At 71.4% G+C, this 53,242-nt stretch carries 66 protein-coding genes (2 of these 66 only partly in view); 13 read left to right on the forward strand and 53 right to left on the reverse strand.

Annotated elements, in window-relative coordinates; all coding sequences use genetic code 11:
- Window positions 1-676, reverse strand: the 5' portion of a protein-coding gene (locus ACH4B3_RS04875) for a TetR/AcrR family transcriptional regulator C-terminal domain-containing protein (protein ID WP_398461275.1). 320 nt of this gene lie to the left of the window's left edge; 676 of the gene's 996 nt are visible here — the first part of the coding sequence; it begins with the start codon at window positions 674-676; the stop codon falls past the left edge of the window.
- Window positions 677-921: 245 nt separating this feature from the next.
- Between ACH4B3_RS04875 and ACH4B3_RS04880 the strand changes: the two genes are divergently transcribed.
- Window positions 922-2,049: an FAD-dependent monooxygenase gene (locus ACH4B3_RS04880; RefSeq protein ID WP_398461276.1), complete on the forward strand. Its 1,128-nt coding sequence runs from the start codon at window positions 922-924 to the stop codon at window positions 2,047-2,049.
- Window positions 2,050-2,101: 52 nt separating this feature from the next.
- Here the strand turns inward: ACH4B3_RS04880 and ACH4B3_RS04885 are convergent, their stop codons facing one another.
- Entirely contained in the window at window positions 2,102-2,329 is a 228-nt protein-coding gene (locus ACH4B3_RS04885; protein WP_398461586.1) for a DUF397 domain-containing protein, read from the reverse strand.
- A 46-nt stretch (window positions 2,330-2,375) separates the two neighbouring features.
- Window positions 2,376-3,119, reverse strand: a complete 744-nt coding sequence (locus ACH4B3_RS04890) for an XRE family transcriptional regulator (RefSeq protein ID WP_398461277.1) — start codon at window positions 3,117-3,119, stop codon at window positions 2,376-2,378.
- 280 nt (window positions 3,120-3,399) lie between these two features.
- Here ACH4B3_RS04890 and ACH4B3_RS04895 point away from each other — a divergent pair, with 280 nt between their 5' ends.
- Together ACH4B3_RS04895 and ACH4B3_RS04900 are read left to right on the forward strand one after the other, a co-directional pair.
- The gene (locus ACH4B3_RS04895) at window positions 3,400-3,639 is read left to right on the forward strand and encodes a hypothetical protein (protein WP_398461278.1); all 240 of its coding nucleotides are present in this window, start codon (window positions 3,400-3,402) and stop codon (window positions 3,637-3,639) included.
- Complete coding sequence (locus ACH4B3_RS04900) at window positions 3,636-3,992, forward strand: hypothetical protein (protein ID WP_398461279.1); 357 nt, start codon at window positions 3,636-3,638, stop codon at window positions 3,990-3,992. The genes ACH4B3_RS04895 and ACH4B3_RS04900 overlap by 4 nt, the downstream gene beginning before the upstream one ends.
- Window positions 3,993-4,144: 152 nt before the next feature.
- Here ACH4B3_RS04900 and ACH4B3_RS04905 read toward each other — a convergent pair whose 3' ends face one another.
- On the reverse strand, window positions 4,145-4,513 hold the full coding sequence (locus tag ACH4B3_RS04905) for a holo-ACP synthase (RefSeq protein WP_398461280.1): 369 nt from the start codon (window positions 4,511-4,513) through the stop codon (window positions 4,145-4,147).
- A gap of 4 nt (window positions 4,514-4,517) precedes the next feature.
- Window positions 4,518-6,365 (reverse strand): glutamine--fructose-6-phosphate transaminase (isomerizing), encoded by a 1,848-nt coding sequence (gene glmS / locus ACH4B3_RS04910; RefSeq protein WP_398461281.1) that lies wholly within the window; start codon window positions 6,363-6,365, stop codon window positions 4,518-4,520.
- A 118-nt stretch (window positions 6,366-6,483) separates the two neighbouring features.
- On the opposite strand from glmS, the gene ACH4B3_RS04915 reads away from it, so the two are divergent.
- Window positions 6,484-7,314, forward strand: a complete 831-nt coding sequence (locus ACH4B3_RS04915) for a hypothetical protein (RefSeq protein ID WP_398461282.1) — start codon at window positions 6,484-6,486, stop codon at window positions 7,312-7,314.
- Between the two features lie 157 nt (window positions 7,315-7,471).
- Here ACH4B3_RS04915 and ACH4B3_RS04920 read toward each other — a convergent pair whose 3' ends face one another.
- On the reverse strand, window positions 7,472-8,305 hold the full coding sequence (locus ACH4B3_RS04920; RefSeq protein ID WP_398461283.1) for an ABC transporter permease: 834 nt from the start codon (window positions 8,303-8,305) through the stop codon (window positions 7,472-7,474).
- Window positions 8,302-9,315: an ATP-binding cassette domain-containing protein gene (locus ACH4B3_RS04925; RefSeq protein WP_398461284.1), complete on the reverse strand. Its 1,014-nt coding sequence runs from the start codon at window positions 9,313-9,315 to the stop codon at window positions 8,302-8,304. The genes ACH4B3_RS04920 and ACH4B3_RS04925 overlap by 4 nt, the downstream gene beginning before the upstream one ends.
- A 227-nt stretch (window positions 9,316-9,542) precedes the next feature.
- On the opposite strand from ACH4B3_RS04925, the gene coaA reads away from it, so the two are divergent.
- Window positions 9,543-10,532, forward strand: a complete 990-nt coding sequence (coaA, locus tag ACH4B3_RS04930) for a type I pantothenate kinase (RefSeq protein ID WP_398461285.1) — start codon at window positions 9,543-9,545, stop codon at window positions 10,530-10,532.
- 97 nt (window positions 10,533-10,629) lie between these two features.
- Window positions 10,630-11,586, forward strand: coding sequence for a DUF389 domain-containing protein (locus ACH4B3_RS04935; RefSeq protein WP_398461286.1), 957 nt, complete (start codon window positions 10,630-10,632; stop codon window positions 11,584-11,586).
- A gap of 148 nt (window positions 11,587-11,734) precedes the next feature.
- Here the strand turns inward: ACH4B3_RS04935 and glmM are convergent, their stop codons facing one another.
- The 4 genes from glmM to ACH4B3_RS04955 form a co-directional block, all read right to left on the reverse strand.
- Window positions 11,735-13,093 (reverse strand): phosphoglucosamine mutase, encoded by a 1,359-nt coding sequence (gene glmM / locus ACH4B3_RS04940; protein ID WP_398461287.1) that lies wholly within the window; start codon window positions 13,091-13,093, stop codon window positions 11,735-11,737.
- 199 nt (window positions 13,094-13,292) lie between these two features.
- Complete coding sequence (rpsI, locus tag ACH4B3_RS04945) at window positions 13,293-13,811, reverse strand: 30S ribosomal protein S9 (RefSeq protein ID WP_398461288.1); 519 nt, start codon at window positions 13,809-13,811, stop codon at window positions 13,293-13,295.
- A 40-nt stretch (window positions 13,812-13,851) separates the two neighbouring features.
- Window positions 13,852-14,295 (reverse strand): 50S ribosomal protein L13, encoded by a 444-nt coding sequence (gene rplM, locus ACH4B3_RS04950; protein ID WP_398461289.1) that lies wholly within the window; start codon window positions 14,293-14,295, stop codon window positions 13,852-13,854.
- A gap of 274 nt (window positions 14,296-14,569) precedes the next feature.
- Window positions 14,570-16,189 (reverse strand): ATP-binding cassette domain-containing protein, encoded by a 1,620-nt coding sequence (locus ACH4B3_RS04955; RefSeq protein ID WP_398461290.1) that lies wholly within the window; start codon window positions 16,187-16,189, stop codon window positions 14,570-14,572.
- A 55-nt stretch (window positions 16,190-16,244) separates the two neighbouring features.
- Between ACH4B3_RS04955 and ACH4B3_RS04960 the strand changes: the two genes are divergently transcribed.
- Complete coding sequence (locus ACH4B3_RS04960) at window positions 16,245-17,189, forward strand: hypothetical protein (protein WP_398461291.1); 945 nt, start codon at window positions 16,245-16,247, stop codon at window positions 17,187-17,189.
- A 210-nt stretch (window positions 17,190-17,399) separates the two neighbouring features.
- Here ACH4B3_RS04960 and ACH4B3_RS04965 read toward each other — a convergent pair whose 3' ends face one another.
- From ACH4B3_RS04965 to ACH4B3_RS04985, 5 genes are all read right to left on the reverse strand, one after another.
- The gene (locus ACH4B3_RS04965) at window positions 17,400-18,440 is read right to left on the reverse strand and encodes a serine hydrolase domain-containing protein (protein WP_398461587.1); all 1,041 of its coding nucleotides are present in this window, start codon (window positions 18,438-18,440) and stop codon (window positions 17,400-17,402) included.
- A 167-nt stretch (window positions 18,441-18,607) separates the two neighbouring features.
- Complete coding sequence (locus ACH4B3_RS04970) at window positions 18,608-19,558, reverse strand: DUF6895 family protein (protein WP_398461292.1); 951 nt, start codon at window positions 19,556-19,558, stop codon at window positions 18,608-18,610.
- Window positions 19,559-19,590: 32 nt separating this feature from the next.
- Window positions 19,591-20,301, reverse strand: a complete 711-nt coding sequence (locus ACH4B3_RS04975) for a hypothetical protein (protein WP_398461293.1) — start codon at window positions 20,299-20,301, stop codon at window positions 19,591-19,593.
- 98 nt (window positions 20,302-20,399) lie between these two features.
- A complete protein-coding gene (locus ACH4B3_RS04980) occupies window positions 20,400-20,585 on the reverse strand; it encodes a hypothetical protein (RefSeq protein WP_398461294.1) in 186 nt (61 codons plus the stop codon).
- Between the two features lie 384 nt (window positions 20,586-20,969).
- Complete coding sequence (locus ACH4B3_RS04985; RefSeq protein WP_398461295.1) at window positions 20,970-21,731, reverse strand: hypothetical protein; 762 nt, start codon at window positions 21,729-21,731, stop codon at window positions 20,970-20,972.
- Between the two features lie 480 nt (window positions 21,732-22,211).
- On the opposite strand from ACH4B3_RS04985, the gene ACH4B3_RS04990 reads away from it, so the two are divergent.
- Entirely contained in the window at window positions 22,212-24,347 is a 2,136-nt protein-coding gene (locus tag ACH4B3_RS04990) for a glycosyltransferase (RefSeq protein ID WP_398461296.1), read from the forward strand.
- 28 nt (window positions 24,348-24,375) lie between these two features.
- Here ACH4B3_RS04990 and truA read toward each other — a convergent pair whose 3' ends face one another.
- The 34 genes from truA to ACH4B3_RS05160 form a co-directional block, all read right to left on the reverse strand.
- On the reverse strand, window positions 24,376-25,230 hold the full coding sequence (gene truA, locus ACH4B3_RS04995; protein WP_398461297.1) for a tRNA pseudouridine(38-40) synthase TruA: 855 nt from the start codon (window positions 25,228-25,230) through the stop codon (window positions 24,376-24,378).
- Window positions 25,231-25,334: 104 nt separating this feature from the next.
- A complete protein-coding gene (rplQ, locus tag ACH4B3_RS05000) occupies window positions 25,335-25,835 on the reverse strand; it encodes a 50S ribosomal protein L17 (RefSeq protein ID WP_398461298.1) in 501 nt (166 codons plus the stop codon).
- Between the two features lie 180 nt (window positions 25,836-26,015).
- Window positions 26,016-27,038, reverse strand: coding sequence for a DNA-directed RNA polymerase subunit alpha (locus ACH4B3_RS05005; protein ID WP_144380962.1), 1,023 nt, complete (start codon window positions 27,036-27,038; stop codon window positions 26,016-26,018).
- Window positions 27,039-27,179: 141 nt separating this feature from the next.
- On the reverse strand, window positions 27,180-27,806 hold the full coding sequence (gene rpsD, locus ACH4B3_RS05010; protein ID WP_398461299.1) for a 30S ribosomal protein S4: 627 nt from the start codon (window positions 27,804-27,806) through the stop codon (window positions 27,180-27,182).
- Window positions 27,807-27,836: 30 nt separating this feature from the next.
- Window positions 27,837-28,241 (reverse strand): 30S ribosomal protein S11, encoded by a 405-nt coding sequence (gene rpsK / locus ACH4B3_RS05015; protein ID WP_014144338.1) that lies wholly within the window; start codon window positions 28,239-28,241, stop codon window positions 27,837-27,839.
- Window positions 28,242-28,348: 107 nt separating this feature from the next.
- Window positions 28,349-28,729, reverse strand: a complete 381-nt coding sequence (gene rpsM / locus ACH4B3_RS05020; protein WP_398461300.1) for a 30S ribosomal protein S13 — start codon at window positions 28,727-28,729, stop codon at window positions 28,349-28,351.
- 187 nt (window positions 28,730-28,916) lie between these two features.
- Window positions 28,917-29,030: a 50S ribosomal protein L36 gene (gene rpmJ, locus ACH4B3_RS05025; RefSeq protein WP_003956441.1), complete on the reverse strand. Its 114-nt coding sequence runs from the start codon at window positions 29,028-29,030 to the stop codon at window positions 28,917-28,919.
- 28 nt (window positions 29,031-29,058) lie between these two features.
- Window positions 29,059-29,280, reverse strand: a complete 222-nt coding sequence (gene infA, locus ACH4B3_RS05030; RefSeq protein WP_003956442.1) for a translation initiation factor IF-1 — start codon at window positions 29,278-29,280, stop codon at window positions 29,059-29,061.
- Between the two features lie 254 nt (window positions 29,281-29,534).
- On the reverse strand, window positions 29,535-30,377 hold the full coding sequence (gene map / locus ACH4B3_RS05035; RefSeq protein ID WP_398461301.1) for a type I methionyl aminopeptidase: 843 nt from the start codon (window positions 30,375-30,377) through the stop codon (window positions 29,535-29,537).
- Between the two features lie 124 nt (window positions 30,378-30,501).
- The gene (locus ACH4B3_RS05040) at window positions 30,502-31,164 is read right to left on the reverse strand and encodes an adenylate kinase (protein WP_398461302.1); all 663 of its coding nucleotides are present in this window, start codon (window positions 31,162-31,164) and stop codon (window positions 30,502-30,504) included.
- On the reverse strand, window positions 31,164-32,477 hold the full coding sequence (secY, locus tag ACH4B3_RS05045; RefSeq protein WP_398461303.1) for a preprotein translocase subunit SecY: 1,314 nt from the start codon (window positions 32,475-32,477) through the stop codon (window positions 31,164-31,166). The genes ACH4B3_RS05040 and secY overlap by 1 nt, the downstream gene beginning before the upstream one ends.
- 205 nt (window positions 32,478-32,682) lie before the next feature.
- On the reverse strand, window positions 32,683-33,138 hold the full coding sequence (gene rplO / locus ACH4B3_RS05050; protein ID WP_398461304.1) for a 50S ribosomal protein L15: 456 nt from the start codon (window positions 33,136-33,138) through the stop codon (window positions 32,683-32,685).
- A 1-nt stretch (window position 33,139) separates the two neighbouring features.
- On the reverse strand, window positions 33,140-33,322 hold the full coding sequence (gene rpmD, locus ACH4B3_RS05055; RefSeq protein ID WP_037912396.1) for a 50S ribosomal protein L30: 183 nt from the start codon (window positions 33,320-33,322) through the stop codon (window positions 33,140-33,142).
- Window positions 33,322-33,927, reverse strand: a complete 606-nt coding sequence (gene rpsE / locus ACH4B3_RS05060) for a 30S ribosomal protein S5 (RefSeq protein WP_144380951.1) — start codon at window positions 33,925-33,927, stop codon at window positions 33,322-33,324. Before rpsE ends, rpmD begins: the two co-directional genes overlap by 1 nt.
- 45 nt (window positions 33,928-33,972) lie before the next feature.
- Window positions 33,973-34,356 carry a 50S ribosomal protein L18 gene (rplR, locus tag ACH4B3_RS05065; RefSeq protein WP_398461305.1) on the reverse strand — a complete coding sequence of 128 codons (384 nt, stop codon included), beginning with the start codon at window positions 34,354-34,356 and terminating at the stop codon, window positions 33,973-33,975.
- 4 nt (window positions 34,357-34,360) lie between these two features.
- Window positions 34,361-34,900: a 50S ribosomal protein L6 gene (gene rplF, locus ACH4B3_RS05070; protein WP_398461306.1), complete on the reverse strand. Its 540-nt coding sequence runs from the start codon at window positions 34,898-34,900 to the stop codon at window positions 34,361-34,363.
- Between the two features lie 21 nt (window positions 34,901-34,921).
- Window positions 34,922-35,320 carry a 30S ribosomal protein S8 gene (gene rpsH, locus ACH4B3_RS05075; protein WP_065963010.1) on the reverse strand — a complete coding sequence of 133 codons (399 nt, stop codon included), beginning with the start codon at window positions 35,318-35,320 and terminating at the stop codon, window positions 34,922-34,924.
- Between the two features lie 216 nt (window positions 35,321-35,536).
- Window positions 35,537-35,722, reverse strand: a complete 186-nt coding sequence (locus ACH4B3_RS05080; RefSeq protein ID WP_059127180.1) for a type Z 30S ribosomal protein S14 — start codon at window positions 35,720-35,722, stop codon at window positions 35,537-35,539.
- Between the two features lie 5 nt (window positions 35,723-35,727).
- The gene (gene rplE / locus ACH4B3_RS05085; RefSeq protein ID WP_398461307.1) at window positions 35,728-36,288 is read right to left on the reverse strand and encodes a 50S ribosomal protein L5; all 561 of its coding nucleotides are present in this window, start codon (window positions 36,286-36,288) and stop codon (window positions 35,728-35,730) included.
- Complete coding sequence (gene rplX, locus ACH4B3_RS05090) at window positions 36,288-36,611, reverse strand: 50S ribosomal protein L24 (protein WP_398461308.1); 324 nt, start codon at window positions 36,609-36,611, stop codon at window positions 36,288-36,290. The genes rplE and rplX overlap by 1 nt, the downstream gene beginning before the upstream one ends.
- A 3-nt stretch (window positions 36,612-36,614) precedes the next feature.
- Window positions 36,615-36,983, reverse strand: coding sequence for a 50S ribosomal protein L14 (rplN, locus tag ACH4B3_RS05095; RefSeq protein WP_055718836.1), 369 nt, complete (start codon window positions 36,981-36,983; stop codon window positions 36,615-36,617).
- 98 nt (window positions 36,984-37,081) lie between these two features.
- Window positions 37,082-37,369, reverse strand: coding sequence for a 30S ribosomal protein S17 (rpsQ, locus tag ACH4B3_RS05100; RefSeq protein WP_398461309.1), 288 nt, complete (start codon window positions 37,367-37,369; stop codon window positions 37,082-37,084).
- The gene (rpmC, locus tag ACH4B3_RS05105) at window positions 37,369-37,596 is read right to left on the reverse strand and encodes a 50S ribosomal protein L29 (RefSeq protein WP_197988957.1); all 228 of its coding nucleotides are present in this window, start codon (window positions 37,594-37,596) and stop codon (window positions 37,369-37,371) included. The genes rpsQ and rpmC overlap by 1 nt, the downstream gene beginning before the upstream one ends.
- Window positions 37,596-38,015 carry a 50S ribosomal protein L16 gene (gene rplP, locus ACH4B3_RS05110; RefSeq protein WP_065963000.1) on the reverse strand — a complete coding sequence of 140 codons (420 nt, stop codon included), beginning with the start codon at window positions 38,013-38,015 and terminating at the stop codon, window positions 37,596-37,598. Before rplP ends, rpmC begins: the two co-directional genes overlap by 1 nt.
- Before the next feature lie 5 nt (window positions 38,016-38,020).
- Entirely contained in the window at window positions 38,021-38,854 is an 834-nt protein-coding gene (rpsC, locus tag ACH4B3_RS05115) for a 30S ribosomal protein S3 (protein WP_398461310.1), read from the reverse strand.
- A complete protein-coding gene (gene rplV / locus ACH4B3_RS05120; protein ID WP_009997296.1) occupies window positions 38,854-39,201 on the reverse strand; it encodes a 50S ribosomal protein L22 in 348 nt (115 codons plus the stop codon). The genes rpsC and rplV overlap by 1 nt, the downstream gene beginning before the upstream one ends.
- Before the next feature lie 46 nt (window positions 39,202-39,247).
- Window positions 39,248-39,529, reverse strand: coding sequence for a 30S ribosomal protein S19 (rpsS, locus tag ACH4B3_RS05125; protein WP_004571826.1), 282 nt, complete (start codon window positions 39,527-39,529; stop codon window positions 39,248-39,250).
- A 12-nt stretch (window positions 39,530-39,541) separates the two neighbouring features.
- Window positions 39,542-40,378 carry a 50S ribosomal protein L2 gene (gene rplB / locus ACH4B3_RS05130; protein WP_398461311.1) on the reverse strand — a complete coding sequence of 279 codons (837 nt, stop codon included), beginning with the start codon at window positions 40,376-40,378 and terminating at the stop codon, window positions 39,542-39,544.
- A gap of 47 nt (window positions 40,379-40,425) precedes the next feature.
- On the reverse strand, window positions 40,426-40,752 hold the full coding sequence (gene rplW, locus ACH4B3_RS05135; RefSeq protein ID WP_398461312.1) for a 50S ribosomal protein L23: 327 nt from the start codon (window positions 40,750-40,752) through the stop codon (window positions 40,426-40,428).
- Window positions 40,752-41,402 (reverse strand): 50S ribosomal protein L4, encoded by a 651-nt coding sequence (rplD, locus tag ACH4B3_RS05140; RefSeq protein WP_398461313.1) that lies wholly within the window; start codon window positions 41,400-41,402, stop codon window positions 40,752-40,754. The genes rplW and rplD overlap by 1 nt, the downstream gene beginning before the upstream one ends.
- 8 nt (window positions 41,403-41,410) lie before the next feature.
- On the reverse strand, window positions 41,411-42,055 hold the full coding sequence (rplC, locus tag ACH4B3_RS05145) for a 50S ribosomal protein L3 (RefSeq protein ID WP_398461314.1): 645 nt from the start codon (window positions 42,053-42,055) through the stop codon (window positions 41,411-41,413).
- Window positions 42,056-42,068: 13 nt separating this feature from the next.
- Window positions 42,069-42,377 carry a 30S ribosomal protein S10 gene (gene rpsJ, locus ACH4B3_RS05150; RefSeq protein WP_003948644.1) on the reverse strand — a complete coding sequence of 103 codons (309 nt, stop codon included), beginning with the start codon at window positions 42,375-42,377 and terminating at the stop codon, window positions 42,069-42,071.
- A 510-nt stretch (window positions 42,378-42,887) separates the two neighbouring features.
- Window positions 42,888-43,094, reverse strand: coding sequence for a DUF397 domain-containing protein (locus ACH4B3_RS05155; protein ID WP_398461315.1), 207 nt, complete (start codon window positions 43,092-43,094; stop codon window positions 42,888-42,890).
- Complete coding sequence (locus ACH4B3_RS05160; RefSeq protein WP_398461316.1) at window positions 43,091-43,987, reverse strand: helix-turn-helix transcriptional regulator; 897 nt, start codon at window positions 43,985-43,987, stop codon at window positions 43,091-43,093. The genes ACH4B3_RS05155 and ACH4B3_RS05160 overlap by 4 nt, the downstream gene beginning before the upstream one ends.
- Before the next feature lie 148 nt (window positions 43,988-44,135).
- On the opposite strand from ACH4B3_RS05160, the gene ACH4B3_RS05165 reads away from it, so the two are divergent.
- Both ACH4B3_RS05165 and ACH4B3_RS05170 read left to right on the forward strand, forming a co-directional pair.
- Entirely contained in the window at window positions 44,136-44,588 is a 453-nt protein-coding gene (locus ACH4B3_RS05165; protein ID WP_398461317.1) for an ATP-binding protein, read from the forward strand.
- 239 nt (window positions 44,589-44,827) lie between these two features.
- Window positions 44,828-45,385: a GNAT family N-acetyltransferase gene (locus ACH4B3_RS05170; RefSeq protein WP_398461318.1), complete on the forward strand. Its 558-nt coding sequence runs from the start codon at window positions 44,828-44,830 to the stop codon at window positions 45,383-45,385.
- Between the two features lie 18 nt (window positions 45,386-45,403).
- On the opposite strand, the gene ACH4B3_RS05175 is transcribed toward ACH4B3_RS05170, so the two are convergent.
- Window positions 45,404-46,006, reverse strand: a complete 603-nt coding sequence (locus ACH4B3_RS05175) for a TetR/AcrR family transcriptional regulator (RefSeq protein WP_398461319.1) — start codon at window positions 46,004-46,006, stop codon at window positions 45,404-45,406.
- An 82-nt stretch (window positions 46,007-46,088) separates the two neighbouring features.
- On the opposite strand from ACH4B3_RS05175, the gene ACH4B3_RS05180 reads away from it, so the two are divergent.
- Window positions 46,089-46,934, forward strand: coding sequence for an NAD(P)H-binding protein (locus ACH4B3_RS05180; RefSeq protein ID WP_398461320.1), 846 nt, complete (start codon window positions 46,089-46,091; stop codon window positions 46,932-46,934).
- A gap of 118 nt (window positions 46,935-47,052) precedes the next feature.
- Here ACH4B3_RS05180 and ACH4B3_RS05185 read toward each other — a convergent pair whose 3' ends face one another.
- Window positions 47,053-47,946, reverse strand: a complete 894-nt coding sequence (locus ACH4B3_RS05185; RefSeq protein ID WP_398461321.1) for a DUF5753 domain-containing protein — start codon at window positions 47,944-47,946, stop codon at window positions 47,053-47,055.
- A gap of 622 nt (window positions 47,947-48,568) precedes the next feature.
- On the opposite strand from ACH4B3_RS05185, the gene ACH4B3_RS05190 reads away from it, so the two are divergent.
- Window positions 48,569-49,732 carry a hypothetical protein gene (locus tag ACH4B3_RS05190; protein WP_398461322.1) on the forward strand — a complete coding sequence of 388 codons (1,164 nt, stop codon included), beginning with the start codon at window positions 48,569-48,571 and terminating at the stop codon, window positions 49,730-49,732.
- 206 nt (window positions 49,733-49,938) lie between these two features.
- A complete protein-coding gene (locus tag ACH4B3_RS05195; protein ID WP_398461323.1) occupies window positions 49,939-52,089 on the forward strand; it encodes a PIG-L family deacetylase in 2,151 nt (716 codons plus the stop codon).
- 323 nt (window positions 52,090-52,412) lie between these two features.
- On the opposite strand, the gene tuf is transcribed toward ACH4B3_RS05195, so the two are convergent.
- A protein-coding gene (tuf, locus tag ACH4B3_RS05200; RefSeq protein WP_398461324.1) for an elongation factor Tu crosses the window boundary here: on the reverse strand, window positions 52,413-53,242 show its 3' portion. It continues 364 nt past the right edge of the window; 830 of the gene's 1,194 nt are visible here — the last part of the coding sequence; its start codon lies off the right edge, out of view — the gene reads right to left on this strand; the stop codon is at window positions 52,413-52,415.

A 53,242-nucleotide genomic window follows, 5' to 3' on the forward strand; every position in this document is an offset into this window, starting at 1 on the left:
CGTCGAGGGCGCTCAGCATCCACTCCGAATAGGCCATCAGGTTGGGCAGCATCAGCGGGCGGGTGAGCGGCCCGATCTGCGCCAGCCAGGGGTGCGCGCGGTGCACCGCCCACAGGGCCCGGGCCCCGTACTCCAGCCGGGCGCGCCAGTGCGCCGGTGGCTCCTGGGGCCAGGACAGCTCGCCGAGCACGGCGTCGGCCATCAGCAGCACCAGGTCGTCCCTGCCGTTCACATGCCGGTAGGGCGACATGGCGGCGGCCCCCAGCCGCGCCGCGACGCCCCGCATGGACAGCGCGGGCAGCCCTTCGGTGTCGGCGATCTCGATGGCGGCGCGGACGATCCGCTCCCGGGTCAGCTCGCGGTGCGCCGCCGCGCCGCCCTCCGGCGCGGGGCCGGCCGGCTCGCGCCGGGGCGCGGCGGTGGCGCGGGTTCCCTGGGCCCGGGCGGGCCCGCGGCGGGGTGCCACCACCGTCCCCACCCGCGCCTGGGCCTGGATCAGGCCCTCCTGCCGGAGCGCGGTGAGCGCCTTGGTGGCGGTGGCCAGGGCGACGTTCCACTCGGTGGCGATCCGGCGGGTCGAGGGGAGCCGGTCACCGGGTGACAGCTCCCCGGCGAGGATGCGCCGCCGGAGGTCGGCGGCGATCCGCCGGTACGGCGGGACCTCTGGGGCGGACATGCGCGCACTCTCCTCGTCAGCTGACTGCTGTACTAGGACACAGGCTAGCAGCGAAGACACTCGACACACCCCTCCCTGTCCTAGTACAAGGCGGAAACTTCCCTGCTGAATACGGTGGCACAAGGCTGAGCGTACGGCGTACATTCAGAGCGCGTACCAAGCCGCGGGCCACTGCGGCGAGGACGCGTACACCGTAAGCACCAGCCGTGGGCACCACCCGGGCACCCGCACGAAGGGAACGCGACATGCAGCAGGCCGCCACGAACAGGACCGTGCTCATCTCCGGCGCGAGCGTCGCCGGGCTCGCCACCGCCTACTGGCTGCGGCAGCACGGCTGGGCGCCGACCGTGGTCGAGCGCGCCCCGGCGGTGCGTACCGGCGGCCACGCGATCGACGTCCGCGGCGTGGCGATCGAGGTCCTGGACCGGATGGGCGTGCTGCCGCAGGCCCGGCAGGCACGCACCCGGATGCGCGGGATGTCGATGCTCGACGGCAGCGGGGACGAGGTCTGGCGGTCCACCGAGATGACGCTGAGCAGCGGCCGGCTCGACAGCGACGACTTCGAACTGCTCCGCGAGGACCTGGCCGGGCTGCTGTACGAGCGGGCGCGCCCCGGTGCGGAGTTCCTCTTCGGTGACACGGTGACCGCGCTCGCCGAGGACGAGGACGGCGTCCACGTCAGCTTCGAACACGCCCCGAGCCGGACGTTCGACCTGGTGGTCGGCGCGGACGGGCTGCACTCGACGGTGCGCCGGCTCGCCTTCGGGGACGAGGCGCGCTTCCTGCACCACCTCGGCTCGTACCTCGGCGTCTTCAGCACCGGCAACTTCCCCGGCCTGGACGACTGGCAGGTGTGGCTACAGGACGGCACCGCCAGCTACTGCCTCTACCCGGTGCGCGGCAACACCGAGCTGCGGGCCACCCTCGGCTTCCGCTCCGACCCCCTCGGCCACGACCACCGCGACACGGCCGCGCAGAGGTCCCTGCTCGCCGACCGGATGTCCCACCTCGGCGGCGACACCCCCCGACTGCTGAAGGAGATGGAGACGGCGCCCGACTTCTACTTCGACGCGATGGCCCAGATCCGGATGGACCGGTGGTCGGCGGGGCGGGCGGTCCTGGTCGGGGACGCCGGCTACTGCCCCTCGCCCCTCTCCGGCCAGGGCACCAGCCTCGCCCTGGCGGGCGCCTACGTGCTCGCCGGTGAACTCGCGAAGGCGGGTGGCGACCACCGGGTCGCGCTCCCCCGCTACGAGGAGCGACTGCGGCCCTTCGTCGCCCTCAACCAGGCTCTGGCCACCGAGAACCCGGGCGGCCCGGCCGCCGAGGAGTCGGTGGACCGCGCCAAGAACGCGTTGTCGCTCGACGGCTGACCGGTGACGCCGGAGGCCGCTCACCATGGCCCCCGGCACGGCCCGCCCCAGCTCAGCCGGTGGGAAACTCGCCCCGCTTGACGGCGGAGACGAACGCCGACCAGCTCTCCGCCGGGAAGACCAGCTCGGGGCCGGTCGGGTTCTTGCTGTCCCGGACCGGAACGTCGGCATAGCCGCGCGCCACTTCCAGGCATTCGCCCTGATCACCGCCGCTGTAGCTGGACTTGTACCACCCGGTGCGGGTGGAGGCGTCGGAGACGGTGTGCTCACTGCTGACCATGCGCGTGCTCGCGGCCAGGCGCTCTGTGTCGTCCTCGCAGTCGTGCCTACCCACGGTCCGCCTCCCCCACCGGAATGCCCCGCTTCCAGAGTTCCTCGCAGTGCTCCGCGAAGCGGTGGAACATCCCGTGATCACCGTCGCACCGCAGATGCATGAGCGGTGAATCATGGCCGACGACCCGAGCGAGGTGCGGAGTGACAAGTGCTTCGTCGTCGAAACGGAAGACGGACAGGGAGACATGGTTCGTCGCGTCGGCCGGAGCGGAGAATCGTGCCTCTATCCCGTCCACGTCGCTGAGCTTGGCGAGTTCCTTCAAGGTCATCCTGATGCGAGCGGACACCGTCAACGCAACATCTTCGATCTCTTCGCGCTGGCGTGTCACCGCCCCCTCAGGGTCACCGAGCAGGAAACGGATGCGGCAGCCGCTCCGCGCCTTCCGGCGCAGGGTCTCCGGGAGGGCCGGAACCTGGGTCCACAGGAAGTAGGAGGTGTAGCCACCGAGGAACAGATCCTCAGTCGCGTCCGCGATGAGATCAGCCCAGACGGTAGACGGACACGCGGACCGGTAGGGGTAACTTTGCACGATCCCCCGGCCACCCCCGGTCTTCAGCCGGTCCTTGACAGCCTTGGGCCACAACATCTCTGCCTCAACTCCCAGCGCCTCGGAGGCGTCTTCCCGGTTTCTGGCGTGCGGAATCAGCTCTTCGTCCGCGATCCACCGCTCCACGGTCTTGCCGGAGACTCCAACCCGGAGAGCCAGCTTCCTCGGCGATAAGCCAGCAGACTCCATAGCTGAACGTAGGGCCGTATTCAAGGCTCCCCCTGGAGACGTTTGGGCGTTCTTCGACGGTAGCGCTCAGACGACCCAACTGCCCTTGAAGCGCGGAAGATACGTCCTCCGGGGCCCGTCAGCATCAGGCGTTAACAAGGACCCCCGCGACGTGGCTGCGTCCGGGGGGCGGTCAACGCTGGTCAGGAGCGTCAACATGGCGAACTCCATCGCCCGATGGATGGGACGTCTGCTACGGCTGTCAACGCCCGCGTCCGGTCGCCACCGTGCGGTCTGCCCGTTGCCTATCGGCAGAGAACAGGAGGAACCAACGGTCCGCCCGTCCCGCCCTGGCTGGGGAACTCAGCCTGCACTCGCCGAGGACGTCGCGCTGGTCCGCCCGTACCGCGCCGCCCATGAGGAACGCGAGGAACACGAGGAGGCGATGCGCCGGTGGCGGTGCCGGCGGACGCTGGTGCTGGCGGTGCACGGCGCCGGTGTCGACCTGGGCGCGTACCTGCTGGCGGAGGCGGGGCGGTGAGCGCGCGGCCCCGGCTGCTGCCCTGGTCCGGTTCCGGCGGGCAGCCCGCGTACCTGGTCACCGACGGTGGCGCGGACAGCCGTCTGTGGCGGCTGGCCGACGACATGGAGGCCGTCCAGCTCCGCATGGGCGCCGAGATGATCCAGCACGCGCGGGCCGTCGCCGGGGACGCCAAGGCCGACTCCCGCCAGTTGCGGTACGTCGTCCACCGGCTCGCCGAGGCCCTGGCCGACGCGCTGCGCGTCGCCGACAGCCGTGGCATGCGGCTGGCCGCGCCGGACGACGGTGCGGCGGCGGTGCCCGGTGACGCCGGCCCGGACGGGCATGGCGCGGAAGCGGCGCCCGGCGCATGAGCCGGGGCCGGGGCCGGGAACGGCGCGCCACAGCGTGGCCGTACCCGCCCGGGCCGGTGGCCGGGGCGGCGGGCCGGGGCCGGAACGGGATGGCCGGACAGGCCGGCGGCGGGGCCGGGCCCGAACGTCGGCCCGGCCCCGCCGCCACCGGCTCAGCCCTCCGCGATCACCACCGCCGAGGCGACCCCGGCGTCGTGGCTGAGCGACAGATGCCAGTGTTTGACGCCGAGTTCGGCGGCCCGGGCGGCCACCGTGCCGCGCACCGTCAGGCGCGGACGTCCGCTGTCCTCGGTGATGACCTCGGCGTCGGTCCAGTACATGCCGCCCGGCGCGCCGAGTGCCTTGGCCAGCGCTTCCTTCGCGGCGAACCGCGCCGCCAGGGAGGCGATGCCGCGCCGTTCGCCGCTGGGCAGCAGCAGCTCCCGTTCCACGAAGAGGCGCTGCGCCATCCCCGGCGTCCGCTCCATGGCGTCCGCGAACCGGTCGATCTCGGCGACGTCGATGCCGACTCCGATGATCACCGGGTCACTCCACCGTGACCGACTTGGCCAGGTTGCGCGGCTGGTCGACCTCGTTGCCCCGGGCGGTCGCCAGCTCGCAGGCGAACACCTGGAGCGGCACGGTGGCGACCAGCGGCTGCAGCAGGGTCGGGGTCGGCGGGATCTCGATGAGGTGGTCGGCGTACGGGGCGACCGTCTCGTCGCCGCGCTCGGCGATGACGATGGTCCGGGCGCCGCGGGCGCGGATCTCCTGGATGTTGGACACGATCTTGTCGTGCAGCACCGAGCGGCCGCGCGGCGACGGGACGACGACCACCACCGGCAGATCGTCCTCGATCAGCGCGATCGGACCGTGCTTGAGCTCGCCCGCCGCGAAGCCCTCGGCGTGCATGTAGGCCAGTTCCTTGAGCTTGAGCGCGCCTTCCAGCGCCACCGGGTAGCCCACGTGCCGGCCGAGGAAGAGCACGGTGTTCTTGGACGCCAGGGACCGGGCCAGTTCGCGCACCGGCTCCATGGTCTCCAGCACCTCGTCCACCTGGGTGCCGATCTCGGACAGTTCGCGGATCACCGCCTGGATCTCGTCGCCCCACTTGGTGCCCCGCACCTGGCCCAGGTAGAGGGCGACCAGGTAGCAGGCGACGAGCTGGGTGAGGAACGCCTTGGTGGAGGCGACGGCGACCTCCGGGCCGGCGTGCGTGTAGAGCACCGCGTCCGACTCGCGCGGGATCGTGGACCCGTTGGTGTTGCAGATGGCGAGCACCTTGGCGCCCTGCTCGCGGGCGTGCCGCAGCGCCATCAGGGTGTCCATCGTCTCCCCGGACTGGGAGATGGCGACGACCAGGGTGCGCGAGTCCAGGATCGGGTCCCGGTAGCGGAACTCGCTGGCCAGCTCGGTCTCGCAGGGGATGCGGGTCCAGTGCTCGATGGCGTACTTGGCGATCATGCCCGCGTGGTAGGCCGTACCGCAGGCCACGATGACGACCTTGTCGACCTCCCGGAGGACCGACACCGGGATCCGGATCTCGTCCAGCCGGAGCGAGCCGGCGGCGTCGATCCGGCCCAGCAGCGTGTCGGCCACGGCCTTCGGCTGCTCGGCGATCTCCTTGAGCATGAAGTAGTCGTAGCCGCCCTTCTCGGCGGCGGACGCGTCCCAGTCCACGTGGTACGCGCGGACCTGCGCGGGTGCGCCGTCGAAGTCGGTGACCGTCACCCCGTCCCGGCGCAGCTCGACCACCTGGTCCTGGCCCAGCTCGATCGCCTCGCGGGTGTGCGCGATGAACGCGGCGACGTCGGAGGCGAGGAACGCCTCCTCCTCGCCGACGCCGACCACCAGCGGCGAGTTGCGGCGGGCCCCGACGACCACGTCCGGCGCGTCGGCGTGCACCGCGACCAGGGTGAAGGCGCCCTCCAGCCGGCGGCAGACCTGCCGCATCGCCTCGGCCAGGTCGCCGCAGGAGGAGAAGGACTCGGCGAGCAGGTGCGCCACCACCTCGGTGTCCGTCTCCGAGGCCAGTTCGTGGCCGCGGTCGGCCAGTTCGGCGCGGAGCGCGGCGAAGTTCTCGATGATGCCGTTGTGGACGACGGCGACCCGGCCGGCGTTGTCCAGGTGCGGGTGGGCGTTGGCGTCCGTGGGGCCGCCGTGCGTGGCCCACCGGGTGTGCCCGATGCCGGTGCCGCCGCTGGGCAGCGGCCGGTCGGCCAGTTCCTTCTCCAGGTTGGCCAGCTTGCCCGCCTTCTTGGCGGCGGCGAGCCCGCCGTCCGCGAGCACGGCCACTCCGGCCGAGTCGTAACCTCGGTACTCCAGCCGCTTCAGTCCGGCGAGTACCACGTCGAGGGCGGACTGCCCTCCCACATAACCAACGATTCCGCACATGGCGGGAAGCCTACGGCCCGGGTGGTCGGGGGTCCGCCACCGGCCATGAGCCATCGGGGGGTGCATAATGCGCCGATGCGGCTCCGGCCGCGTCCGTCTCGTCCACCGTGGGGGAAATGTGCGCCGCTCCATCGTCACCGCAGCCACCGGCCCGCTCCTCGCCGCCGCCGTGTTCGTGTCGGCCACCGCCTGCGCCTCGGACTCCGGTGAGGACCAGAAGCCCGGGGCCGCGCCGACCGAGGCGTCGCGGCCGCTGGAGGTGCCGGACACCGTGGTGGCCCGGGCCGCGAAGAAGACCGGCGGGACCAGCGCCCGGATCACCGAACGGGTGGAGGTCACCAGCGACAAGGGCGGTTTCGAGCTCACCGCCACCGGGCCGTTCGACATGGCCCGGGACCGCGGGAAGCTGTCCGTCCGGCTGCCCGGCGGCGCCATCGACCACATGGACGAGGTCTTCGGCGGGGGCAAGATCTACCTGAAGCCGCTGGGCAACCTGAAGAAGGGCCAGTGGGCGGCCGTCGACCGGGACCGGGCGCAGGCCCACTACCTGCTGCGGTCACCGGCGAACGACCCCGAGCACGTGCTGTTGCAGGTCTCCACCATGCGCGACGTGAAGAAGCGCGGCACCGAGCGGGTCGGCGGGCGGAGCACCACCCACTACAGCGGCACCCTCGACCACGCCACGCTCTCCTCCCGGCTGGAGCCCACCACGCTCGCCAAGATCGACGCCCTGCGGGAGAAGGAGGGGAAGGACCTGCCGGTCCGCGCGGACGCCTGGGTGGACGGCGCCGGCCGGCTGGCCAAGGTCCGGCTCGGCTCCGCGATGGGCGGCACCGAGGTGACCATCACCATGGAGCTGGCGGACTTCGGTCTGCCGGTGCGCGTCCCGGTCCCGGCCAAGGGGTCCACCGTGCCGACCGAGACCACCCAGGGCCTGCTGCCGGGCTGACGGCCCGGCCCCCGAACGCGAGCCGGGCGACCGGGCCACCGAGCCGGGCCACCGGCCCGGGCGCGGGCCGATGGGCGCGGGCCGATGGGCGCGGGTAGCCAGGGCATGGGCCGGGCCGGGCAGTCAGGCGCTGGGCCAAGCCCGCCGGGGCGAGGGGCTACAGCCGGGCCCGGTACGCCCGCATCGCCAGCGGGCAGAAGACCGCGGCTATCCCGGCCGCCCACGCCAGCGACCAGAGCACCGGTCCGGCCACCTCGCCGCCGGTCAGCAGCGCCCGGAAGGCGTCCGACAGATGCGTCACCGGGTTGATCTCGACCCACGCCTGGAGCCAGCCGGGCATGGTCTCCACCCGGGCGAACGCGCTGCTGGTGAAGGTGATCGGGAAGATGATGGTGAACGCGAACACCTGCACCTTCTCCGCGTCACCGGCCAGCATGCCGATGAGCACCGCGGTCCAGGACATGGCCGCGGCGAAGGTGAGCAGCAGCAGGGCGCCCAGCAGCAGCCCGAGCACGCCCTGGTGGACGCGGAAGCCCAGCAGCATCCCGAGGCCGACCATGAGCAGCATCGCCCACAGCTGCTTGCACAGGTCCGCCGTGATCCGGCCGAGCAGCGGCGCGGAGCGGGCTATCGGCAGGCTGCGCAGCCGGTCGAAGACGCCCTTGGTCAGATCGGTGTTGAGCGACATGGCCGTGTACATGCTCATGAACAGGGTGTTCTGCACGATGATCCCGGCCAGCGCGTACTGGAGGTACTCCTTGGGCGAGCCGGCCATCTGACCGCCGAAGACGAAGGCGAACAGTCCCACGAACATGATCGGCGTGATGCTGTAGTCGACCAGTTCGAGCGGGTTGTGCTTCACCGAGACCAGACTGCGCCAGGCCATGGTGCCGGTCTGGCGGAGCGCCGCCAGCGGCCGCACCCGCCCCTGCGCCGCACCGCCGCCGCCACCGCCACCGCGGGCCGGGAGTGTCGCCGTCGCCGAGGTCATGACCTGCTCCCCACCGGCTCGTGGTCCTCCCGCGCCGGGGGTCCGCCGTCCTCCCCGGCCCGGGCCGGCCCGTCCTCGGCCTCGGTGCGGTGCCCGGTGAGCACCAGGAACACCTCGTCCAGGCTGGACCGGCGCAGCGCGAACTCCCCCACCGCGACCCCGGCCCGCTCCAGTCGCCGTACCGCGGCCGGCATCAGCGCCGGGTCGCGGACCGGAGCGGTGACCACCTCGCCCTCGATCCTGGCCTTCGGTCCGGCGACCTCGATCAGCGCGGCGTGTGCCGGGCCCAGCTGCGCCGGGTCCACCGGGCGCACCTCCAGCACCTGGCCGCCGACCCTGGCCTTCAGCTCGTCCGGGGTGCCCTCGGCGATCACCCGGCCCCGGTCGATGACCACGATGTCGTCGGCCATCCGGTCCGCCTCGTTCAGGTACTGGGTGGTGAGCAGGGCGGTCATGCCCTCGGCCACCAGCCCGCGCAGCATGTCCCACAGTTCGCCGCGGCTGTGCGGGTCCAGGCCGGTGGTGGGCTCGTCGAGGAAGAGGATCCGCGGCCTGCCGACCAGGCTCGCGGCCAGGTCCAGCCGCCGGCGCATGCCTCCCGAGTACGTCTTCGCCGCGCGGCCCGCCGCGTCGCCGAGCTGGAAGCGGTCCAGCAGCTCCGCGGCGCGCGCCCGGGCGTCGCGCCGGGACATGCCCAGCAGCCGGCCGATCATCAGCAGGTTCTCCGTGCCGGTGAGCATCTCGTCGACCGCCGCGTACTGCCCGGTGAGGCCGACCGCGGCGCGGACCAGACCGGCCTCCCGGACCACGTCGTGCCCGGCCACCAGGGCCCGGCCGCCGTCCGGCCGGAGCAGGGTGGCGAAGATCCGCACCGCCGTGGTCTTGCCCGCGCCGTTGGGCCCCAGCAGGCCCAGCACGGTGCCGGACCGGGCGGCGAGGTCCACCCCGGCCAGCGCCTCGGTCTCCTTGAACCGTTTGACCAGGCCCTCGGCCTGGATGGCGTACGTCATGGAAAACCCTCCGCATCACCGTCACCCATTCGCACCCCTCCACTGTGACCCACGCCACTGACATCGCGCGCGGCGATGGGCCCCTGGCCGGCCGGACCCGGACGGCCAGGTCCGGGGTGGTGCGCGGGGTGCGCCCGGCCGGCGCTCCGGTCCCCGCCCCGGCGGATCCGCCGGGGCGTGACCGAGCCCACGCCCCACCCGGGCCGCCGAGCCATGACAATGAAGTGGTGATCACGTCTCCAGCGCGTACCGCGTCGCGGCGCACCGAGTCGAGCCCGTACGTGGATCTCTCCCGCGCGGAGTGGAGCGCCCTGCGCGAGAAGACGCCGCTGCCGCTGACCGCGGAGGAGGTCGAGCGGCTCCGCGGGCTGGGCGACGTCATCGACCTCGACGAGGTACGGGACGTCTATCTGCCGCTGTCCCGGCTGCTCAACCTGTACGTGGCCGCGACCGGCAATCTGCGCGGAGCGCTCAACACCTTCCTGGGCGACACCAAGAAGGGCAACGGCGCCCAGCCGGGCACCCCGTTCGTGATAGGCGTGGCGGGCAGCGTCGCGGTCGGCAAGTCGACCACCGCCCGGCTGCTCCAGGCGCTGCTGGCCCGGTGGCCGGAGCACCCCCGGGTGGAGCTGATCACCACCGACGGCTTCCTCCACCCCAACGCGGAGCTGCACCGGCGCGGGCTGATGTCCCGCAAGGGCTTCCCCGAGTCGTACGACCGCCGGGCGCTGACCCGCTTCGTGGCCGATGTGAAGGCCGGGAAGGAGGAGGTGTCCGCCCCGGTCTACTCGCACCTGATCTACGACATCGTGCCCGGCGAGCGGAAGACCGTGCGCCGCCCCGACATCCTCATCGTCGAGGGCCTCAACGTGCTCCAGCCGGCGCTGCCCGGCACCGACGGGCGCACCCGGGTCGGCCTGGCCGACTTCTTCGACTTCAGCGTCTACGTGGACGCCCGCACCGAGGACATCGAGCGCTGGTACCTGGGCCGGTTCCGCGCCCTGCGGGAAACCGCGTTCCAGAACCCGTTCTCGTACTTCCGCCGGTACACCCAGGTCTCGGAGGACGAGGCGCTGGACTACGCGCGGATGATCTGGCGCACCGTCAACCGCCCGAACCTGGAGGAGAACGTGGCACCCACCCGGGGCCGGGCCACCCTGGTGCTGCGCAAGGGGCCGGACCACAAGGTCCAGCGGCTGTCGCTGCGCAAGCTCTGACCGGACCCGCGGGCCGCCCCGCCGGCACCGCGGCCGCCCGGCCCGCCGCGGCCGCCCGGCCCGCCGCGGCCGCCGGGGGCGGGGCTAGTCTGCGGCCATGCTGCATCTGCGGGTGATCTCCCCTCCGGACCGCACCGACGAGGTCGTGCGGCTGATGGAACAGACGGTCGGCACCACCCACCTGGCGGTGCTCACCGGCGCGGCGCGGAACCCGCGGGGCGACATCGTGATGTGCGACGTCGCGCGGGAGGCCGGCGACACGCTGCTGAGCAGGTTGCGGGAGGCGGGTCTGGACCGGGCGGGGTCGATCGCGGTCGAGAACATCGACCTGACCCTGTCGCTCCACGCCGACAAGGCGGAGCGGGAGGCTCCCGGGGAGGCCGCGGACGCGGTGCTGTGGGAGCACCTGGCCGACGCCACCCACGAGGAGTCCACGCTCACCGCCACCTATGTCGCCTTCCTGGCGGTGGCGACCATGCTGGCGGCCTGCGGGGTGATGCTGGACAACGCCATCCTGATCGTCGGCGCGATGGCGGTGGGCCCGGAGTTCGGCCCGCTGGCGGGCATCTCGACCGCCCTGGTCCAGCGCGCCCCGGCCCTGGTGTGGCGGTCGCTGACCGCCCTGGTGGTCGGGTTCGCGGCGGCGATGCTGCTCACCGCCGGGTTCGCCGCCCTGATGGAGCTGTGCGGGCTCTTCGAACGCTCGATGGTGGAAGCCGACCGCCCGAACACCGCGTTCATCTGGCAGCCGGACTGGATGTCCTTCGTCGTGGCGTTCCTCGCCGGGATCGCCGGGACGCTCTCGCTCACCTCGGCCCGGTCGGGGGCGCTGATCGGGGTGGCGATCTCGGTGACCACGGTGCCGGCGGCGGCCAACGCCGCGGTCGCGTTCAGCTACCGGGACTACGCCCAGACCGCGGGGTCCACCGGCCAGCTCTTCGCCAACCTGGGCGGCATCGTGCTGTCGGGGACGCTGACGCTGCTGGTCCAGAAGCTGTACTGGGCGAGGACGGCGGGCCGGGAGAGGCCGGTGCGGAAGCCGGGCCGCGGCTGAGCCGTACCGGCCGCCGCCGGCGCGGGGACCGCCGCCGCCGCGGGGGTCCGGGCCGCGGGCCGCACCGTCCGCGGACGCGGCCCGGTGCGGGCCGCCGCGGCGGGCGGGCCGGGCCCGCGGCGCCGCGGGCCCGGCCCGGCGGTTCCGGTCAGCCCAGCGCGGACTTCACCGCGTCCGCCAGCCGCCCGGCCACCGAGCGGGCCTGCTCGATGTCGGCGGCCTCCACCATGACGCGGACCAGCGGCTCGGTGCCGGACGGGCGGAGCAGCACCCGGCCGGTGGAGCCCAGCTCCCGCTCGGCGTCCAGCACGGCCGCGCCCAGCTCGGTGGAGGTGGCGACCCGGGACTTGTCCACGTCCGGCACGTTGATCAGCACCTGCGGCAGCCGCTCCATCACGGCGGCCAGTTCCGCCAGGCTGCGGCCGGTCGCGGCCACCCGGGCGGCCAGCAGCAGCCCGGTGAGGGTGCCGTCGCCGGTGGTGGCGTGGTCGAGCACGATCACGTGGCCGGACTGCTCACCGCCCAGCGCGTACCCGTGGCTCTTCATCTCCTCCAGCACATAGCGGTCGCCGACCGACGTCTGGACCAGCCGGACGCCCTCGCGCTCCATGGCCAGTTTGAAGCCGAGGTTGGACATCACGGTGCCCACCACGGTCTCGCCGCGCAGCCCGCCCGCCTCGCGCAGTGCCAGCGCCAGTACGGCGAGGATCTGGTCGCCGTCGATCTCCGCGCCGGCGGCGTCCACGGCCAGGCAGCGGTCGGCGTCCCCGTCGTGCGCGACGCCCAGGTCGGCGCCGTGCTCGACCACGGCGGCCCGCAACTTGTCCAGGTGGGTGGAGCCGCAGCCGTCGTTGATGTTGAGGCCGTCGGGGTCGGTGCCGATGGTGACGACCTCGGCGCCGGCCCGGGCGAACGCCTCCGGGGAGACGCGGGCGGCGGCGCCGTGCGCGCCGTCGATGACGACCTTGAGGCCGTCGAGGCGGTTCGGCAGCACCCCGATGAGGTGGGCGACGTAGTTGTCGAAGCCCTCGTCGTAGATCCGCACCCGGCCGACTCCGGCGCCGGTGGGCCGGTCCCAGGGCTCGCCGGAGGCGTGCGCCCGGTAGGTGTCCTCGATCCGGTCCTCCAGCTCGTCGGCGAGCTTGTGCCCGCCGCGGGCGAAGAACTTGATGCCGTTGTCCGGCATCGGGTTGTGGCTGGCGGACAGCATCACGCCGAGGTCGGCGCCGAGCGCGCCGGTCAGGTACGCCACGGCGGGGGTCGGCAGCACACCGACCCGCAGCACGTCCACCCCGGCGCTGGCGAGGCCCGCCACCACGGCGGCCTCCAGGAACTCCCCGGACGCGCGCGGATCGCGGCCGACCACCGCGACCGGCCGGTGGCCCTCGAACGTACCCGCCTCGGCGAGCACGTGTGCCGCCGCGACCGACAGGCCGAGTGCCAGCTCCGCTGTCAGGTCGGCGTTCGCGACACCGCGCACGCCGTCCGTACCGAAGAGTCGTCCCACTGCTGTCCTCCGAATTGCGCGGGGGTAACCGTCGTCCCCCGGAAGAAAGGTGTCATGCGAGGTGTCATGAAGGGAACCCGAGAGTTACGTACTGGTGTACTACACCGGGCCCCGATAGCCGAACGCCCCGGCAGCACGGATCGTGCCGCCGGGGCGTCGGCGTGGCGGGACCCCTCCGGTGAGGAGGGAGAGGCCGCGATTAGCGCTTGCTGTACTGCGGCGCCTTGCGGGCCTTCTTCAGACCGGCCTTCTTCCGCTCGACCGCGCGGTCGTCGCGGCTCAGGAAGCCGGCCTTCTTCAGCGGGCCGCGGTTGTTGTCCACGTCCGCCTCGTTCAGCGCACGGGCCACGCCCAGGCGCAGCGCACCGGCCTGGCCGGACACGCCGCCGCCGGAGATGCGGGCGATGACGTCGTAGCGGTCGTCGAGCTCGAGCACCTTGAAGGGCTCGTTGACTTCCTGCTGGTGCACCTTGTTGGGGAAGTAGTCCTCAAGGGTGCGACCGTTGATCTTCCACTGGCCCGTGCCCGGCACGATGCGCACGCGGGCGATCGCGTTCTTGCGACGGCCCAGGCCGGCGGCCGGCTGCGGCTCGCCGAAGCGCGAGGCCAGCGACTCGGAGGTGTACTCCGACTCGGTGGGCTCGGACTCGGTGGTGTACTCCTCGACGTTCTCGTTCTCGTCGTCGAGGACGGGGGTCTCGGCGGTGGTCTCGGCCACGGTTCTCCTCAGATTCTCTTCGTCTTAGGGGTGGCCGGGACTACTGCGCGACCTGGGTGATCTGGTACGGGGCCGGCTGCTGGGCAGCGTGCGGGTGCTCGGCTCCGGAGTAGACCTTCAGCTTCGAGAGCATCTGACGGCCCAGGGTGTTCTTCGGGAGCATGCCCTTGACGGCCTTCTCGACGGCCTTCTCGGGGTTCTTGTCGAGCAGCTCGTCGTAGCGGACGGAGCGCAGACCGCCCGGGAAACCCGAGTGGCGGTAGGCGAGCTTCTGGGTCCGCTTGTTGCCGGACAGGTGCACCTTGTCGGCGTTGATGATGATGACGAAGTCACCAGTGTCAACGTGAGGCGCGTACACCGGCTTGTGCTTGCCCCTCAGGAGGGACGCGGCCGTCGAGGCCAGACGGCCCAGGACGACGTCCTGCGCGTCAATGACGTGCCACTGGCGCTGGACATCGCCGGGCTTGGGGCTGTACGTACGCACGGTCGTAGCCTTCGCTTCGTGAGATGGGTCCTGACAAGGCCACCCGGACGATCACGACAGCCCTGGCCGCACTCGGTGACGCATACCGTGTGCCTGCCGCTGGTCATCGGCCCGGTGGACCGGCGTAACGGCCTCTCACGTGAGAACGAGCAAGCCAATACGCATAACGAACTGGCAGAATACCGGCCGCTGCCCGGACGGGTCAAAACGGGTCCCGAACGGGCGTGCCACCGGCGCCGGGGGGCGCACCCCCCGGCGTCCCGTCCCGCGGGGCTCAGCGGGCGCGGGCCACCCGGCCCTCGTCCCAGACCGGCTCCGCCGCCTCCCGGACCCGGCCGTCCGCGCCGAACACCAGGAAGCGGTCGAAGGAGCGCGCGAACCAGCGGTCGTGGGTGACCGCCAGTACCGTCCCCTCGTACGCCTCCAGCCCCTCCTGCAGCGCCTCGGCGCTCTCCAGGTCGAGGTTGTCGGTCGGCTCGTCCAGCAGCAGCGCGGTGGTCCCGGCCAGCTCCAGCAGCAGGATCTGGAAGCGGGCCTGCTGCCCGCCGGAGAGCTTCTCGAACCGCTGGTCGCCCTGTTTCTCCAGCTCGTAGCGGCGCAGCGCGCTCATCGCCCGCCCGCGGTCCCGGGCGTGCTCGGTCCACAGGATGTCGACGAGGGTGCGGCCCAGCAGCTCCGGGTGGGCATGGGTCTGGGCGAAGTGCCCGGGGACCACCCGGGCGCCCAGCTTCCACTGCCCGGTGTGCGCGATCCCCTCGCCGGCCAGCAGCCGCAGGAAGTGCGACTTGCCGGAGCCGTTGGATCCGAGCACCGCGACCCGCTCGCCGTAGAAGACCTCCAGGTCGAACGGCTTCATCAGGCCGGTCAGCTCCAGCTTCGCGCAGGTCAGGGCCCGGACGCCGGTACGGCCGCCGTGCAGCCGCATGGTGATCTCCTGCTTGCGCGGCGGCTCCGGCGGCGGGCCGATCTCCTCGAACTTCCGCAGCCGGGTCTTCGCCGCCTGGTAGCGGGAGGCCATCTCGTCGCTGCGCGCCGCGTACTGCTGCATGTCCAGCACCAGCCGCTTGAGCTGCGCGTGCTTCTCGTCCCAGCGGCGCCGCAGCTCCTCGAAGCGCTCGAACCGCTCCTCGCGTGCCTGGTGGTAGGTGCCGAAGCCGCCGCCGTGCACCCACACGTCCGACCCGGCGGGACTCGGCTCCACGCTCACGATCTTCTCCGCGGCCCGGTCCAGCAGCTCCCGGTCGTGGGAGACGAACAGGACGGTCTTGCGGGTCTCCTTCAGCCGCGCCTCCAGCCACCGCTTGCCGGGCACGTCGAGATAGTTGTCCGGCTCGTCCAGGAGGAGCACCTCGTCCGGGCCGCGCAGCAGCGCCTCCAGCACCAGCCGCTTCTGCTCGCCGCCGCTGAGCGTGCGGACCTGCCGCCACTGGGCCTTGTCGTAGGGCACCCCGAGCGCGGCCGTGGTGCACATGTCCCACAGGGTCTCGGCCTCGTAGCCGCGCGCCTCCGCCCAGTCGCTGAGGGCCTGCGCGTACGCCATCTGGGCGGCCTCGTCGTCCACCTCCATGATCGCCAGCTCGGCGGCGTCGACCGCGGCCGCGGCCTGCCGGATCCTCGGCTGCGCCACCGAGACCAGCAGGTCACGCACCGTGCGCTCGTCCCGTACCGAGCCGACGAACTGCGGCATCACGCCCAGCCCGCCACTGACCGTGACGGTTCCGCCGTGCGGTTGCAGCTCCCCGCCGATCAGTCGCAGCAGGGTCGTCTTGCCCGCGCCGTTCGGTCCGACGAGCGCGACCACGGCGCCCTCGCCGACCCGGAACGACACATCGCCGAGCAGTACCCGGCCGTCCGGCAGGAAGTACTCCAGATGCGCTGCTTCCACATGGCCCATCCCGGGATTGTGACGAAGCCGGTGGCCCTCCACCAACAGGTTTAAGATGCGCGCCATGAGCTTTGGGCATGGGGGGCCGGCCGGCCCCGGGGGGCAGTACGGGCCCGGAGGACAGCAGGGGCCGGGCGGCCGGCAGTACGGCCCGCAGGGGCCGCAGCAGGGGCCGGCCGGCGGCCCGCCGGGTTCGACACCGGACTGGGCGGCGCTCGCCGACGACACCGCCCGGCGCGGCCGCCGTCGCCGGTTGCTGCTGGTCGGCGGCGGGGTGCTGGCCACCGGCGCGGTCGCGGCGATCGTCGCCACCGCGGTGGTGAGCAGCGACGGCGGCGGCAGCGGCACCTCCGGCAGCGCCAGCGGGCTGCCCGCCCCGGAGAAGCTGCCGAGCGGCTCCCCCACCCCGGAGCCCACCTTCTCCGACGTCGCGCCCCCGCCCCCGCCCAACCCCACCGACATCCTGTCCGACAAGGCCAAGGACAAGGCGCCGCTCAGCGCCGGCACCCTCTTCACCGACGGGAAGGTGGTGTCGAACGGCCGGAGCTACACCAAGGGACCCACCGGCTCCACCGACAGCTGCGCGTCGGCCGCCCAGGGCCGGCTCGCCGGCGTCCTCCGGGAGAACGGCTGCCGACGGATGTTCCGCGCCACCTACACCCGGGACGGGATGGCGATCACCGTGGGCATCGCGGTGTTCGACACCAAGGCGGCGGCCGAGCAGGCCAAGCGGCAGGCCGGGCCGAACGTCGCCTCGCTCTCCGGCGGCAAGGTGCCCACCTTCTGCCGCCGCACCGGCTGCGCCTCCTCCTCGAACGCCTTCGGCCGCTACGCCTACTTCACGGTCTCCGGCTACACCTCCGGCAAGCGGGTGACGAAGGGCGACGACAAGGTGTGGCAGGCCGGCCGGGACGTCTCCGACTACGCCTTCGGCCGCATCCTGGCCCGGGGCAAGGCGCAGGCGGCGGCGATCGCCTCGGCGAACGCGAAGCTTCCCGAGAACGCCTGACCGCCCGGCCCGCGCCGCCGGGCTCCCGGAAGCCCGGCACCGGGTGGGCGGCGATCCGGAGTGGCCGGGCCACCGCCCGTGTCCGGCGATCCAATCCGGGGTGGCCGGGTCACCGTCCGTACGCGTCGGTGCGGGACGGCCGGGGCACCGCCCGTGCCCGGTCGTGCGCTGCCGGGTCACCGACCGCGTTCCGCGGTGCGGTGCCGACTTTTACTGCGGGTCCGGGTGCGGGCCGTCCGGGGCGCCGGCCAGCTCGCGAAAGGCCAGGTAGGACCGCTGGACGAAGCTGCCGCGCAGCGTCGGCGAGGTGTTGGCCAGGGCGGCGAAGGCCACCTCCCGTTGCGGGCTGAAGCCGACGAGCGAGACGAACCCGCGGGTGCCACCGGAGTGGAAGACCAGCTCGTGGCCGGGCCGTGACCGGGCGTTCCAGACCAGGCAGATCCGGTCGCCCCCGGCTCGTGGCACCGCGAGCCGGGGGCGGGCCACGTCGGCGAGCGCCGCGCGCAGCGGCGCGGGGGCACCTGCGGCGGCCGTCTGCGGAGCGAGCAGGGCCTCCAGGTAGCGCAGCAGGTCGTCGCCGGTCGACCGGATCGCCCCGGCGGCGGGCAGGCCGGGGATGCGCCAGCTCGGGCGGGGGCGGCCGTGCCAGTGGCCGGTGGCCTGTCCGGCGTCGTCGGCGCAGACGGTGCGGCGCAGATCCAGTGGGTCCAGGACCCGGGCACGCAGCACCTTCTCGAACTCCGCTCCGGCGGCGCGGGCGAGCAGCAGGCCCAGCAGCCCGACGCCGAAGTTGGAGTAGCACACCCGGGTGCCGGGGGCGGCGCACGGGCGGGTGCGTGGCAGCGCCGCCAGCACGTCGTCGGCGTCGAAGTGCTCGTAGGGGTTGCTGAACCAGCGCGGCACGGCCCGCCGCAGCAGGCCCGGGGGCAGCCTGGGCAGGCCGGAGGTGTGGGTGGCCAGGTGCAGCAGGGTGATGGAGCGGTCCGCTCCGTGCCGGAGCGTGCCGTCCGGCAGGAAGCGGCCGACGGGGTCGGTGAGCCGGACCTCGCCGCGGGCGACCATCTCGGCCAGCAGCAGCGCCGTGTAGGTCTTGGAGACCGAGCCCAGCTCGAAGCGGGTGTGCGCGTCGGAGACCGCGCCGCCGGTGTGGTCGGTGGTGCCGGCGGCGGCCACCGACCGCCGCCCGCCGTGCCGCACGGCCACCACGACCGTGCTGGCCCCGGGCGCGGCGTCCAGCAGCGGCCCGAGCAGGCGCTGGGCCGCCGCGGCAGGCTCCGGACCGGGGCCCGCGCCCGTTCCCGGTTCCGCGCCCGCGCCGGGGCCCGCGCCCGCTCCGGGGGCCGGGCTCGCACCGCGTGCCTGCGGCCGGTCCCGCTCCGTCGTCCGGCCCGCCCCGGAGTCGGGCCCCGGCCGGGGGTTCACGGGGCGCCGGAGGCGGGCTCGGGGGCCACCGCCCCGGGTGCTCCGCCGAGGGTGCGCGAGACGGCCAGGGTCCCGGCGACGGCGGCGACCACGGCGGTGTGCTGGTGGTCGTTGAACCGCTGCTCCGGGTCGTCCTCGACCGGCTCGGCGTTCTGCGGTACCAGTCCGTCCTCGTGCTGGACGCCGGCCAGCAGTTCCCAGTGCTCCGGATCGATCAACGGCTCCTCCAGGCAGGCGCCGACGATGAGCAGCTCGGCGATGAGGTCCCACTGGCTGACCTCGGCCCAGATGTCCACCCAGACGGGGAGCCACATGGCGAGGTAGTCGGACAGCTCGGGGGAGAGCCCGTCCGGGCGGGCGCCCCAGTCCGTGACGTGGAAGACGGTGTGCGTCAGGGAGTACGCGGTGAGCCAGTTGATGGCCCACGGTTCCGGGGTGGCGCCCAGCCAGGTGGCGCGGGTGAGGTCCGCCCAGTCGACGTGGTAGTCCAGTCCGGCGATCCGAGCCGCGTTGGCGACGGCGAGCCGCCGGTTGGGGAACATCTCCACGGCGCGCACCGAGCGCAGTGTGGTGGTGTGCCGCAGCAGGCGGTCCATCCCCTCGTGCCGGTAGCCCGCCCGCGCGAAGTGCGCGTAGACCTCCAGCGGGTCGGTCATCAGGGAATGCCGCAGCTGCCGTTCGTACAGCAGGTCGCCGGACCGGAACTGGGCCCATCCGTAGTCGAGCAGTCTGCGTGCGGACCGGACCTCCTTGCCGCCCGCGGCCGACTCCCGCAGGATCAGCGAGCCGGCGAGCGCGCTCTCCCCCAACGGTTTGTAGACGCTGTCCGGATCGGCCAGGTCGGCTGTGGTGTCCGGCGGCAGTGCGGTGAACTCGTGATGGGCGTCCAGCCAACCGACCGCGCCGGTGGCCACCTTCTGGGCGATCGCGGTCGCGGGCGCCGTCATGCGTGCTCCCTCATCCGGATGTCCTCTCTTGTTCAGTCGGCTCCCGCGCCCGCCACCAGCATCCGGCGCGCCACCGCGAGGTCGAGGGCGATCCGGGGGCCGCCCCCGGTGTGCAGCGCGATGTGATCGACGATCGGCAGGGGGTCCAGCGGGAGCGGCACCCGCTCCTGGACGAGCGCCGCGAGCCAGCGGACGAGCCGGGCGGCGGTGGGGTGGTCGCGGCGGAGCATGGCCCGGGTGGTGCCACGGGCCAGGGGGACGGGGTTGCGACGCGCCACGTCCCGCACCGGACCGTCCACGCCGGGCAGGCTGAGCGGGGCGAGCTGCGCCATCATGCCCGACCACCGCTGCCAGGACCGGGCGTCGGTGAGGGCGGGTCCAGCCTGCGGCTCGGCGGCTTCCGAGACGGCGCCGCCGTGGTGGGCGACCAGCCGGGTGGTGGCCCAGTCGCGCCAGGCGGCGGTCCAGTTCTCGATCAGCCCCGCGGGCGGCGGTTGCGTGAAGACCGGGGCCGGGAAGACGGCGGCGGCCTGGGCGATGGCGGCCACGTCCCGTGGGTGGGCCGCCGCGCCGGTCAGGGCCTGCGGGGCGAGCGTGTCCGCGCCGAGCACCCGTACGGCCGCGAGGGCGGCCTTGGGGTCGGCACAGCCGTCCACGAAGTCCGCGAGCGGAGCCGTGCCCCCGACCCCGTGGAGGGCGTCGAGGACACGGCGTGCCAAGTCGGCGGTCGCTTCGGCGTACACCGCTTGCGCGGTTCCGTCAGCGGGACACATCAGGGGCGCCCCGCCTCTCGGTCCGCGGGGTACGGATGCACGTCGGCTGTCACCGGCCCGCTCATGAATCACTTGCCCTTCGGCTCGGTCGGGACCTTCGGCGAGATGATGATGAGCGCGAGGACGAACCCCTTGCACTCCGGCGCAGGGAGCGGTGCGTCACTGAGCGGCGCTTCCTGCTCCACCATCAGCGCGCGGACCGCGGCTTCCTCGGTGGGGTCTGCGATGAGCGGGGTGGTCTTCTGAGCAAGCATCAATGCCTCCTCACATCGGCACATTCGCTCGTAGAGCGATGCTGACACACCCGAAGCTACGCCAAAGCACCATATGTCGCATTTCTTCGAGATGCGAAGAGACGCGGCCGACCCTTACCCCCCACGGGCACCCGGGCGACCGGGCAGGTCATGGGGGCGACCGCGCACGCCTCTCCGGCCTGCCGCCCGTACCCGGCACGCTCCCTCACCCGGTGTCACCGGGTCGCCGGACAGGACGTCACGGCCGCACGGCGGGCAGCCGAAAAAAGCCGCCGCCCTCACTCCGGGACCTCCCGGAACGAGGGCGGCGGCACGGTTCGCGCCGACGGAAGTTCTGCCGTCAACAACCGGTGGGCGCACGGCCCGCGGTCACACCGCGACCGCTCAGCCCTTCGCCTTGCCGGCCTTGGCCACCTTGTCGACCTGGGCGGACACCACCAGCTGCGGGATCTCCGGCTGGTCGGGCGCGGTCATGTTGAACCCGAAGAAGGAGGTCACCTGGGCGCCGGTGCGCACCACGATGAACTTCAGCTTGCCCCCCTCCTCCTTGTCCTTGGTGGCCAGGGTGAAGCCGACGCTCTCCTCGCCGACCTCCGGGATGAGCACCTCCTTGACCTCGGTGACCTGCTGCTTGTCACCGGAGCCGTCGGTGGCGGTGAAGCCGCCCGCGCAGTCCTTGACGGCGCTGCGCACGCCCTCCAGCACCTTCTCCGCATCGCCCGGCTTGTGGGCGGACAGCCGGATCATGCCGCCCAGGCCCGCCTCGGGGTTGTCGGCGTTCGCGCCGGGGCCGGTCACCGCGTAGGTCTGGAACACCGAAGCGGTCGGGGCCAGGGTGAACTCCGAGCCCAGCAGCTCGGCGACCGGCTGGCACTCGGCCTTGTCCGACTTGGCGTTGCCGCCCTCGGCGGCCTCCTTCTCGGACATCTTGGTGATCTCGAAGCCCTCGACGTCCTTGCTCACCAGCGCGGCCTGCTCCAGCTTGGCCTTGGTGAGCGGCGCGGCGGCCGGCGCCGTGGTGGCCTTGTCCGTCCCCTTGCCACCCTTGTCCTTGCCGGACGAGTCATCGTCGTTGCACGCCGTCGTCAGACCGAGCGCCGCCACGACAGCCGCCGCCGCTACGACCCGGGAAACAGACTTCTTCACTCTTGCCCACCTCGGACTGCTCTCGCACACATGTGCCGTACTCACTGGCCGGAGTCATACAACAGTCAAAAATCCGCCACGCCCAGCGATTTCCATGACGATCCGATATCGCCCGGATGGTTGTGCACGCCGAGATCACGACCTCACAACGGGGAGCCCTGCGCACGCTGCGCCTCCCGGCTCCGACCTGCGGGAACCGCACGCCGAGGGCGCTTGCCGGAATCTCACCTTCCGCACCCCCCGACACCCATCCGGCCCGGAAGGTTGCGTTTGCCCCGCCCGATGTGGGCCATCCCATATCACGACGCGCATAAGCAACCTTCCACGTGCCCACCTGTCTTACCGACCAAGCGGACACCTTCCGGCTACCGTCCGGACTCACCACGGACGCAACTGGGCAGCCGTACAGACACCTTGGGCCAGAGGCCGGAGAGGAGGACACGCCGCGGCGCGACCCAGCGGCGCCGCGCGTCACACGCCATGAGGATCTCTTTCCTGCTGCACAACGCCTACGGCATCGGCGGCACCATCCGCTCCACCTTCAATGTGGCAGGCGCGCTCGCCGCCCGCCACGACGTGGAGATCGTCACCATCGTGCGCACCCAGGACACCCCGAGCCTCCCGCTGCACGAGGACGTACGGATCGTCCCGCTCATCGACCTCCGCCGCGGCGTCCGCGGCAACGACGCCCGGAACCCGCTGCGGTCCCGCCCGTCCGCGCACGTCCCGGCCGCGGAGGCGGGCGGCACCAAGAACTTCAACGCGCTCACCGACGAGCGCATCGCCGAGTACCTGGCCGGCACCGACGCCGACGCGGTCGTCGCCACCCGGCCCGGACTCGTCATCATGCTCGCCCAGGCGGGCAGCGACCGCTACCTGCGGATCGGTCAGGAACACCGGCTGTACGGCACCCACAAGGCCGAGATCCGCACCGCCTGCGACGCCGCCATCGCCCGGCTGGACGCCTACACCTCGGTGTCCGAGGCCGACGCGGCCACCCACCGGGCCCAACTGCCCGACGTCGGCACCCTGCTGACCGCCATTCCGAACGGCGTTCCGCCCACCGCCGTCGAACCCTCCGACGGCCGCGCCAAACTCGTCGTCGCGGCCGGCCGGCTGATTCCGGTCAAGCGGTACGACCTGCTGGTCAGCGCCTGGGCGACGGTGACCGCCAAGCACCCCGACTGGCGCCTGCGGATCTACGGCCGGGGCCCCCAGCAGCCGGCCCTGCGCCGCCAGATCGACGAACTCCGGCTCGCCGACCGCATCACCATGATGGGGGCCCACTCCCCCATCGAGACCGAGTGGGCCAAGGGGTCCATCGCCGCCGTCACCTCCCGCGAGGAGTCGTTCGGCATGACCATCGTGGAGGCCATGCACTGCGGCGTCCCGGTGGTGGCCACCGACTGCCCGCACGGCCCCGGCGAGATCATCACCGACGGCAAGGACGGTCTGCTGGTCCCGGTCGGCGACGCGGCCGGCATCGCCGACGGACTCTGCCGCCTGATCGAGGACGACGAACTGCGCCGCGGCATGGGCGCGGCCGCCCGCGTCTCCGCCCAGCGGTACGGCCCCGAGCAGATCGCGGACCGCTACGAGGCGCTCTTCGCCCAGCTGCTCCAGCGGCGCACCACCGCCCCGGCCGGGCCCGCGGCCCGCGGCCGGACGGCCCCCCGCCGCACCCCGGCCGACGACGGGCGCACCGCGCGGAGCTCCCTCAAGGACCGGCTGCGCTCCAAGGTCGTCCGGCTGATCCGCAAACCGCTGCGCCCGGTCGCCTCCTGCCGGATCGACCCGGACGGCAACCTCCGGGTGCTGGTGGAGCCGGCCGAGGTGCAGGGCGGCGAACTCACCCTGACGGTCACCCGCCGCCGCCACGCCGAGGACCGGATCACGGTGCCGCTGCGGCCCCCGGCCGACGCCGCCGGACCCGGCGCGCCCTGGACGGCGGTGGTGGACCGGCGCGCCCACACCCTGGCCGAAGGCCGCTGGGACCTGCACGTCGTGCGGCCCTCCGACGGCGTCCGGCGGCGCGTCCACGCCCGCTACGCCGAGGGCCGCGGCCTGCTGGGCCTGGAACCGCTGCCCGGCTCCCCGGTCACCTGGTGGACGCCGTACCCGACCGTCGACGGCTTCCTGGCGCTGCGCACCTGGCACCGCACCGCGCACGCCGAGGCGCTCTCGCTCCGGGCCGACGAGACGGAACTGACGGTCGAGGGCACGCTGCACGGCTTCGACGAGGCGGCCGACGGCACCCCGGCCGGCCTGGCCGCGGGCACCCTCGGCGTGTTCGCCGTCCCGCGCCCGCAGCGCGGCCGGTCCGCCGGCGCACCGCCGGCACCGGTCCGCGTCCCGGTCACCCACCTGGGCGGGAACCGCTTCCGCTGCACCGTCCGGTACGAGCCGCTGCACCCGGCCGCGGTGTGGGACCTGACCATCGCCACCGATCCGCGCTCCACCGGGAACGAGGAGGACCCGATCCGGGTGGGCCGGCTGTTCGGGGACATCGTGGACCGCAACCAGACGGATCTGCTGCCCGCCCTCGGCGGGTTCCGCCCGTACTTCACCAAGGCGAGCAACCTGGCCGTCAGCAGCGACCGCGACGGCTCCTCCTGACGGCCCGGCCGCGACTCCCGCTCCCGGGTCAGCAGCAGCCCGCGGTGCCCGGCAGGCTCCGCTTGTTGCGCGCCTCCCGGTTGCGGGCGGCGAGCAGGTCGTCCGCCGGGTACCCGACCTCCTCCAGGGTCAGCCCGTGCGGGCGCACCACGTGGACCGCGGAGTCCCGCACCCCCGCGGCGAGCACCTTGCCGGGCCAGTCGACGGGCCGGTGGCCGTCGCCGACGAACAGCAGCGCCCCGACCAGCGAGCGCACCATGTTGTGGCAGAACGCGTCCGCCCGCACCGTGGCCGTGATCACTCCGTCCGCGTCCCGCTCCCAGCGGAGGGCCTGCAGGGTGCGGATGGTGGTCGCGCCCTCGCGCCGCCGGCAGTAGGCGGCGAAGTCGTGCTCGCCGAGCAGCGGCTGCGAGGCGGCGTTCATCGCGTCCACGTCCAACGGCCAGTCGTGCCACAGCACATGGCCGCGCAGCAGCGGGTCGACCCCCGCCGGGTGGTCGACCACCCGATAGGCGTACCGGCGCCAGATCGCCGAGAAGCGTGCGTTGAAGCCCGGCGGCGCGGCGGCCACCCGCCACACCCGGACGTCGTGCGGCAGCCGCCCGGCCAGCCGGCGCAGCAGCTTGTCCTGGTGTTCGGCCCACACCTCCTGCTCCAGGTCCACATGGGCGACCTGCCCGCGCGCGTGCACCCCGGCGTCGGTGCGGCCGGCCACGGTCAGCTCCGGCGTCCGGGACATCCGCGTCACGGTACGCAGCGCGTCCTCCAGCTCCCCCTGCACGGTGCGCCGGGCATGCTGCTTGGCCCAGCCGGAGAAGTCCTTGCCGTCGTAACTCAGGTCCAGCCGTACCCGTACGAAGCCGGGCTCCGCCTCATCGCTCACGCTTCGCTCCTCATCCAGCCGCGTTCCTCGGGCGCGTATGTCGCACACGCGGAACGGGCCCGCCCCCACCAGGGGAACGGGCCCGTCCGCGGAGCCGCAACGGCTCAGGCGTCCTTCGACTCCTCGGCCGGGGCCTCGGCGGCCTCGTCCTTGGTGTCCTCGACGGCCTCGTCCTTCTTGAGGGCGTCTTCCTTGACCGCGCGCTTGGCGGCGGCCTCGGCCTCGGCGACGGTCGCCTTCTTGGCGATCTCGCCCTCGACCAGCTCGATCACGGCCATCGGGGCGTTGTCGCCACGACGGTTGCCGATCTTGGTGATCCGGGTGTAGCCACCCGGACGCTCGGCGTAGCGCGGAGCGATCTCGGTGAACAGCGTGTGGACGATGCTCTTGTCCGTGATCGTCTGCAGCACCAGGCGACGGTTGTGGATGTCGCCCTTCTTCGCCTTGGTGATCAGGCGCTCGGCGACCGGACGCAGGCGGCGGGCCTTGGCCTCGGTCGTGGTGATGCGGCCGTGCTCGAACAGCGACTTCGCAAGGTTCGCGAGCAGCAGACGCTCGTGCGCGGCGCTGCCGCCCAGACGGGCACCCTTGGTGGGACGCGGCATGGTGTTTCTCCTATGTGATCTGCACCGGCCGTGTCAGGTACCGGTGTCAGCCTGTGCGGGAGGCGTCGCCCCCCGCGCACCCCCGGCGGTGCCGGGGAAGTCCGTGGGTCCCGCGGTACGGGGCGCCGCCTGGGCGCCCCGTACCGGCCGGGTCCGTCGGCCCCTTGCCGGGGCCGGCGATCAGTACTGCTCGGTCTCGACGAAACCGGCGTCCGCGTCGTCGTCGGCGCCGAAGGCGTCGGCGGCGGCGGTCGGGTCGAATCCGGGCGGGCTGTCCTTGAGCGCCAGGCCCATGCCGGCCAGCTTCGCCTTGACCTCGTCGATCGACTTCGCACCGAAGTTGCGGATGTCGAGCAGGTCCGCCTCGGAGCGCGCCACGAGCTCACCCACCGAGTGGATGCCCTCACGCTTGAGGCAGTTGTAGGAGCGGACGGTGAGCTCCAGCTCCTCGATCGGCAGCGCCAGGTCGGCGGCGAGCGCGGCGTCCGTCGGGGACGGACCCATGTCGATGCCCTCGGCGTCGACGTTCAGCTCACGGGCCAGACCGAACAGCTCGACCAGGGTCTTGCCGGCGGACGCCATGGCGTCCCGCGGGCGCATGGCCTGCTTGGTCTCGACGTCGACGATCAGCTTGTCGAAGTCGGTGCGCTGCTCGACTCGGGTCGCCTCGACCTTGTAGGTGACCTTGAGCACCGGCGAGTAGATGGAGTCGACCGGGATCCGGCCGATCTCCTGGCCCACCTGCTTGTTCTGCACGGCGGAGACGTAGCCGCGACCGCGCTCGACGGTCAGCTCCATCTCCAGCTTGCCCTTGCCGTTGAGCGTGGCCAGGACCAGGTCCGGGTTGTGCACCTCGACACCGGCCGGCGGGGCGATGTCCGCGGCGGTGACCAGGCCGGGGCCCTGCTTGCGCAGGTACATCACGACCGGCTCGTCGTGCTCCGAGGAGACGACCAGCTGCTTGATGTTGAGGATGAGGTCGGTCACGTCCTCCTTGACGCCCGGCACGGTGGTGAACTCGTGCAGGACCCCGTCGATCCGGATGCTGGTGACGGCGGCACCGGGGATCGAGGAGAGGAGCGTACGACGCAGGGAGTTGCCGAGGGTGTAGCCGAAGCCCGGCTCCAGCGGCTCGATCACGAACCGGGACCGGTACTCGTCCACGACCTCTTCGGTCAGAGAGGGACGCTGGGCGATCAGCATGATGTTTCCTTCAGTCTTCGGCGCCCGCTATTTGACGCCGTCGGCACTGACAAGGGTACGGGCGGTACCGACCGGACGGGTCCGTACCGCCCGTACCCGCGGGTTCCGCCGTACGGCGGTACCCGGCGATCAGGGCGAGCCCTACTTCGAGTAGAGCTCGACGATCAGCTGCTCCTGCACCTGGGTGTCGATCACCTGGCGCTCGGGCAGGTTGTGCACGAGGATGCGCAGCTGCGACGGAATGGCCTCCAGCCACGCCGGCACGGTCCGCTCGCCCGCCTCGGCCTGAGCCACCTGGAAGGGGGTCATGGTCCGGGACTTCCGGCGAACCTCGATGATGTCGTTCACGGCGACGCGGGCCGACGGGATGTCGGTCTTCACGCCGTTCACGACGAAGTGGCCGTGGCGGACCAGCTGACGGGCGTGGTCCCGGGACTTGGCGAAGCCCGCCCGGTAGACCACGTTGTCCAGCCGGCTCTCGAGGATGCGCAGCAGGTTCTCACCGGTCTTGCCGGTCTTCCTGTTGGCCTCCGCGTAGTAGCCACGGAACTGCTTCTCCAGGACACCGTAGATACGCGCCGCCTTCTGCTTCTCACGCATCTGCAGCAGGTACTCGCTGTCCTTGGTGCGCCCGCGTCCGTGCTCACCCGGGGGGTAAGGACGGATCTCGATCGGGCACTTCGCGCTCTCGCACTTGCTCCCCTTGAGGAAGAGCTTCTGCTTCTCCCGACGGCAACGCTTGCAGTCGGCCCCGGTGTAACGCGCCATTGTTTACTTGTCTCCTAGATCAGCCGGTGATCAGACCCGGCGCCGCTTCGGGGGGCGGCACCCGTTGTGCGGGGTCGGCGTCACGTCCTGGATCGAGCCCACCTCCAGGCCGGTGGCCTGGAGCGAGCGGATCGCGGTCTCACGGCCGGAGCCCGGACCCTTGACGAACACGTCGACCTTGCGCATGCCGTGCTCCTGGGCGCGGCGGGCGGCCGACTCGGCGGCCATCTGCGCGGCGAACGGAGTGGACTTGCGCGAGCCCTTGAAGCCGACGTGGCCGGCCGAGGCCCAGGAGATCACGTTCCCGGTGGGGTCGGTGATCGAGACGATGGTGTTGTTGAACGTGCTCTTGATGTGAGCGTGCCCGTGGGCGACGTTCTTCTTCTCCTTGCGGCGCACCTTCTTGGCGCCGGCCTGACGGCCCTTCGGAGGCATAAGTCTGCTATCTCCCGTGGAGGTGGTCGGTCCTACTGCCGGACCGCGATGACTTGCGGGGTGTCCGGGGTGATCCCCGGAGATCCGCAGCTAGCGTCCGGTGTGGACTACTTCTTGCCCGGCTTCTTCTTACCGGCGATCGCGCGACGCGGGCCCTTGCGGGTACGCGCGTTGGTGCTGGTGCGCTGACCGTGGACGGGCAGGCCACGGCGGTGGCGCAGACCCTGGTAGCAGCCGATCTCGACCTTGCGGCGGATGTCGGCCTGGATCTCACGACGGAGGTCACCCTCGGTCTTGAGGTTGGCGTCCACGTACTCGCGGATCTTGACCAGGTCCTCCTCGGCCAGGTCGCGGACCCGGGTGTCCGGGTTCACGCCGGTGGCGGCGAGGGTCTCCTGGGACCGGGTACGGCCGATACCGAAGACGTAGGTGAGGGCGACCTCGACGCGCTTGTCGCGCGGAAGGTCAACGCCTGCGAGGCGTGCCATGCATGGCTCCTTGTTATTCGGAGGTCTTCCGCAGCACCACTCCCGGCGCGGCCCTGGGCCGCGGGTCCGGGTCCCCGGCCTCCGACCGGGGGTGTCGCTCCCCGCACAGGCGGGGCGGGTGACTGCGTATGTACGTGTTGCTGTGCGTCGTCGCGCGAAGAAACTGCGAGGTGCAGAAGTGGTCGCGTCAGCCCTGGCGCTGCTTGTGGCGCAGGTTGTCGCAGATGACCATGACCCGGCCGTGGCGGCGGATCACCTTGCACTTGTCGCAGATCTTCTTGACGCTCGGCTTGACCTTCATGGGTGTGAGGTTCTCCGGGTCGTGAGATCTACTTGTAGCGGTAGACGATCCGTCCGCGCGTGAGGTCGTACGGAGACAGCTCCACGACAACCCGGTCATCGGGCAGGATGCGGATGTAGTGCATACGCATCTTGCCGCTGATGTGCGCGAGGACCTTGTGACCGTTCTGCAGCTCCACCTTGAACATAGCGTTCGGCAGAGACTCGATCACGGTGCCCTCGATTTCGATGGCGCCTTGCTTCTTGGCCATGTCCTGCTTTCGGGATCGGCTACCTTGATCGGCCCGTGGCATGATCGTTCAGGTCATATCGAGCGACATGACATGAGGGCATGCGTGAGCCGACGTGTCAGTCTACGTCAGCACGTCCCGAAACACGAAACCGGGGGCAGTCTGCCCAGGTGAATTGATCGTTACGCCCGCCACCGGGTGACCCGGTGCCCGCCGGACGGCGGACACCGGCGGTGCCTCGAACAGGTTCCCGGGGCGTGCGGGGGGCCGGTACCTCAGGCCCCGGCGAGCGGGTCCGGGGCGGCCTCGATGCCGTACTCGGCCAGCTTCGCCCGGCCGCCGTCCACGGCGGTGAGCACCAGCGGGCCCTCCTCGGTCAGCGCGACCGAGTGCTCCCAGTGGCTCGACCAGGAGCCGTCGTCCGTCTTGACCGTCCAGTCGTCGGCGAGCACGTGCGTGCGGGCCGTGCCCAGGCTCACCATCGGCTCGATCGCGATGCAGAAGCCGGGGACCAGCTTGGGGCCCTTGCCGCGCTTGCGGGAGACGTAGTTCAGCAGGTGCGGGTCCATGTGCATCTCGCTGCCGATGCCGTGGCCGCCGTAGTCCTCGATGATCCCGTACTTGCCGGTGGCCGGCAGCGGCTGGCGCCGGATGTAGCCCTCGATGGCCCGGGAGATGTCGACCAGGCGGTTGCCCTTGCGGACCGCCGCGATCCCGGCCCACATCGACTCCTCGGTGACCCGGCTCAGCTCGACCAGCTCCGGAGCGTGACCGGTGCCCACGAAGGCCGTGAAGGCGGCGTCGCCGTGCCAGCCGTCGACGATCGCGCCGGCGTCGATGGAGATGACGTCGCCGTCCTTGAGCACCGTCTCGGTGTCCGGGATGCCGTGCACCACGACCTCGTTCACCGAGGTGCAGATCGTCGCGGGGAAGCCGCCGTACCCGAGGAAGTTCGACTTGGCGCCGTGCTCGGCGATCACCTTGCGGGCGACGTCGTCCAGGTCCTTGGTGGTGGCGCCCGGCACGGCGGCGGCCCGGCACGCCTGGTGGATGGCCGCGACGACCAGCCCGGCCTCTCGCATCTTCGCGATCTGCTCAGGAGTCTTGATCTCCACCATGGGGGTGCCTTCCACGCTCAGTGTCGGTTCCGCTGTCCTGGCGCCGCGGCGGCGGCGCCGTCTGCTCAACAGTACGGCCGCGACGCCCCGGGAGGGGCACCGCGGCCGTAGGAGGCTGCTGGGATCAGGCCGCCTTGCCCTTGTGCGACAAGGCCGCCATGGCCCGCTCGGTCACCTCGTTCACCTGGCCGAGCGCCGGGATCGTGGCCACCAGGCCCTGCGCCCGGTAGTAGTCGATGATCGGCTCGGTCTGGGTGTGGTAGACGTCCAGCCGGGTCCGGACGGTCTCCTCGGAGTCGTCCGGACGCTGGTACAGCTCCCCGCCGCAGGCGTCGCAGACGCCCTCGGCCTTCGGCGCGGAGTAGTCCACGTGGAAGACGTGGCTGGAGTCGTTCCGGCAGATACGGCGGCCCGCGATGCGCTTGACCACCTCGTCCTCGGGGACCTCGAGGTCCAGCACCGCGTCCAGCTGCATGCCCTCGGACTTCAGCATCCCGTCGAGCGCCTCGGCCTGCGAGACGTTCCGCGGGAAACCGTCGAGGAGGAAGCCGTTCGCGGCGTCCGGCTGGGACATCCGCTCCTTGGCCATTCCGATGGTCACCTCGTCGGGGACCAGGTCTCCCGCGTCCATGTAGGACTTCGCCTTCTTGCCGAGCTCGGTGCCCTGGCTGATGTTGGCGCGGAAGAGGTCTCCGGTGGAGATGTGCGGGATGGAGAGGTTCTTGGCCAGGTACGCGGCCTGCGTACCCTTGCCAGCCCCGGGAGGCCCGACGAGGACGATTCGCATCAGCGGAGGAACCCTTCGTAGTGTCGCTGCTGGAGCTGGCTCTCGATCTGCTTCACGGTCTCCAGGCCGACACCCACGATGATGAGGATGCTCGTGCCGCCGAACGGGAAGTTCTGATTGGCCTTGAGCGTCACCAGTGCCACCGTGGGCACCAGGGCGATCAGGCCCAGATAGAGAGAGCCGGGCCACGTGATGCGGTTCAGCACGTAGCTCAGATACTCCGCAGTGGGACGACCAGCCCGGATGCCCGGGATGAAGCCACCATACTTCTTCATGTTGTCGGCAACTTCTTCGGGGTTGAAGGAGATGGCCACGTAGAAGAAGGCGAAGAAGACGATCAGCAGGAAGTAGCTGACCATGTAAACCGGGTGGTCACCCTGCACGAAGTTGTCCTTGACCCACACCGCCCAGTCCGCGTTGGAATTGCTGAACTGGACGATCAGGGCCGGGATGTAGAGCAGCGACGAGGCGAAGATGACAGGAATCACACCCGCCTGGTTCACCTTCAGCGGGATGTAGGTCGAGGTTCCGCCGTACGAACGGCGGCCGATCATGCGCTTCGCGTACTGCACCGGGATGCGCCGCTGGGCCTGCTCGACGAAGACCACCAGGCCGACCATGGCCAGACCGCAGACGATCACCAGGGCGAACTCCAGCCAGCCGCCCATGATGTCGCCGGACTGCTTGATGGCCCACAGACCGCTCGGGAAGCCGGCCGCGATCGAGACGAACATCAGGATCGACATGCCGTTGCCGATGCCGCGGTCGGTGACCAGCTCACCCATCCACATGATGAGGGCGGTACCGGCGGTCATCGTGACGACCATGACGACGGTCACGAAGATGGAGCGGTCCGGGACGATGTCGTTGCCGACGGAGCAGTTGCTGAAGAGGGAGCCGCTGCGGGCCGTGGCCACCAGGCCGGTGCTCTGCAGGACCGCCAGTCCGATGGTCAGATAACGGGTGTACTGCGTGATCTTCGCCTGGCCGGCCTGTCCCTCTTTCTTGAGGGCTTCCAGGCGCGGGATCACCACGGTCAGCAGCTGCAGGATGATGCTCGCCGTGATGTACGGCATGATCGTCAGCGCGAAGATGGTGATCTGTGACAGTGCGCCACCGCTGAACATGTTCACCAGGCCGAACAGGCCCTGATTGGCCTCGGCCTCGTCCACGCACGTCTGGACGTTCTTGTAGTCGACGCCCGGCACCGGGATATGCGCCCCGAGCCGGAACAACACAATGATGCCCAACGTGAACAGCAGCTTCTTGCGCAGGTCGGGCGTCTTGAACGCCCGGGCGAACGCGGTGAGCACGGTGCCTCCTGCGCCCCCCGCGTGCGTGCGCGAGAGGTGACGGTCTTGAGGGATCGACGAATACGAAAACAGCCAACGCCCGCACGGACGCACGCCGCGCGGAAGGTAACAGCGCTCGCCACCTTACCGGCGAGCATGCCCCCCTTGGAACGACCAACCGGGGATGCCCCTTATCAGGGACATCCCCGGCCGATGTGCATCGGGCTCAGACGAGCTCGGTGACGCTACCGCCGGCGGCGGTGATCTTCTCCTTGGCGGAGCCGGAGACGGCGTCGACCGTCACCTGCAGCGCCACGGTGATCTCGCCGGTGCCGAGCACCTTGACGAGCTCGTTCTTGCGCACCGCACCCTTGGCGACCAGGTCGGCCACCGTGACCTCGCCACCCTGCGGGTAGAGCGCGGCCAGCCGGTCCAGGTTCACGACCTGGTACTCGGTGCGGAAGGGGTTCTTGAAGCCCTTCAGCTTCGGGAGACGCATGTGGAGGGGCATCTGCCCACCCTCGAAGCGCTCCGGAACCTGGTAACGGGCCTTCGTGCCCTTGGTACCACGACCAGCGGTCTTACCCTTGGACGCCTCACCACGACCGACACGGGTCTTGGCGGTCTTGGCGCCCGGGGCGGGCCGGAGGTTGTGGACCTTCAGCGGCTTGCTCTCCGCCATGTCAGTCGACCTCCTCGACCGTCACGAGGTGGCGGACGGTGTGCACCATGCCGCGGATCTCGGGACGGTCCTCCTTGACAACCACGTCGTTCAGGCGCTTGAGCCCGAGCGAACGCAGGGTGTCGCGGTGGTTCTGCTTGCTGCCGATGTACGACTTCGTCTGCGTGACCTTGAGGCGAGCCATTACGCACCCACCCCGGCACGCGCCCGCAGCAGAGCGGCGGGAGCGACGTCCTCGAGCGGCAGGCCACGACGGGCGGCGATCTCCTCCGGGCGCTGCAGGCCCTGGAGAGCGGCCACCGTGGCGTGCACGATGTTGATCGGGTTCGACGAACCGAGCGACTTGCTCAGCACGTCGTGGATGCCCGCGCACTCCAGCACGGCACGCACCGGACCACCGGCGATGACACCGGTACCCGGGGAAGCCGGCTTGAGCAGCACCACACCCGCGGCCTCCTCACCCTGGATCGGGTGGGGGATGGTGCCGGCGATCCGGGGGACCTTGAAGAAGTGCTTCTTGGCCTCCTCAACGCCCTTGGCGATGGCGGCCGGCACCTCCTTGGCCTTGCCGTAACCGACACCCACGGTGCCGTCACCGTCGCCCACCACGACCAGCGCGGTGAAGCTGAAGCGACGACCACCCTTCACAACCTTGGCGACGCGGTTGATCGCGACAACACGCTCGACGTAAGCGGTCTTCTCGGCGGCAGCGCCACCGTCCCGCCGGTCCTTACGGTCCCGCCGCTCGCCGCCACCGGCGCCGCCACCGCGGCGCTGGGGTCCAGCCATTGGAATTACCTCTCTCGTTAACGTCCGCTAGCTACGGAACCGTGCTCAGAACTTGAGCCCGGCCTCGCGGGCGGCGTCCGCAAGGGCGGCGATGCGCCCGGCGTACTGGTTGCCACCACGGTCGAACACGACGGCGTCGACACCGGCGGCCTTGGCGCGCTCGGCGACGAGCGAGCCGACCTGCTTGGCCTGCGCGGTCTTGTCGCCCTCTCCGCCGCGGATCGAAGCGTCCAGGTGCGACGCGGAGGCCAGCGTGTGGCCCGCGATGTCGTCGATGACCTGAGCGGTGATCCCGCGGTTCGAACGCGTCACGACCAGGCGGGGACGCTCCGGCGTACCGGAGACCCGCTTGCGGACGCGGATGTGGCGACGCTTCGCGGCGGCGCGCTTGTAGGCGTCGCCCTTGGCGATCTTCACACCGAATGCCATGGCTTTACTTACCAGCCTTTCCGACCTTGCGGCGGATGACCTCGCCCGCGTACTTCACGCCCTTGGCCTTGTAGGGGTCGGGCTTGCGCAGCTTGCGGATGTTCGCGGCGACCTCGCCGACCTTCTGCTTGTCGATGCCCTCGACGCTCAGCTTCGTGGGGGACTCCACCTTGAAGGTGATGCCCTCCGGGGCCTCGACCAGGATCGGGTGGCTGTAGCCCAGGGAGAACTCCAGGTTGGAGCCCTTCGCCTGGACGCGGTAACCGACACCGCTGATCTCGAGCGCCTTGCTGTAGCCCTGGGTCACGCCGGTGATCATGTTCGCCACCAGCGTGCGGGACAGGCCGTGCAGGGCCTTGTTCTGACGCTCATCGTTCGGGCGCGAGACAACGAGGGTGTTGTCCTCGCCCTTGGCGATCTCGATGGGCGCGGCAACGGTGTGCGAGAGAGAACCCTTGGGGCCCTTCACAGCGACCGTACGGCCATCGATGGTGACGTCCACACCAGCGGGAACCTGGATGGGCAGCCGTCCAATACGCGACATGGCTATTCCTCCGTTCCCGGGTTACCAGACGTAGGCGAGGACTTCCCCACCCACGCCCTTCTTGCTCGCCTGCTTGTCGGTGAGGAGCCCGTGCGACGTGGAGATGATCGCCACGCCCAGGCCGCCGAGCACCTTCGGCAGGTTGGTGGACTTTGCGTAGACCCGCAGGCCCGGCTTCGAAATCCGCTTGATGCCGGCGATCGAGCGCTCGCGGTTCGGGCCGAACTTCAGCTCCAGGACGAGGTTCTTGCCGACCTCGGCGTCCTCGACCTTCCAGCCGGTGATGTAACCCTCCTGCTGGAGGATCTCCGCGATGTGCGACTTGATCTTGCTGTGCGGCATCACGACGGAGTCGTGGTAAGCCGAGTTCGCGTTTCGCAGACGCGTGAGCATGTCTGCGATCGGATCGGTCATGGTCATGATGGCCTTCGGCCTCTCTCGCCGGGGTTTCCTATCTGCGCCATCCCTCTCCCCGATCACGTGACGTGTCGGAGCGGGTGCGGCGCGGGGACCTACGGCGTAGTAAGACGGTCTCGGGCGGCAGGCGCCCAACCCCACAAGCCTAAGGGATGCGGGAGAGGGTGCCTGCCGTCCAGATGCTTACCGAGAGTCCTGGTTCATCCCCTATTAGGGGAATTACCAGGAGCTCTTGGTCACGCCCGGCAGCTCGCCACGGTGAGCCATCTCACGAAGGCACACGCGGCAGAGGCCGAACTTGCGGTACACGGAGTGCGGACGGCCACAACGCTGGCAGCGGGTGTACGAGCGCACACCGAACTTGGGCTTGCGGGCGGCCTTGGCAATCAGAGCCTTCTTCGCCATCTCGCTCACGCCTCCTTGAAGGGGAAGCCGAGGTGACGAAGGAGGGCCCGGCCCTCGTCGTCGTTGGTCGCCGTGGTGACCACGGTGATGTCCATACCCCGGACGCGGTCGATCTTGTCCTGGTCGATCTCGTGGAACATGACCTGCTCCGTGAGACCGAAGGTGTAGTTGCCCCGGCCGTCGAACTGCTTCGGCGAGAGACCGCGGAAGTCGCGGATACGCGGCAGCGCGAGCGACAGGAGGCGGTCCAGGAACTCCCACATGCGGTCACCGCGGAGGGTGACGTGGGCACCGATCGGCTGGCCCTCGCGCAGCTTGAACTGCGCGATGGACTTGCGGGCCTTGGTCACGGCGGGCTTCTGGCCGGTGATCGTGGTGAGGTCGCGGATGGCGCCCTCGATCAGCTTGGAGTCGCGGGCGGCGTCGCCCACACCCATGTTGACCACGATCTTGGTCAGGCCGGGGGTCTGCATGACGTTCTCGTACTTGAACTCGTCACGCAGCTTGCCGGCGATCTCTTCGCGGTAGCGCGTCTTGAGACGCGGCGCGTTGGTGGTGGCAGTCATCAGATGTCCTCACCGGTCCGCTTGGCAACGCGGATCTTGTTGCCCTCGTCGTCGAAGCGGTACCCGACGCGGGTGACGACCTTCTGGCCGTCCTTCTCCACGACGAGCTGCACGTTGCTCACGTGCACCGGGGCCTCGACCGTGATGATGCCGCCGGTCTTGGAGCCACGGGCGGTCTGACCGGCCTTGGTGTGCTTCTTGACCCGGTTGACACCCTCGACCAGGACGCGGTCCTCGCGGGGGTAGGCCTCGATGACCTTGCCCTGCTTGCCCTTGTCCTTACCGGTGATGACCTGGACCAGGTCGCCCTTCTTGATCTTCATCGGTTACAGCACCTCCGGCGCGAGCGAGATGATCTTCATGAACTTCTTCTCGCGCAGCTCCCGGCCCACCGGGCCGAAGATGCGGGTGCCACGGGGGTCACCGTCGTTCTTGAGGATGACCGCCGCGTTCTCGTCGAAGCGGATGTACGAGCCGTCGGGGCGGCGGCGCTCCTTGACGGTGCGCACGACGACAGCCTTGACGACGTCGCCCTTCTTCACGTTGCCACCGGGGATCGCGTCCTTGACGGTGGCGACGATGACGTCACCGATGCCCGCGTAGCGGCGACCGGAACCACCGAGAACACGGATGCAAAGGATTTCCTTCGCACCAGTGTTGTCGGCGACGCGCAGTCGCGACTCCTGCTGGATCACGTCTATCTCCTGATCGTCTGCCGGTTCCCCGCGGGGGCTGCGTCAGCAGCCCCCGCGGAGCCTGGCGGAACTGTCCAGAAGGCGAATGCCTTCAGGAATTACTTGGCCTTCTCGAGGATCTCGACGACGCGCCAGCGCTTGGTGGCGGACAGCGGCCGGGTCTCCATGAGGAGGACGCGGTCGCCGACACCCGCGGCGTTCTGCTCGTCGTGCGCCTTGAGCTTGTTGGTACGGCGGATGACCTTGCCGTACAGCGCGTGCTTGACGCGGTCCTCGACAGCGACGACGACGGTCTTGTCCATCTTGTCGCTGACGACCAGACCCTCACGGGTCTTGCGGAAGCCGCGCTGCTCGGGGGCGTTCTCAGTCACATTCTTCTCGCTCATCAGGCGCTCTCCACCGTCTCGATGCCGAGCTCGCGCTCCCGCATCAGGGTGTAGATCCGGGCGATGTCCTTGCGGACGGCCTTCAGCCGGCCGTGGTTCTCAAGCTGTCCGGTCGCCGCCTGGAAGCGGAGGTTGAACAGCTCCTCCTTGGCCTCACGCAGCTTCGCAACGAGGTCCTCGTTGTTCAGCTCACGCAGCTCGGACGCCTTGGTCGTCCCCGCCGCCATCACGACTCACCTGCCTCGCGCCGCACGATCCGGCACTTCATCGGAAGCTTGTGAGCAGCGCGGGTGAGCGCCTCACGAGCAATCTTCTCGTTCGGGTAGGACAGCTCGAACATCACCCGACCGGGCTTGACGTTCGCGATCCACCACTCCGGCGAACCCTTACCGGAACCCATGCGGGTCTCGGCGGGCTTCTTGGTGAGCGGCCGGTCCGGGTAGATGTTGATCCAGACCTTGCCGCCACGCTTGATGTGGCGGGTCATGGCGATACGAGCGGCCTCGATCTGCCGGTTGGTGACGTACGCCGGGGTGACGGCCTGGATGCCGTACTCGCCGAACGCCAGCTCCGTGCCGCCCTTGGCCATACCCGACCGCTTCGGGTGGTGCTGCTTGCGGTGCTTGACCCTGCGAGGGATCAGCATGTCGGTCAGGCCTCCGTTCCGGTGCTCTCAGCGGCCGGAGCAGCGGCAGCGGCCTCGGCCTTGGGGGCCTCGGCAGCGGCGCTCTGCTGCTGCGGCTTGCGGCCGCGGCCGCCACGCTCGCCACCACGGCCACCACGGGCCGGGCGGTCGCTGCCACCACGCGACGGGCGGTTGCCGGCGCGGGCGGCGGCGTTCTCGGCGCGGACCTCGGCGATGTTCTTGACGTCGCCCTTGTAGATCCAGACCTTCACGCCGATGCGGCCGAAGGTGGTCTTGGCCTCGAAGAAGCCGTAGTCGACGTTCGCGCGGAGCGTGTGCAGGGGCACGCGGCCCTCGCGGTAGAACTCCGAGCGGGACATCTCGGCGCCGCCGAGACGGCCACCACACTGGATCTTGATGCCCTTGGCGCCGGCCTTCATCGTCGACTGCATGCTCTTGCGCATGGCGCGACGGAAGGAGACGCGGGAGGACAGCTGCTCGGCGACGGCCTGCGCGACCAGCTGGGCATCGGTCTCGGGGTTCTTGACCTCGAGGATGTTCAGCTGGACCTGCTTGCCGGTGAGCTTCTCCAGCTCGCCGCGGATACGGTCGGCCTCCGCGCCGCGACGGCCGATGACGATGCCCGGCCGGGCGGTGTGGATGTCGACGCGGACGCGGTCACGGGTGCGCTCGATCTCCACCTTGGAGATACCGGCGCGCTCCATGCCCTTCGTCATCATCCGGCGGATGGCGACGTCTTCCTTGACGTAGTCCTTGTACAGCTTGTCGGCGTACCAGCGGGACTTGAAGTCCGTGGTGATGCCGAGCCGGAACCCGTGCGGGTTAACCTTCTGGCCCATTACCGGGTTCCTTCCTTGCTGCTGACGACCACGGTGATGTGGCTGGTCCGCTTGCGGATCCGGTAGGCGCGGCCCTGGGCGCGCGGCCGGAACCGCTTCAGGGTCGGACCCTCGTCGACGTACGCCTCGCTGATGACCAGCGTGGAGGCGTCGGTGTGGTCGTAGTTGTGCGCGGCGTTGGCAATGGCGCTGTCCAGCACCTTGCCCACCGGCACGCTCGCGGCCTGCGGGGCGAAACGCAGGACCGCCTGAGCCTCCGTGGCATCCATGCCACGGATGAGGTCCACCACGCGGCGGGCCTTCATGGGCGTGACGCGGATGTACCGCGCCTGGGCCCTGGCTTCCATGGTTGTCCCTTCGGTGTCAGTCATTGGTCTTCGCTATTTCCGCAGATCAGCGACGACGCGACTTGCGGTCGTCCTTCTCATGGCCGCGGAAGGTGCGGGTCGGCGCGAACTCGCCGAGCTTGTGGCCGACCATCGACTCGGTGACGAACACCGGGACGTGCTTGCGGCCGTCGTGCACCGCGATCGTGTGGCCGAGCATGGCCGGGACGATCATCGAGCGGCGGGACCAGGTCTTGATGACGTTCTTGGTGCCGGCTTCGTTCTGGACATCCACCTTCTTGGCGAGGTGGTCGTCGACGAAGGGCCCCTTCTTGAGACTGCGCGGCATCTAAACCCGCTCCTAGCGCTTCTTGTTCGTCTTGCGGCGGCGGACGATGTACTTGTTGCTGGCCTTCTTCGGCGAGCGAGTACGTCCTTCCTTCTGACCCCACGGCGAGACCGGGTGGCGACCACCGGAGGTCTTGCCCTCACCACCACCGTGCGGGTGGTCGACGGGGTTCATGACCACACCGCGGACGGTCGGGCGAACGCCCTTCCAGCGCATACGGCCGGCCTTGCCCCAGTTGATGTTCGACTGCTCGGCGTTGCCGACCTCGCCGACAGTGGCGCGGCAGCGGACGTCGACCAGGCGGATCTCACCGGACGGCATACGAAGGTGGGCCATGGTGCCCTCCTTCGCCAGCAGCTGCACGGAGGCACCGGCGGAGCGGGCGAACTTCGCACCGCCACCGGGCCGCAGCTCGATGGCGTGGATGATCGTACCGACCGGGATGTTGCGCAGCGCCAGGTTGTTGCCGGGCTTGATGTCGGCACCGGGGCCGTTCTCGATCCGGTCACCCTGCGACAGGCCACGCGGAGCGATGATGTAGCGCTTCTCACCGTCCGCGTAGTGCAGCAGTGCGATGCGCGCGGTGCGGTTGGGGTCGTACTCGATGTGAGCGACCTTCGCCGGCACGCCGTCCTTGTCGTGACGACGGAAGTCGATCACGCGGTACGCGCGCTTGTGACCGCCACCCTGGTGGCGGACGGTGACGCGGCCCGAGTTGTTACGACCACCCTTGCTGTGCAGCGGGCGGACCAGCGACTTCTCCGGCGTGGACCGCGTGATCTCGACGAAGTCGGCGACGCTGGAGCCACGACGGCCCGGGGTCGTCGGCTTGTACTTGCGGATACCCATTTCTCAGTCCTCGGAAGATTCCGGACTTCTGGACGTTCCGGCCTCCGTTAGGAGACCGGGCCGCCGAAGATGTCGATGCGGCTGCCCTCGGCGAGGGTCACGATGGCGCGCTTGGTGTTGGCGCGCTTCCCGAAACCGGTGCGGGTGCGCTTGCGCTTGCCCTGCCGGTTGATCGTGTTGACCCCGGTGACCTTGACCGAGAAGACCGCCTCGACGGCCTGCTTGATCTGGGTCTTGTTCGCGCGCGGGTCGACGATGAACGTGTACTTGTTCTCGTCCAGCAGCGCGTAGCTCTTCTCGGAGACGACCGGCTTGACGAGGATGTCGCGCGGGTCGGAGAAGGTCTTGCTGGTGACAGCGGTCGCCTCAGTCATCAGGCGTCGCTCCCTTCGAGCTCAGCGGCCTTGGGACCAGCCACGAAGGACTCGAAGGCGGCCTTGGTGAAGACCACGTCGTCGGAGACGAGCACGTCGTACGTGTTCAGCTGGCCCGGCTCCAGGATGTGCACCTGGGGCAGGTTGCGGGCGGACAGCCACGCGGCCTCGTCCGAGCGCTCGGCGACCAGGAGCAGGTTCTTGCGCTCGCTGATCTTGCCCAGCAGGGACTTGGCGGCCTTGGTGGAGATGTCGCCGTCCACCACGCCGGTCACCACGTGGATACGGGAGTGGCGCGCCCGGTCGGAGAGGGCACCACGCAGGGCGGCGACCTTCATCTTCTTCGGGGTGCGCTGCGAGTAGTCGCGCGGCACGGGACCGTGCACGACGCCACCACCGGCGAACTGCGGCGCGCGGGTCGAACCCTGGCGGGCGCGACCGGTGCCCTTCTGGCGGTAGGGCTTCTTGCCACCGCCGCGGACCTCGCCGCGAGTCTTCGTCTTGTGCGTGCCCTGTCGGGCAGCGGCCAGCTGTGCGACGACGACCTGGTGGATCAGCGGAACGCTGACCTGAGCGTCGAAGATCTCCGCGGGGAGCTCGACGGTCCCGGCCTTGTCGCCTGCCGGCGAAAGGATGTCAATGGTGCTCATCGGTTACCTCAGGCCCCCTTGGCCGCGGTACGGACCAGGACGAGGCCGCCGTTCGGACCAGGAACCGCGCCCTTGATGAGCAGCAGGCCCTTCTCCGCGTCAACGGCGTGGACGGTCAGGTTCTGGGTGGTGACCCGCTCGTTGCCCATGCGGCCGGCCATGCGCAGGCCCTTGAACACGCGGCCCGGGGTGGCGCAGCCACCGATCGAGCCCGGCGAGCGGTGCTTGCGCTGGGTGCCGTGACCGGCGCCCAGGCCCTTGAAGCCGTGGCGCTTCATGACACCGGCGGTGCCCTTGCCCTTGCTGGTGCCGGTCACGTCGACCTTGACACCGGACTCGAACACCTCGGCGGTGACCTCCTGGCCGAGCGTGTACTCGCTGGCGTCAGCGGTACGCAGCTCCACCAGGTGGCGGCGCGGGGTGACGTCGGCCTTCGCGAAGTGGCCCTTGAGGGGCTTGTTCACCTTGCGCGGGTCGATCTCGCCGAAGGCGATCTGGACGGCGCTGTAGCCGTCCGTGTCAGCGGTACGGACCTGGGTCACGACGCAGGGACCGGCCTTGACGACGGTGACCGGGACGACACGGTTGTTCTCGTCCCACACCTGCGTCATACCGAGCTTCTCGCCCAGGACGCCCTTGATCTGCTTAGCCATCTCGCGCGTCACCTCAGAGCTTGATCTCGATGTCGACGCCGGCCGGCAGGTCGAGACGCATCAGCGAGTCGACGGTCTTCGGCGTGGGGTCGAGGATGTCGATGAGGCGCTTGTGCGTGCGCATCTCGAAGTGCTCGCGCGAGTCCTTGTACTTGTGCGGCGACTTGATGACGCAGTACACGTTCTTCTCAGTGGGCAGCGGCACCGGGCCCGCGACCGACGCACCAGTGCGGGTCACCGTCTCGACGATCTTCTTCGCCGAGGAGTCGATGACCTCGTGGTCGTAGGCCTTGAGCCGGATGCGGATCTTCTGTCCCGCCATGGCTACTTCGTAGTCCTGTCTCTCGTAACGCTCTGGGACCCGGTGCGTTCCCGTCTTTCCTCCGACCCCCGCGGTCGGGCGTGTCGCGCCCCTTCTTGTAAATCTCCCTGGAGAGATTCCCTGGTGAAAGGGGTACGTGGGGGAAAGACACCCACCGGGCGCCTGGCTGGGGCCCCGCTGACGCTTCCCGGAAGATTCCCGTACTTCCACCCCTGAGAAGGGGTGACGAGTACCGTGGGACTCGCTTCCGGTCCTCCCGGCGGGAGGCGCGCAGCATCGGCACTCAACCGAGCAACCTGAACAGTGTGCCATACGGGCTGTCGCCATCGCGAATCGGGCGTGGGAGCTTACCCCACGCGAGTAGCGACGAACCCCCGAGGTGCGCGGGCCCGGCCGCCCCGGCGGGCGGCACGGCCGGTGGCGACCGCCGCCCCGGGACCCGGCCGCCGCGCGCACGGGGCGCGCTCGGCGGTCACCGCCGGGCGGGTCGGAGGACGGGGCCGGCCCCGCTCAGCCCGCTGCCGCGAACCTCACGAACGCGCTCCACTCTTCCGGAGCAAAGGCGAGCCACGGCCCCTGGGGGTCCGTGGAGTCCCGGACGCGCACCACGCCGGGGGCGGCCGCCACCTCGACGCACGCTGGGCCGTCATCCGTACTGTGGCTGCTCTTGCGCCATTCCAGCACGGAGCCATCTTGAGTAGTGGGCCTGAGGGTCATGTCTCTCCCAGCACTTTCTCGATGAAGGCGAGCGAATCCCGTGGCGTGAGAGCCTGCGCTCGGATAATCCCATAGCGGATGTCGAGGATCTGGGACTCTCTGGGATCGGCGATGACCCGGCTGACCAGCTGGACCTCGTTGTGCCCCACGGTGCTGCCGTCCCGGAGCCGGAGCAGCCGGAACGAACCGCCCAGCCCGGAGTTCTCCTCCCGGCCCAGCGGGAGCACCTGGAGGTCCACGTTCCGCAGTCGGGCCATCGCCAGCAGATGCCGAAGCTGCTCCCGCATGACCGTCCTGCCGCCGATGGCTCGCCGCAGCGTGGCCTCGCACTGCACGAAGTTGAACACCGTCATCACCCCGGGACGACTCAAGATCTCCTGCCTGGCCATCCGGGCTGCCAGCCGCCTTTCGAGTTCCTCATCAGGGAAGACCGGACGACGGCTGCCGAGGACGGCACGTGCGTACTCCTCGGTCTGCAGCAGTCCGTCCACGACTGAGTTGTTGTACGCCCCCAGCTCGACCGCCTCGGCCTCCAGACGTGCCAGGTCCCGCACCTTCTTCGGGTACCGCGCCTCCGCGACGTCCTTCTTCATCGCGGCGATCTTCCCGCCCGCGCCCAGGGCGTCGTCCGCCTTGTCCAGGAACTCCGGCCGGGGAATGCGCCGCCCCCGCTCCACGGCGGACACCAGTTCCTCTCCGTATCCGATGGCCGCGCCCAGCTCGGCCTGCCGGAGCCCGGCCGCCTCCCGCCACAGCTTGATCTGGCGGGCGACCGCCTTGACCACCGCTCCGCTGTCGTCCGCCAGGCCGGGTTCCCAGTCCGCGCCGTCCGCACCGTCCGTGAAGAGTTCCGCGGGCCTCCCGCGCTCCTCCGCACCGCTGCCCACCGTCATGGCCCCCACCTCCCGTATACGCGTCCGTGTGCGACGCCTGCCGCCTCCGGCGGACGGGCCGGACAGGGCCGGACCGGAGCCGGACGACCACCGTCCGTACAGGCATCGGTACTTTTCAGCCTAGTCACGCTTGGCCACGCTGAGTGATGTGAGCCACAACATCACTCGAACCGACACGTCCGCTCAAGCCGATCTCCAGTTCACCGTGCTGCTCTCGGCCACCCGCAAGGCGGCCCGGCTGGCCCGGCTGCTCTCGGTCGAGCAACTCCGCTCCTGGGGGCTGCCGTTCGAGCCGGCGGCCCTGGTGATCGCCGAACTCGCGTCGAACGCGGCCCGGCACGGCCGGATGCCCGGTCGCAGCTTCCGGCTGAGCTTGGGCGCCACCGCGCACGGCCCGGTGACCACGGTGCGCATCGAGGTGGCGGACACCCGCACCGAACAGGTCCCGGTGATCCGCCGCCACACGGACGGCAGCGGGCAGGGGCACCGCGAGTCGGGCTACGGCCTGCTGCTCGTCGAGGAACTGGCCGACCGCTGGGGCACCTTCCTCGGGCCGCTCCCCCGCAAGACGGTGTGGGCGGAGCTGGACCTGCGGAGCTGAGCCGCCACGCCGCCGGTGCCCGTGCCGGCGGCCCGGGTACCGGCCCCAACCCGCCTGGCGAGACGACGCGTTGGCGTCGGCGCGGCGTGCGAGGGAGCGCGCGGGCCGGGCCGCGTCCGGGGCGGGGGCGCGGGGCGCGTCCGGGCGCGGCGCGGACGCCCGACCCGGCGTCCCCGGGCGGGGGCTCCTCCCGAACCGGTTCACCCGCCCGGCGGCTCCGGCCACCTATCCTGACCGCCATGGACGTTCCCGCCGTGACCGTGGCCGACGGGGTGCGGCTGCGCCTCCTCGCGCCGGAGGACGCCGACGCCCTCTGCCGCGCCTATCTGCGCAACCGGGAACACCTGCGGCCGTGGGAACCGGACCGCGACGCCCGCTTCCACACCCCCGAGGGCCAGGCCGAGCGGCTGCACGACCAGCTCGCGCAGCGGGACGCCGGCCGACTGCTGCCCTGGGTCCTGGACGACGGCGAGCGGATCATCGGCACCATCACCCTGTCGAACATCGTGCTGGGGCCGTTCCGCAACGCCTATCTCGGCTACTGGATCGACGCCGGCCTCACCGGCCGGGGGCTGGCCACCGCCGCCACCCGAGCGGTCCTGGGCATCGCCGACGAGCGGCTGGCCCTGCACCGGGTCGAGGCGAGCACCCGCGTCGACAACATCGGCTCGCAGCGCGTCCTGATCAGGTGCGGCTTCGAGCTGATCGGCACCGCCCCCCGGTACCTGCACATCGCCGGGGCGTGGCGCGATCACCTGATCTTCCAGCGGATCCTGAACGACCGCCGGCCGGCGTAGCGCCCGCCGCCGGCCTGTTCAGCTCTGCGGGTCGGCGCTCTCCAGCGAGTCGAGCCAGCGCAGCAGGCGGGTTCCCTCCCGGGTCATGACGTCGGGGTCGCGCAGGGCGTTGGCCAGGAGCGACATGCCCTGATAGCCGGAGACCAGGGTGAGGGCCAGATCGTCCGGGTGGGCCAGGCCCAGTGCGCGGAACTGCTGCCCGGCCCAGTCCAGCAGTCGCCGGATCACCGCGCCGGCCTCCGCGTCGAGGGTCCCGTCCGCCCGCTTGTCGAGTTCCACCGCCAGCGTGCCGGTGGGACAGCCGTAGCGGGCGGCGACGTCCCGCGCGCCGATCCAGCCCTCGACCAGCGCCTTGAGGCGGTCGCGCGGGTCGTCCGACTGCTCCAGCCGGGCGGTGATCTCGTCCAGGTGCGCGCTGTGCTCGGCCAGGGCGGCGCTGACCAGCTCGTCCTTGGTCTTGAAGTAGTAGTAGACGTTCCCGACGGGGACTTCGGCCTCCCGCGCGATGTCGGCGAGGGTGGTGCGCTCGACGCCCTGCTCGTGCAGCACCCGTGCCGCGGCCCGGGTGAGTCGGCGGCGCTTCTCGGACGCCCGCGCCCGCGGATTCACTGAGTTGGTCACCCGACTGACTATAGACAGCCTCCCGTGGGACCGTGCTACGGTCGTTCTCAGTTAGCCAACTAACTCACCGAGGAGAGCCATCGTGATCACTGTGACGGGTGCGACCGGGAACGTCGGGCGGACGCTGGTACGACTGCTGGCCGAGGCGGGCGAGGAGGTCGTCGCCGTGTCCCGGCAGCCACGGCCCGCGGGGCTGCCGACCGGCGTCCGGAGCGGCCGGGCCGACCTCGGCGACGCGAAGAGCATGCGGCCCGTCATCGAAGGCAGCCGTGCCCTGTTCGTCCTGCTGGGCGGCGAGCTGAACAGCCGGGGCGAACGCCCGGGCGCCCTGCTGGAGGCGGCCGCCGATGCCGGGATCAAGCGGGTCGTCCTGCTCTCCTCGCAGGTCAGTGCCACCCGCCCGGACGCGGGCTCACACGCCCGGCTGCGGGAGTACGAGGCCGCCGTACGCGCGTCCGGGCTGGAGTTCACGATCCTGCGCCCCGGCGGTTTCGCGTCCAACGCCTTCGCCTGGGCCGAGCCGGTCCGCGCCCGGCGCACGGTCTTCGCTCCGTTCGGTGACGTGGCGCTGCCGGTCGTCGACCCGGACGACATCGCCGCGGTCGCCGCCGCCGCGCTGCGCGAGGACGGTCACGCCGGCCGGGCGTACGAGCTGACCGGCCCCGAGCCGATCAGCCCGCGCCGGCAGGCCGCGGTGATCTCCGAGGCGCTGGGCGAGGACGTCGCGTTCGTGGAGCTGTCGCGTGCGGAGGCGCACGCCCGGATGGCGCGGTTCATGCCGGAGGAGGCGGTCAGCGGCACATTGGACATCCTCGGCGCGCCGCTCCCGGCCGAGCAGACGGCCGGCCCTGACGTGGCGGAGGTGCTGCGCCGCCCGGCCCGCCCGTTCGGCGACTGGGTCGCCCGGAACCTGGCCGCGTTCCGGTAGGAAGCCTCCCGGGCGCGACGCGTCCGGAAGGCGCTGTCCGGCGGCGGCACCGTTCACCGGGGTCCGGCGGCAGGGCGGGCCGGGGCCCGGCGCTCCGCCCGCCGGGCCCCGGCCCGCCTCACAGCTCTCCCAGCACCTTCTCGATGAAGGCCAGCGACTCCCACCGCAGGAGCGCCTGCCCCCGGATGGCCTCGAAGCGGATGTCGAGGACCCGGACCTCCTTGGGGTCGGTGAACAACGGGCTGCCCATCTGCACCTCGTTGTGTCCCACGGTGCTGCCGTCCCGGAGCCGCAGCACGCGCAGCGAGCCTCCGAGTCCGGCGTTCTCCGCGCAGCTCAGCGGCAGCACCCGCAGGTCCACGTTCCGCCACTGCCCGACCTCCAGGAGGTGTTCGAGCTGGCGGCGCATCACGGCCCGGCCGCCGACCGTGCGGCGCAGCGTGGCCTCGCACTGCACGAAGGTGAACCCGGTCCGCGTCTCCGAGCGCAGCAGGATGTCCTGCCGGGCCATCCGGGCCGCCACCCGCCGCTCCAGCTCCGCCTCGGTGAACGCCGGACGGCGGCCGCCGAGGACGGCGCGGGCGTACTCCTCGGTCTGGAGCAGTGCGTCGACGACGGAGTTGTTGTAGGCGCCCAGCTCGACGGCGTCGTCCTCCAGCCGGCCCGGGCGCCGCGTCCGCCCGGGCTGCCCGGCCGCCATGACGTCCTTCTCCAGGACCGCGAGCTGCCCGCCGGACACCGGCGGCTCGTCCGTCAGCGTCAGGAAGCTCGGCGCGGACTTCCGCCGCCCCCGCTCGGCGGCCGGGGCCGCCTCCCGGTAGCCGATGGCCGGGCCCCGTTCCGGCTGCCGGGACCGCGTCTCCTCCAGGCGGACCGCGAGGCTGCCGACCGTTCTCACCGCGGTGCCGCTGCGGCCCTCCTCCACCCCGGTGTCCCACCCGGGACCGTTCGCGCCGTCCGTCGCGAGGCCCCTGTGCCTCGGGCCTTCCGCAACGCCGTTGTCGCCGGTCATGAGCCCACCTCCGAGTGCCCGTCGGTCTGCGTCACCGCCCGCCCGGACACGTCACGGCGTGTGGTCCGGACAGCACCGGGCCCCGCACCGGACAGCCACGGTCCGTACAGGCGTCGATACTGTTATCACCCTAGACACACGCCGTCACACGGAGTGCGGCACGCGGAAACATCACCCGAACCGGATCTTCCGCTCAAGTCGCACTCAAGTCGGCCGTGGAGCCGCCGCCCAACTCCGCACCGGAGCCCGGAATCCCGGCCTCCGGCGGACCGGGCGCCCATCGGCCGGGTCCCGGCGCGGCGGGCGATCCCAAGAGCACCGACCACCGGATATCCGGGAACCCCAGGAACCGGGAGAAAGACCTCACCCACCCAGCCAAACCACCAACCCCGTCACCCGCTCGGGTGATTGCGCCCGGCTGGAGTGGCGCACCGGCGGGCGAGCGCGGCAGGCTCGGCCCCGACCACCGCAGAAAATGCGACGGCCCCCGGCCGGGACGGGCATCCCGGGTCGAGGGCCTGACCACCCAGGAAGTAGGCGCTTCCCGATGGCTGGAGAGCAGCGTAGCGCGCCCGCGCGCACCCATTCCCGGCTTCGCCGAACTGTCGGCGGAGTCACCCAGGTGAGTGAACGCCACCCCCGCCGGTACTCGATCATCGGCAACCACCTCACCCAGCACCGCGAACTGTCGCTGACCGCGATCGGGCTCGGCGCGCACATCCAGTCGCTGCCGGACGGCGCACCGGTCGACATCCGGACCCTGGCCGGGCGGTTCCCGGAGGGGCGGGGCCGGATCGCCGGGGCGCTGCGGGAGCTGGAGGCCCACGGCTACCTGGAGCGGACCCGGGTGCGGACCCCCGACGGGCGGATCGTCACCCGCACCGTCGCGTACCACGCCCCGGCAGCCCGCGGCGGCCCCGGCGATGCCGCCCGCCCCGCGGTGCGTGCGACCCGCCCCGCGGTGGGTGCGGCCCGCCCCGCCGTGGGCGATGCCCGCCCCGGTCCGGGCGGCCGTACGGTGGGCGCGGCCGCCCCGCCCCGTCCGCCGTGCCCGCCCGCCGAGCCGCCCCCGACCGCCCGCCCGGCGGCGCCCCGGTACGCCACACCGGCCCCGGCCCCCGGCCCGCCGCCGGCCGCCGCCTCCGCACCGCCCGCATCGTCCGCACCGGCGCCCGGCGGTCCCGTACCGCCCGCGTCCGCGCCCGGCGCGCACCCACCGCCCGCGTCCCCGCCCGCCGCGCTGCCGCCACCCGCCCCCGCCACGCTGCCGTCGCCCCCACCCGCCGCCGTGAGGTCACCCGCCCCCGCCGACCCCGGGCCCCCGGCCGCGACGCGCACCCTGCCGGCGCCCGGCCCGATCCCCGCGCCCCGCCCGGCACCGCCACCGCTCCCGGGGCCCGCCGCACCGGCGCCGGACGGCCATCGGGCCGCCGAGGCGCTCCTCGCCGGCCTGCACCGACACGAGCCCCGGCTCCTCCTCTCCGAGCGGGACGTGCGCCACCTCGCCCCGGCCGTGGCCGCCTGGCTGGAGCGTGGCGCCGGTCACGACGCGGTACGCCACGCGCTCACCGCCAACCTGCCGGCGGACCTGCGCCACCCGGCGGCCCTGCTGGCGCACCGGCTCACCGGGCTGCTGCCACCGCAGCTGCCGGACGACCCGCCCGCCCCCGCCGCGGCGCGCCCCGACCCGCTCCAGAACTGCGATTCCTGCGACCGCGCCTTCCGCTCCCCGTCCCCCGGCCACTGCCGGGAGTGCCGGACCGCCGCCGGCGGGACCGCCCGCTGACGACGGCGGGATCGCCCGCTGACGGCGAAGCGGGAGCCTGTCATGCTCCCGCCATTGATCATTCTGTGACCGGCAATACCACGCGACAGGGCAACCTGTGAAGATCGCGGTCCGTCCTATATCACGCTGAAGCAGCCGGGGACTCACGTGCTGCACGACGGGACGGGGTCACCCAGATGGCTGGACACTCCGGGGGCCATGCCCCCATGCCGCAAACCGCCATGCCACCGAACGCCGCGGAGCGGTTCGCTTTCGCTCTCACCCGCCGCCGCACGCTGGCCGCCCTGGCCGCGGTGACGGCCGCCACCGCGGTCTCCTGCTCCGAAGCCGCCCCGGCCACCAGCGCCTCGCCCGCACCCGTCCGGTCCGTCAACCCGCTCGGCGCGGAACCGTTCACACCGGTGACCGGCGACAACGACACGGTGCTGATGCAGGTCCTCGCCCACCCCGACGACGACCTGTACTTCATGAACCCGGACACCCAGCACCTGCTGCGGGCCGGCGCCCGGGTGGTGTGCGTCTACGTCACCGCCGGCGAGGCCAAGGGCGTCAACCGGGCACCCGGCACACCGCTGCCGGAGCCGGACAAGGCCGCCTACTCCGCCTCCCGCCACCAGGGACTGCGCCAGGCGTACGCCGAGATGCTGGGGATGGACCGGTTCACCCGCTGGCAGCGCGCGGTCGCCGACCTGCCGGGCGGGGTCCGGGCCGAGACCAACCGGCTGGCCGCCGGCGGCCGCGAGGTACAGCTGGTCTTCCTCAACGTCGCCATGCTCTCGGACAACAAGGTCCGGCTGCCGCACCTGTGGGACATACCCGGGGTGGTGGCCAACACCCTGGTCGCCGACGGTTCACCGCAGCGGGAGGTGTACCGGTACCGGCACGAGACCCTGGTCGACGTGCTCGCCGCGCTCATGGACCGGTTCCGGCCCACCGTGATCCACACCCTCGACCCCGACCCCGACTTCCAGGTCCACGACGCCGCGCACCCCCGCGACAACGACCAGCCGGACTGCTCCGACCACCGCGACCACACCCCGGTGGCGCTCTTCACCTGGAAGGCGATATCCCAGTGGGTCGCCGACGCCACCGGCCGGGACGGGCGCGCCCCCCGCTTCACCACCACCGCCTTCCGCGGCTACTACAACCAGCGGTGGCCGCACAACCTGCCCCCCGCCGTGGTCGGCCGGAAGGCCCGCCTGCTGGAGGCGTACGGCGGCGCCCCCGGCTGGGCCTGCGGCAACGCCGCGGGCTGCGGTGACTACAGCCAGGGCGGCGGCGGACCGCTGCGCAACCGCAAGGGCTGGGTGCGCTCCACCCACTACCGCTACCCCGGCGCCCTGCCCGCCCCCACCACCGACCGCCAGGGACGCCTGGTCGCCTACGGGGTGCTGGGCACGCACGCGGTCCGCTGGCGCGAGACGGCCCCCCGCAGCGGCCGCTTCGGCGCCCCCCGCAACCTCGGCGGCGGGCCGCTGGCCCCCACCCTGTGCGCGGTCCGGGACACCACCGGACGCCAGTTGCTGTTCGCGCTGCGGTTCAGCGGCCTGGCCGGACAGGGCCGGGACAACACCCGCGACATCGTCGTCCTGGAGGAGCGCACCCCGGACGGGCCGTTCGGCGCCTGGCAGTCGCTGGGCACCCCGCACGACGACCCGGAGGACGGTCGCCGGGTGGGCGCCCCGGTCGCCGTGGCCACCCCCGACGGACGCGTCCACCTCTTCGTCCGCACCGCCGACAAGGGTCTCGCCACCCGGGTCCGCACCGCCACCGGCCACTGGGGCGAGTGGCTGCCGCTGGGCGGCGGCGAGATCCAGGACGGGCTGACCGTACTGCTCGACCGGGAGCAGCTGGTCCACGTCTTCGCCGCCGGGCGCGAGACCGTGCACCACTGGGCGCAGAGCCACATCGACGGCGGGCCGCAGCCCCAGCCGCCGACCGGGCTGCCGGTCCCCGGCGAGCGGCCCGGCGCCGTGCTCACCACCGACGGCACCATCGCGCTGGTCTACCGCTCCCCCGCCGGCGCCCAGCCGTACCTCTACACCCTCGACCCACTGACCGGCCCGGCGTCGGCACCGCTGCGCCACTTCGACGGGTACGGGCCGGTGGCCGCGCTTCCGGTGCCGGTCCCGGGCAGCGCCGACACGGTGCTGCTGGCGGGCAAGTCCGTCGACGGCGAGGTACTGCTGCGGTACGGCACCGATGTCGGCACCCGGCCGCTGCGCTCCCCCGGCCGGCTGGTACCGGTGGGCGACCCCGCGGTGCTGCCGGGCGGCGCCGGCCGGCTGTGCGTGGTGGGCATGTCCCCGGGGGCCACCCCGTGGATCTGGCGGCCCGCCCCCACCTCCCGGGCCTGATCCCGCCACCCGGGCCCGCCCCGCCTTCCGGACCCGCCCCGACCTCCCGGGCCTGATCCGCCGCCCGGGTGGCCCCCGCACGCGGCGGTCCCGCTCGGACCGACCGCCGCACGAGGTGACCCCCGCACGGCATGGCCCCGCACGAGATGACCGCCCGGTCGGCCGCCGCACGGGGCGGCCGCGGGCTCCGCGGTGCGGCGCGGCACCCCCGGCAGCACGAAAAAGACCTGGGTCCCACCCACCGTTTCCGGTGGGTGGGACCCAGGTCGTGATGCTCCGGGGAGCGTCCCTCCCCGCCAGCCTTCGGCGCGGAGGGGGTCAGGTCACTTGTTGATCTTGGTGACCTGGCCGGCGCCGACGGTCCGGCCACCCTCACGGATGGCGAACTTCAGGCCCTCCTCCATGGCGACCGGCTGGATCAGCTCGACCGACATCTCGGTGTTGTCGCCCGGCATGACCATCTCGGTGCCCTCGGGGAGGGTCACAACGCCCGTCACGTCCGTGGTACGGAAGTAGAACTGCGGACGGTAGTTGTTGAAGAACGGCGTGTGACGGCCACCCTCGTCCTTGGAGAGGATGTAGGCCTGCGCCTCGAACGAGGTGTGCGGGGTGACCGAGCCCGGCTTGATGATGACCTGGCCGCGCTCGACGTCCTCGCGCTTGATGCCGCGGAGCAGCAGACCGACGTTCTCACCGGCCTGGCCCTCGTCGAGCAGCTTGCGGAACATCTCGATGCCGGTGACCGTGGTGGTGGTCTTCTCCTGCTTGATGCCGATGATGTCCACGGTCTCGTTGACCTTCAGGACACCACGCTCGATACGGCCGGTGACGACCGTACCGCGACCGGTGATGGTGAAGACATCCTCGATCGGCATGAGGAACGGCTTGTCGACGTCGCGCTCCGGCTGCGGGATCGACTCGTCGACGGCGTTCATCAGGTTGAGGACCGACTCGCCCCACTCGGCGTCGCCCTCGAGCGCCTTCAGCGCCGAGACCTTGACGACCGGAACGTCGTCGCCCGGGAACTCGTACTCGGAGAGGAGCTCACGCACCTCGAGCTCGACGAGCTCCAGGATCTCCTCGTCGTCCACCATGTCGGCCTTGTTCAGGGCGACAACGATGTACGGCACACCGACCTGGCGGGCCAGGAGCA

Source organism: Streptomyces sp. NPDC018031, assembly GCF_044327625.1.
GTDB lineage: Bacteria > Actinomycetota > Actinomycetes > Streptomycetales > Streptomycetaceae > Streptomyces.

What these genes read in the sequence shown, in the direction of transcription:
- ACH4B3_RS05185 (WP_398461321.1), bottom strand. Translation starts at nt 47,946, where the DNA reads ATGACCGGCGACAACGGCGTTGCGGAAGGCCCGAGGCACAGGGGCCTC.
- rplR (WP_398461305.1), bottom strand. Translation starts at nt 34,356, where the DNA reads ATGGCATTCGGTGTGAAGATCGCCAAGGGCGACGCCTACAAGCGCGCC.
- rpsM (WP_398461300.1), bottom strand. Translation starts at nt 28,729, where the DNA reads ATGGCACGCCTCGCAGGCGTTGACCTTCCGCGCGACAAGCGCGTCGAG.
- rpsH (WP_065963010.1), bottom strand. Translation starts at nt 35,320, where the DNA reads ATGACCATGACCGATCCGATCGCAGACATGCTCACGCGTCTGCGAAAC.
- rplQ (WP_398461298.1), bottom strand. Translation starts at nt 25,835, where the DNA reads ATGCCGCGTCCCACCAAGGGTGCCCGTCTGGGCGGCAGCGCCGCGCAC.
- ACH4B3_RS05040 (WP_398461302.1), bottom strand. Translation starts at nt 31,164, where the DNA reads ATGCGAATCGTCCTCGTCGGGCCTCCCGGGGCTGGCAAGGGTACGCAG.
- rpmJ (WP_003956441.1), bottom strand. Translation starts at nt 29,030, where the DNA reads ATGAAGGTCAAGCCGAGCGTCAAGAAGATCTGCGACAAGTGCAAGGTG.
- ACH4B3_RS05155 (WP_398461315.1), bottom strand. Translation starts at nt 43,094, where the DNA reads ATGACCCTCAGGCCCACTACTCAAGATGGCTCCGTGCTGGAATGGCGC.
- ACH4B3_RS04885 (WP_398461586.1), bottom strand. Translation starts at nt 2,329, where the DNA reads ATGGTCAGCAGTGAGCACACCGTCTCCGACGCCTCCACCCGCACCGGG.
- ACH4B3_RS04935 (WP_398461286.1), top strand. Translation starts at nt 10,630, where the DNA reads ATGCTGCATCTGCGGGTGATCTCCCCTCCGGACCGCACCGACGAGGTC.
- rpsE (WP_144380951.1), bottom strand. Translation starts at nt 33,927, where the DNA reads ATGGCTGGACCCCAGCGCCGCGGTGGCGGCGCCGGTGGCGGCGAGCGG.
- ACH4B3_RS04990 (WP_398461296.1), top strand. Translation starts at nt 22,212, where the DNA reads ATGAGGATCTCTTTCCTGCTGCACAACGCCTACGGCATCGGCGGCACC.
- ACH4B3_RS05005 (WP_144380962.1), bottom strand. Translation starts at nt 27,038, where the DNA reads ATGCTGATCGCCCAGCGTCCCTCTCTGACCGAAGAGGTCGTGGACGAG.
- rpsD (WP_398461299.1), bottom strand. Translation starts at nt 27,806, where the DNA reads ATGGCGCGTTACACCGGGGCCGACTGCAAGCGTTGCCGTCGGGAGAAG.
- ACH4B3_RS05195 (WP_398461323.1), top strand. Translation starts at nt 49,939, where the DNA reads ATGCCGCAAACCGCCATGCCACCGAACGCCGCGGAGCGGTTCGCTTTC.
- ACH4B3_RS04925 (WP_398461284.1), bottom strand. Translation starts at nt 9,315, where the DNA reads ATGACGTACGCCATCCAGGCCGAGGGCCTGGTCAAACGGTTCAAGGAG.
- ACH4B3_RS04955 (WP_398461290.1), bottom strand. Translation starts at nt 16,189, where the DNA reads ATGGGCCATGTGGAAGCAGCGCATCTGGAGTACTTCCTGCCGGACGGC.
- rplW (WP_398461312.1), bottom strand. Translation starts at nt 40,752, where the DNA reads ATGACTGAGGCGACCGCTGTCACCAGCAAGACCTTCTCCGACCCGCGC.
- glmS (WP_398461281.1), bottom strand. Translation starts at nt 6,365, where the DNA reads ATGTGCGGAATCGTTGGTTATGTGGGAGGGCAGTCCGCCCTCGACGTG.
- rpsJ (WP_003948644.1), bottom strand. Translation starts at nt 42,377, where the DNA reads ATGGCGGGACAGAAGATCCGCATCCGGCTCAAGGCCTACGACCACGAG.
- ACH4B3_RS04890 (WP_398461277.1), bottom strand. Translation starts at nt 3,119, where the DNA reads ATGGAGTCTGCTGGCTTATCGCCGAGGAAGCTGGCTCTCCGGGTTGGA.
- ACH4B3_RS04970 (WP_398461292.1), bottom strand. Translation starts at nt 19,558, where the DNA reads ATGACGGCGCCCGCGACCGCGATCGCCCAGAAGGTGGCCACCGGCGCG.
- ACH4B3_RS04980 (WP_398461294.1), bottom strand. Translation starts at nt 20,585, where the DNA reads ATGCTTGCTCAGAAGACCACCCCGCTCATCGCAGACCCCACCGAGGAA.
- ACH4B3_RS05160 (WP_398461316.1), bottom strand. Translation starts at nt 43,987, where the DNA reads ATGACGGTGGGCAGCGGTGCGGAGGAGCGCGGGAGGCCCGCGGAACTC.
- rpmC (WP_197988957.1), bottom strand. Translation starts at nt 37,596, where the DNA reads ATGGCGGCGGGGACGACCAAGGCGTCCGAGCTGCGTGAGCTGAACAAC.
- rpsK (WP_014144338.1), bottom strand. Translation starts at nt 28,241, where the DNA reads ATGCCTCCGAAGGGCCGTCAGGCCGGCGCCAAGAAGGTGCGCCGCAAG.
- ACH4B3_RS05170 (WP_398461318.1), top strand. Translation starts at nt 44,828, where the DNA reads ATGGACGTTCCCGCCGTGACCGTGGCCGACGGGGTGCGGCTGCGCCTC.
- ACH4B3_RS04920 (WP_398461283.1), bottom strand. Translation starts at nt 8,305, where the DNA reads ATGACCTCGGCGACGGCGACACTCCCGGCCCGCGGTGGCGGTGGCGGC.
- ACH4B3_RS04880 (WP_398461276.1), top strand. Translation starts at nt 922, where the DNA reads ATGCAGCAGGCCGCCACGAACAGGACCGTGCTCATCTCCGGCGCGAGC.
- rplD (WP_398461313.1), bottom strand. Translation starts at nt 41,402, where the DNA reads ATGAGCACCATTGACATCCTTTCGCCGGCAGGCGACAAGGCCGGGACC.
- rpsQ (WP_398461309.1), bottom strand. Translation starts at nt 37,369, where the DNA reads ATGAGCGAGAAGAATGTGACTGAGAACGCCCCCGAGCAGCGCGGCTTC.
- rplC (WP_398461314.1), bottom strand. Translation starts at nt 42,055, where the DNA reads ATGGCTAAGCAGATCAAGGGCGTCCTGGGCGAGAAGCTCGGTATGACG.
- rplV (WP_009997296.1), bottom strand. Translation starts at nt 39,201, where the DNA reads ATGGAAGCCAGGGCCCAGGCGCGGTACATCCGCGTCACGCCCATGAAG.
- rplX (WP_398461308.1), bottom strand. Translation starts at nt 36,611, where the DNA reads ATGAAGATCAAGAAGGGCGACCTGGTCCAGGTCATCACCGGTAAGGAC.
- rpmD (WP_037912396.1), bottom strand. Translation starts at nt 33,322, where the DNA reads ATGGCTCGCCTCAAGGTCACGCAGACGAAGTCGTACATCGGCAGCAAG.
- ACH4B3_RS05080 (WP_059127180.1), bottom strand. Translation starts at nt 35,722, where the DNA reads ATGGCGAAGAAGGCTCTGATTGCCAAGGCCGCCCGCAAGCCCAAGTTC.
- rplE (WP_398461307.1), bottom strand. Translation starts at nt 36,288, where the DNA reads ATGACTGCCACCACCAACGCGCCGCGTCTCAAGACGCGCTACCGCGAA.
- rpsC (WP_398461310.1), bottom strand. Translation starts at nt 38,854, where the DNA reads ATGGGCCAGAAGGTTAACCCGCACGGGTTCCGGCTCGGCATCACCACG.
- ACH4B3_RS04960 (WP_398461291.1), top strand. Translation starts at nt 16,245, where the DNA reads ATGAGCTTTGGGCATGGGGGGCCGGCCGGCCCCGGGGGGCAGTACGGG.
- rplB (WP_398461311.1), bottom strand. Translation starts at nt 40,378, where the DNA reads ATGGGTATCCGCAAGTACAAGCCGACGACCCCGGGCCGTCGTGGCTCC.
- map (WP_398461301.1), bottom strand. Translation starts at nt 30,377, where the DNA reads ATGGTGGAGATCAAGACTCCTGAGCAGATCGCGAAGATGCGAGAGGCC.
- rplF (WP_398461306.1), bottom strand. Translation starts at nt 34,900, where the DNA reads ATGTCGCGTATTGGACGGCTGCCCATCCAGGTTCCCGCTGGTGTGGAC.
- rpsS (WP_004571826.1), bottom strand. Translation starts at nt 39,529, where the DNA reads ATGCCGCGCAGTCTCAAGAAGGGGCCCTTCGTCGACGACCACCTCGCC.
- rplO (WP_398461304.1), bottom strand. Translation starts at nt 33,138, where the DNA reads ATGGCGGAGAGCAAGCCGCTGAAGGTCCACAACCTCCGGCCCGCCCCG.
- infA (WP_003956442.1), bottom strand. Translation starts at nt 29,280, where the DNA reads ATGGCCAAGAAGCAAGGCGCCATCGAAATCGAGGGCACCGTGATCGAG.
- rplP (WP_065963000.1), bottom strand. Translation starts at nt 38,015, where the DNA reads ATGCTGATCCCTCGCAGGGTCAAGCACCGCAAGCAGCACCACCCGAAG.